Raw genomic sequence first — 48,620 nt, forward strand, 5'->3', positions numbered from 1 at the left:
TGATCGAGGAGTTCGCCGAGCTGGACATCGCGATGGCCACGATCGCCCCGGCCCGCCACCACTCCCTCCCGTTGGCCGACCTGACCGCCGCCGGCGTCCGGGTGGGCCTCGGCGAGGACGGCCAGCGCGACTTCTGGTCCCCGTACGGCAACGGCGACATGCTCGACCGCACCTGGCAGCTGGCCTTCACCAACGGCTACCGCGCGGACGACCTGATCGAACACTGCGCGGCCGTGGCCACGACGGGCGGCGCCTCGATCCTCCAGGGAGGCCCGCCCCGCCTGACCTCCACGACGGACCGCCCCGGCATCACGGTGGGCGCGAGGGCGGACCTGCTCCTGCTGGAGGGCGAGACGGTCACCTCAGCGGTCATGGACCGCAGCAACGACCGCACGGTGCTGCACAAGGGCCGCGTGGTGGCGGACGGCCTCACGCTCAGCCCGGATTCCAGCCCCTCCGGCGTTTGAGGAGCGGGGCCCGGGGCGGAGCCCCGGTCTCGGGACTCGGGGAGTGAGCGGGGCGGCCGGCCGCCCCGCTCACTCCCCGAGGGCGCCGCGCGGCCCCCCGCCTGCTCATCGTCCAACCGCAACGACAACGACTCGGGGAGTGAGCGGGGCGGCCGGCCGCCCCGCTCACTCCCCGAGGGCGCCGCGCGGCCCCCCGCCTGCTCATCGTCCAACCGCAACGACAACGAGATCCGCTTCCGCGGAATGTCGACCTCCATCACCTTCACCCGGACGACATCCCCCGGCTTCACGACGTCCCGGGGGTCCTTCACGAACGTCCTGGACATCGCGGACACATGGACGAGCCCGTCCTGATGCACCCCGATGTCAACGAACGCCCCGAACGCCGCGACGTTCGTGACGACGCCCTCCAGCACCATCCCGGCTGCCAGGTCGCCGATCTTCTCGACGCCCTCCTTGAAGGTGGCGGTCTTGAAGGCGGGGCGCGGGTCGCGCCCCGGCTTCTCCAGCTCCTTCAGGATGTCGGTCACCGTCGGCAGCCCGAACTTCTCGGACACGTAGTCGTCCGCCCGCAACGACCGCAGCACATCGGTGTTGCCGATCAGCGCGGCGACGTCCCCGCCGGTCTTCTTCACCATCGACCGCACGACCGGGTACGCCTCGGGGTGCACGCTGGACGCGTCCAGCGGGTCGTCGCCCCGGATGCGGAGGAAGCCCGCGCATTGCTCGTACGCCTTCGGACCCAGCCTGGCCACGTCCTTCAGGCCCTTGCGGGAGCGGAACGGCCCGTTCGCGTCGCGGTGCGCCACGATGTTCTCGGCGAGCCCCGTGCCGATGCCGGAGACCCGGGAGAGCAGCGGCGCGGACGCGGTGTTGACGTCGACGCCGACACCGTTCACGCAGTCCTCGACGACCGCGTCCAGCGAACGCGAGAGCTTCACCTCGGACAGGTCGTGCTGGTACTGCCCGACGCCGATCGACTTCGGGTCGATCTTCACCAGCTCGGCCAGCGGGTCCTGGAGCCGGCGCGCGATCGAGACGGCGCCGCGCAAGGAGACGTCCATGTCGGGGAGTTCCTGCGAGGCGAAGGCCGAGGCGGAGTACACGGAGGCGCCCGCCTCCGAGACCATCACCTTGGTGAGCTTCAGCTCCGGATGCTTCTCGCACAGCTCACCGGCGAGCTTGTCCGTCTCGCGGGACGCCGTGCCGTTGCCGATCGCGATCAGGTCGACATGGTGCTCGCGCGCCAGCCGCTCCAGGGTCGCCAGCGACTGGTCCCACTTGTTGGCCGGGACGTGCGGGTGGATGACGTCGGTGGCGACGACCTTGCCGGTCGCGTCCACGACGGCGACCTTCACACCCGTACGGAATCCGGGGTCGAGCCCCAGCGTGGCCCGCGTCCCGGCCGGCGCGGCGAGCAGCAGGTCGCGCAGGTTCGACGCGAAGACGCGTACCGCCTCGTCCTCCGCGGCCGTGCGCAGCCGCAGCCGCAGGTCGATACCGAGGTGCACCAGGATCCGGGTCCGCCAGGCCCACCGCACCGTGTCGGCCAGCCACTTGTCGCCGGGACGCCCCCGGTCGCCCACGCCGAAGCGCCGGGCGACCATGTTCTCGTACGAGGACGGGCCGGGCTCCTGGGACGGCTCCTCCGGCTCCAGGACCAGGTCGAGCACGTCCTCCTTCTCGCCCCGGAGCATCGCCAGCACCCGGTGCGAGGGCAGGGCGGTGAACGGCTCGGCGAAGTCGAAGTAGTCCGCGAACTTGGCGCCCGCCTCCTCCTTGCCGTCCCGCACCCGGGCCACCAGCCGCCCGCGCGTCCACATGCGCTCGCGCAGCTCGCCGATGAGGTCGGCGTCCTCCGAGAACCGCTCGGTGAGGATGGCGCGGGCGCCCTCCAGTGCCGCCCCCGGGTCCGCGACGCCCTTGTCCGCGTCGACGAAGGCCGCCGCCGCGGCGAGCGGGTCCACCGAGGGGTCGTCGAGCAGGCCGGAGGCGAGCGGTTCGAGTCCGGCCTCCCGGGCGATCTGCGCCTTCGTCCGCCGCTTCGGCTTGAACGGCAGGTAGATGTCCTCCAGCCGTGCCTTCGTGTCGGCGGCCCGGATCCGCGCCTCCAGCTCCGCGTCGAGCTTGCCCTGCTCCCGTACGGATTCGAGGACCGCCGTCCGGCGCTCCTCCAGCTCCCGCAGATAGCGCAGCCGTTCCTCGAGCGTGCGCAGCTGCGCGTCGTCGAGCTCCTCGGTCGCTTCCTTGCGGTAGCGGGCGATGAACGGCACGGTCGACCCGCCGTCGAGCAGCTCGACGGCCGCCTTCACCTGCCGCTCGCGTACGCCGAGCTCCTCGGCGATCCTGCCTTCGATGGACGTCGTCACGGTTCTACCGACTCGCCTTCTCCTGCTGGCTGTGCTGGTCGGGCCCCGGGCCGCCGCTGGGGCCTGTCCGGAGTCACACGCCTTGCATTGTGCCGGGTGGCCGGGCGCCGTGTCGCCCGGCCACCCCAGGGGACGGCCGCCGGATTTCGTCGCTCAGCCGGTCGCGCTGGCCGGGAACGCGCCCGCCGCCCACGCCGTGGCGAGGAACCCGCCCCCCAGCTCCGTCAGCCTTGCCACACCCGGTCCGCCCAGGTGCTCGTACGGGCCCAGGTCCATCCGGTCCGTGGCCTCCTCCAGCCCCTTGCGCAGCTCGGCGCCCTCCTCGGTCAGCTCGCCCTCCGCCGTGAGCAGCCCGCGCTCGCGCAGCCGCTCCGACGCGGCCTCCCAGTCGGTGCGCCGCCAGCCGCGGGAGGCCAGCAGCCAGCCGATCGCCATGCCCTTGCCGGTGGCGGTGTGGCTGACCAGAGCCTCCAGCGGGTCGAGCTCCGCGGTGAGGAGCGCGGCGAGGTGGGCGTCGCCCCGGTGCTCGCGCAGCAGCGTCGCAGCGTGCCAGTACGCCAGGTGCGGTTCGTCCGGGACCGGCAGACCGGCGTGCGCCGCGTACAGCGGCCGGGCGTGCCGCGTGCAGCCCTCGGTGGCGCGCAGGGCGAGCTCCGCGGCCTCGGCCATCTCGGGGGAGGCGATGATCTCCTCGCCGAGCAGCCGGCGCAGCGTCGCGTCGGCGGCGCGCAGCCGGGCGTCCAGGACCTTCGCGGGGGAGGCTATGTCCCAGATCGCGGGGACGTGCCGGGACACCAGCGCGTGGTTGAAGTTGTAGAAGGTCGCGGTCACCGTGTCGGCGCCGACCGCACCCATCGCGGCGGCGCGGGTGGCGAAGTAGACGGCGGAGGGGTCGTCGATGCCGATCCCGCCGAGCTCCTTGCCGAGGTCGGGGGAGAAGTAGAGCGAGGAGTGCAGCGGGTTCAGGGCGTTGTGGCAACGCCGCCCGGCACGGGGCGGGAGAGTACTCATACCCGGCACGTTACCGACTGGTTGGTACGGACAGGAACCCCTGGGCCCACGTGAGCTGTGCCGCAGCGGGCGATGGCAGGAAAGGTGGGGAACCCGTCATTGCGGCCATTCCCGCGACCGCCCAGGATGGCGGACATGAAGCAGCGATCCGTGCTCGTCGTCCTCTTCGACGGTATCCAGAGCCTCGACGTCACCGGCCCCATGGAGGTCTTCGCCGGGGCGTCCCGGTTCCCTGACGTCTCGTACGAGCTGCGCACCGCCTCGCCGGCCGGCGCCCCGGTCCGCACGTCCTGTGGCCTCACCCTGGTCCCCGACGGCAGCCTCGCCGACGCGCCGACGCCCCACACCCTCCTCGTCCCCGGCGGCTGGGGCACCCGTGACCCCGACCCCGAACTCGTCCACTGGCTCCGCCTGCACGGGCCGCTGCCGGAGCGCCTGGTCTCCGTGTGCAGCGGGGCGCTGCTGCTCGCGGCGGCCGGACAACTGGACGGCCACCGGGCGACGACGCACTGGAACGTGTGCGAGAAGCTGGCCCGCGAACACCCGGCCGTCGAGGTCGACCCCGAGCCGATCTTCGTGCGCGACGGCAGGATCGCCACCTCCGCCGGGGTCACCGCGGGCATCGACCTCGCGCTGGCCCTGGTGGAGGAGGACCACGGACGGGACGTCGCCCTCACGGTCGCCCGGCACCTGGTCGTCTTCCTGCGCAGGCCGGGCAGCCAGTCCCAGTTCAGCGCACAGCTCAGCGCCCAGACGGCGCGCCGTGAACCGCTGCGCGACGTGCAGCACTGGATCACCGAGCACCCCGGAGCCGACCTCTCCGTCGAGGCCCTGGCCGCCCGCGCCCGCCTCTCGCCCCGCCACTTCGCCCGCGCCTTCCAGGCGGAGACGGGCACCACGCCCGGCCGGTACGTCGACCGGGTCCGCCTGGAACACGCCCGCCGGCTCCTGGAGGACACCGCCGACGGGGTAGCCCAGATCGCCCGCGGCTGCGGCTACGGCACCCCGGAGGCGATGCGCCGGGCCTTCATCAAGGCGCTCGGCGCGGGCCCCGCCGAATACCGCCGCCGCTTCGGCCCCCACACGGCCGACCACTCCTGACCCACCCGAGAGACAGGAAGTCCATGCAGATCGCCATCGTCCTCTTCGACCGCTTCACCGCGCTGGACGCCGTCGGCACCTACGAGATCCTGTCCCGCACCCCGGGCGCCGAGACCGTCTTCGTCGCCGAACGGACGGGCGCCGTACGCAACGACAGCGGCAGCCTCGACCTGGCCGCCCACCGCACCTTCGACGAGGTCCCCGCCCCCGACCTGGTGATCGTCCCCGGCGGCCCCGGACAGCACCACCAGATGGAGAACGAGAACCTGCTCGGCTGGCTGCGCCGCGCGGACGAGTCCACCACCTGGACGACCTCCGTCTGCACCGGATCGCTGCTGCTGGCGGCGGCCGGGCTCCTGAAGGGGCGGCGCGCCACCTCGCACTGGCTCGCCCTGGACACGCTCAGGGACCACGGCGCCGAGCCCACCGGCGAACGCGTCGTCTTCGACGGCAAGTACGTCACCGCCGCCGGGGTCTCGTCCGGTATCGACATGGGCCTCACCCTGCTCGGCCGCATCGCCGGCGACCGCACCGCGCAGGCCGTACAGCTCCTGACGGAGTACGACCCCCAGCCGCCCTACGACGCGGGGTCGCCGGACAAGGCGCCGGCCGACCTGGTCGAGGAGTGGCGGGGCCGGAGCCGCTTCATCCTCCAGTAGGCGCCCAGGTGAAGCGGGGCGTACGGCGTTCCAGGAAGGCGGCGACACCCTCCGCGGTGTCGCCGCTGCCCCGTGCCTGCCCGGCCCAGTACGCGTCCCGGTCCTCACGCCCAACTGCGAACTCCTTGGCCGCGGCCTGCGTCAGCCGGGACCGCGACACCAGGGTCCGTACGTACGCCCCGACCCGCTCGTCCAGCCCGGCGGCCGGCAGCACCTCGTCCACCAGGCCGGTCCGCAGCGCCCGCTCCGTGTCGATCAGCTCACCGGAGAACAGCAGGTGCTTGGCCGTCGCGGGGCCCGTCAGGGCGGCCAGCCGGCGGGTGGACGGGGCGGGGTAGACGATCCCCAGTTTCGCCGGGGTGACCCCGAACAGGGCTCCCTCCGCCGCGAAGCGCAGATCGCAGGCGGCGGCGAGCTGGCTCCCGCCGCCCACGCAGTAGCCGCGCACCACCGCGAGCGTCGGCAGCGCGAACGCGGCCAGCGCCTCCTCGGCCGCCACGGCCAGGCTCTGCGGATCGCTCCCGGGGTCCCGCAGCGAGGAGATGTCCGCACCCGCGCAGAAGGTGTCGCCCGCGCCGGTCAGGACCAGGGCGCCCACCGAGGGATCGGCGGCCAGCTTCTCCAGCAGCACCGGAAGCGCCTGCCACATCGCGGCCGTCATCGCGTTGCGCTTGGCGGGGTTGCTGATGACGACGGTGGCGACGCCGTCGGCGACGGTGTGCTCCAGGCGGGGTTCCGTACGGTCCATGGCCGGATGCTATCCGTGGTGTTCGAACCTACGATCAAGAAGGGGGCGCCGAGCAGGCACGCACCCGAGGAGCCTCACGTGGACGGTCCCGAACGCGAAGGCAGGAAGCTCCACCGCAGTTTCGGCGGTCTGGCCCTGCTCGGCATCCTGCTCGTCGTCGCCGGCCTGGTCGGGCTCGTCTACACCGGCGTGGCGACGCCGACCTCCATGATCCTTTTCGGCTGGCTGCTTCTCGTCGGCGGTCTGGTCGGCCTGGTCCACGCCGTGCAGTCGCGCGGCACCAGCTACTTCTGGCTGGGCGTCGTGGTCGCCGCGCTGAACATCGCCGCCGGGGTCGTCGTCATCCGCCACCCGCACGGCACCGCCGAGGCGCTGACCATGTTCGCCGCGCTCCTCTTCCTGACCGGCGGGGTCTTCCGGCTCGTGGGCAGCGTCGTGGTGCGCGGCCCGCAGTTCGGCTGGACGCTGCTCCAGGGCGCCTTCGGCCTGCTCCTCGGTCTGCTCGTACTCTTCGACTGGCCGCACAGCAGCCTCTACGTACTCGGCTGCTTCTTCTCGCTGGCCCTGCTCTTCGACGGGCTCGGGCTCATCGCCATCGGGATCGGCGGCCGGCGGATCGTCTCGATGGTCTCCGAGCAGATGACGGCGGGAGGGGACAAGGGAGAAGAGACGGACCCGCTCACCCAGGACAGTCAGAAGTGGTCCGAAACCTGACACTCCTGCGCGAATGAAGTCGAGTTCGGTCAATAGGTGTCGACTTGTGTTCAGTAGTGCGGACCGAAGTAACCTCGCCCGCCACCCTGTACTCGACGTGAAGTCACTTCGAGTGGAGAGCGGGTACCGGACTATGGAGAGCCGCGGGAGTGTCCCCGCCCGGCCCGTGCCGTACGAAGGGGTCTGGCGTTTCACCGCTCCGGCCTCGGACGTCTCCGTACCCCAGGCCCGGCACGCCGTGCGCGATCTGCTGAAGCGCCAGAACGTACCGATCGACGACGACATCACCCAGGGCCTGCTGCTCATCGTCTCCGAGCTGGTCACCAACGCGGTGAAGCACGCGGCGCTGCTCTCGCCCGAGCTGGCCGTCGAGGTTGCCGTGGGCGAGGAATGGGTCAGGGTGTCCGTCGAGGACAACCACCCCTACCGCCCCACGGCGCTGGAGACCGACCACGCGCAGACCGGCGGACGGGGCCTGCTGCTGGTCCGCGAGATCACCCGGGAAGCCGGCGGTACCTGCGACGTCGAGCACACCGCGGGCGGCGGGAAGGTCATCTGGGCGGCCCTGCCGCTCAGCAGCACCGCCCTCTGACCCTGCCCGCCCGGGACCGCCTACCAGCCGGCGGCCGGTCCCGTCAGCTCGCGGATCGCGGGCCGGGCGGCGTCCAGCACGGTCATGAACCACGCCGAGAACGGCTCACGGGCATGCCGCTCGGCCAGCTCCCCGGCCGTCACGAAGGCCGTCCCGCCGACCTCCTCCGGATCGGGCCGCAGCCGCTCCTGCGCCAGGCCCACGAAGAGGTGGTTGAACTCCTGCTCCACCAGGCCCGACGCCGGGTCCGGGTGGTTGTAGCGGACGGTGCCCGCCTCGGCCAGCAGCGAGGGCGAGAGCCCCAGCTCCTCGTACGTACGCCGGGCGGCGGCGGCGAAGGGCGCCTCGCCCGGGTAGGGGTGGCCGCAGCAGGTGTTGGACCAGACACCGGGGGAGTGGTACTTGCCGAGGGCGCGCTGCTGGAGCAGCAGCCGGCCCTGCTCGTCGAAGAGGAACACGGAGAACGCGCGGTGCAGCTGTCCGGGCGCCTGGTGGGCGGCGAGCTTCTCCGCCGTGCCGATGGTGGTGCCGTTCTCGTCGACCAGTTCGAGCATGATCGCTTCCGCTGTGCCGTTCGACGAGGTGTTCGCCGCGGTGACTGGTGTGGTCGGCATACCCATCCTTCGCTGTGGTTCCGGCCCCGTGCGCCGGTCCCGTCGAGTCTGCTCAAGTCTGCCGTACAAAAGCGGCTTGTCCGTACTTCGGGCCCTGGCATGTCCGCCCCCGCCCGACCGCCGTGTCAGACCCCGAACGCCTTCGGATACTCAATCGTGCCCCGCGCCACCGGCGCGGAATCATCGAGCACCAGCGCCATCATCGCCTCGTCCGGAACCTCGAAGGACGGCCGGATTCCGTACCGCGAGGCCGGTACGAAGCCGAACCTCGGGTAGTACGCGGCGTGGCCGAGCACCAGGACCAGGGCCTCCCCGCGCAGCCGGGCCGCGTCGAGCACGGCCCGGATGACGGCGGAGCCCGCGCCCCGGCGCTGGTGCTCCGGGGCGGTGGCGACGGGGGCCAGCGCCAGGGCGGGCGCGTCCCCGACCCGGCAGCGCGTCAGCAGGGCGAACGCGGCGATGCTCCCGTCGGGCGACTCGGCGACGTGCGAGAGACCGGGCAGCCAGGCCGACTGGTCCGCGCGCAAGGCTTCCACGAGATCCGCCTCGGCCTCCGTGGGGAACGCGGCGGCGTTCACGGCGTGCACGGCGGAGATGTCGGCGGCCGTCTCGGGGCGGACGGGCCAGGTGCTGTCGGTCAACGTGAGGACCCTCGGATGGACGGACACCGGCCGTCGGGCCGGTCTGTACACGTCCGCGAAACCCTACACCTCGGGTCCCGAGGGCCCATGGGTCAGTGGCAGAGCTTCGCCTCGTGCTCCGCGTGCCCGCTCGGCTCCAGCTGGAAGGTGCAGTGCTCGACATCGAAGTGGTCGCCGACGCAGCCCTGGAGCTCGTGCAGCAGCTTCTCGTGACCGATCGAGTCCAGCAGGTCCTGCTGCACCACCACGTGGGCGGAGAGCACCGGCATGCCCGAGGTGATCGTCCACGCGTGCAGGTCGTGCACGTCCAGCACCCCCGGCAGCGCCGTGATGTGGTCGCGCACCTCGCCCATGTCGACCCCCGGGGGCGCCGCCTCCAGGAGCACGTTCAGCGTCTCGCGCAGCAGCCGCACCGTACGCGGCACGATCATGAGGCCGATGACCAGCGAGGCGATGGGGTCCGCCGCCTGCCAGCCGGTCGCCATCACGATGCCCGCCGAGATCAGCACGGTCACCGACCCCAGCGTGTCCGCCAGCACCTCCAGATAGGCGCCGCGCACATTGAGGCTCTCCTGCTGCCCGCGCGTCAGGAGCGTCAGCGACACCGCGTTCGCGACCAGACCCACCAGGGCGAAGGCGATCGTGAGCCCGCCCCGCGTCTCGGCCGGGTCGATGAACCTCTGCACCGCCTCGAAGAGCAGATAGCCGCCGACCCCCAGGAGCAGACAGCAGTTGGCCAGGGCGGCCAGGATCTCCGCACGGGCGTAGCCGAAGGTGCGGTTCGGTCCGGCCGGCCGGTTGGCGAAGTGGATCGCCAGCAGCGCCAGGCCGAGCCCGAGGGCGTCGGTCGCCATGTGGGCCGCGTCGGCGATCAGCGCGAGTGAGCCGGACAGCACGCCTCCGACGATCTCCATGACCGTCACGGCCAGCGTGATGCACAGCGCGATGCGCAGCCGCCCCTTGTGCGCGGCGGCCGCCGTACCGGTGGGCACGGGCCCGCCGTGCACATGTCCGTGATCGTGCCCTGCCCCCATGGGGACGCCTCCCGGTCGTCTCGCGGACCCGGGCCTCCCCGGCCCGGACCCTGCCAGTGAACTACGGGTGGGGGGTATCGGGCAACACGGCACTGAACACCGTTGTCATTGCCCCTGACCTGCGCAAACGAGTGCAGGTCAGGGCCGTGTCGCGGTACGGGGGCCGACCGGCCGGGAGGGCGGGCCCATCCGCTTTTTTGTCAGGCGAGGCGGCCATCGACGATGATGATCGCGGACGGCGCGCATGATCCGGCGTCGCCCGGAACGGAGCGCAAACGGGCAGTGAACTCGCGCTTCCGTTCATCCGATAGCCTCTGCCGACATGCCGCCGGCCGCTTCTGGCCGCACTGTCGCGTGCCGATCCGTGTCAGCACCCCAAGGAGTGAGTTCGTCTGTCGACCGCCATTCTCACAGGTGCTCCGCTGCCCGGATCGTCACTGGAGGACGATCTCCGGTCGCTGGGCTTCGACGTCCGCGCAGCCGCCGACGTCACCGAAGCGGCCGGGCTGCTGGCCGCCGTCCCGGCGGCCGAGCGGGTCGCCCTTGTCGACCCCCGCTTCGTCGGCCACCGCCACGCCCTCCGGCTCGCCCTGACCGACCCCCGCTTCCCCGCGGCGGCCGTGCCCGGCGCCCTCACCGCACAGGCAGAGGCGCGCCCCGCCCTGGTGAGCGCCCTGCGCACCACGACCGACGCGGTCGGCGCCGGGGTGCCCGCCGCCGGCACCACCGCCACGGTCACCGACCGCACCGTGCCCGGCAGGCTCGCGGCGGCCATGGAGGCCGGGGGCACCCAGGTGCAGCGCCCCGAGCTGGGCTCGCTCGTCGCCACCGTGCCCACGGACGAGGCCGCCCGCGCCACCGCGCGCGCCGACGTCGGGGCCGTGGACGACGAGGCGGTCCGGCTGCGCAGCGCGGTGAAGGCCCGCGACGGCTTCTTCACCACCCACTTCATCAGCCCGTACTCGCGCTACATCGCCCGCTGGTGCGCGCGCCGGGGGCTCACACCGAACCAGGTCACCACCGCGTCCCTGCTCACCGCGCTGATAGCGGCCGGCTGCGCGGCCACCGGCACCCGGGGCGGCTACGTCGCGGCGGGCGTCCTGCTCCTGTTCTCCTTCGTGCTGGACTGCACCGACGGGCAGCTCGCCCGCTACTCCCTGCAGTACTCCACGATGGGCGCCTGGCTCGACGCCACCTTCGACCGCGCCAAGGAGTACGCCTACTACGCGGGCATCGCCCTCGGCGCGGCCCGCAACGGCGACGACGTCTGGGCCCTGGCCCTCGGCGCGATGGTCCTCCAGTCCTGCCGCCACATCATCGACTTCTCGTTCAACGAGGCCAACCACGACGCGGTGGCCAACTCCAGCCCCACGGCCGCCCTCTCCGACAAGCTCGACAGCGTCGGCTGGACGGTCTGGCTGCGGCGGATGATCGTCCTCCCGATCGGTGAGCGCTGGGCGATGATCGCCGTACTCACCGCGTTCACCACCCCGCGCATCGTCTTCTACGCCCTGCTGATCGGCTGCGCCTTCGCCGCGTGCTACACCACGGCGGGCCGCCTCCTGCGCTCCCTGACCCGCAAGGCCCGGCGCACCGACCGCGCCGCCCGGGCCCTCGCGGACCTCGCCGACTCCGGCCCGATCGCCCAGCTGATCGCCGCCCGCGGCCCGAAGATCCCCGGCGCCTGGAGCGCCCCCGTGGTCGCCCTCGTCGGCACCGGCGCGCTGATCGCCGCCGCGCTCCAGCAGCCCTTCGGCAGCCGGCAGACGGTCATCGCCGCCGTCTTCTACGCGGTCTGCTCCGGCATAGCCGTGGCGCGCCCCCTCAAGGGCGCGCTCGACTGGCTCGTACCCCCGGTCTTCCGGGCCGCGGAGTACTGCACGATCCTGATCCTGGCCGCCCGCAGCGAGGTCGACGGGGCGCTCCCCGCGGCCTTCGGGCTGGTCTCGGCGGTCGCCTACCATCACTACGACACGGTGTACCGCATCCGGGGCGGCACCGGCGCCCCGCCCCAGTGGCTGGTGCGCACGATCGGCGGACACGAGGGCCGGACCCTGGTCGTGGCCGTGCTCGCCGCCGCTCTCACCGGAGCCTCCGGCTTCACCACCGCGCTCACCGTGCTCGCTGTGGCCGTCGCGCTGATCGTGCTGGTGGAGTCCATCCGCTTCTGGGTGTCCTCCGGGGCGCCCGCCGTTCACGACGAAGGAGAAACCGCATGATCGGCCTCGTACTGGCAGCCGGCGCGGGACGGCGCCTGCGCCCCTACACCGACACGCTGCCCAAGGCGCTCGTGCCGGTGGACGGCGACAAGACGGTCCTCGACCTCACGCTGGCCAACTTCGCCGAGATCGGGCTCACCGAGGTCGCGATCGTCGTCGGCTACCGCAAGGAGGCCGTCTACGCCCGCAAGGAGGAGCTGGAGGCCACGTACGGCCTGAAGCTCACCCTCGTCGACAACGACAAGGCCGAGGAGTGGAACAACGCCTACTCCCTGTGGTGCGCCCGTGAGGAGCTGAAGCGCGGCGTGCTCCTCGCCAACGGCGACACCGTCCACCCGGTCTCCGTCGAGAAGACGCTCCTGGCCGCCCGCGGCAAGGGCCAGAAGATCATCCTCGCCCTCGACACGGTGAAGAACCTCGCTGACGAGGAGATGAAGGTCGTCGCCGAGGACGGCAAGGGCGTCCGGCGGATCACCAAGCTGATGGACCCGGCCGAGGCCACCGGCGAGTACATCGGCGTCACCCTCATCGAGGCCGAGGCCGCCGAGGAGCTGGCCGACGCCCTGAAGGCCACCTTCGAGCGCGACCCGGACCTCTACTACGAGGACGGCTACCAGGAGCTCGTCAACCGCGGTTTCACCGTGGACGTCGCCCCCATCGGTGACGTGAGCTGGGTCGAGATCGACAACCACGACGACCTCGCGAAGGGCCGGGAGATCGCGTGCCGGTACTGACCCGACTCATCCCGTCCCCGGTCTTCGTCGACATCAGCCGGGGCGCCATGCACGACCTGGCCGGCCTCCTCGCCGACCAGCGGATCTCGGCCTCCGGCAAGCTCGCCATCGCGATCAGCGGCGGCTCGGGGCTGGCCCTGCGCGAGAAGCTGGCACCGGCGCTGCCGGGCGCCGACTGGTACTGCGTCGCGGGCGGCAACATCGACGCCGCGGTGCAGCTGGCCGACGACATCAAGGGCAAGCGCTACGACGCCGTGGTCGGCCTCGGCGGCGGCAAGATCATCGACGTGGCGAAGTACGCCGCGGCCCGGGTCGGCCTGCCGCTGGTCTCGGTCGCCACGAACCTCGCCCACGACGGACTCTGCTCGCCCGTCGCCACCCTGGACAACGACAACGGCCGGGGCTCCTACGGCGTCCCCATGCCCATCGCCATGGTGATCGACCTGTCGGTGATCCGCGAGGCCCCGGACCGCTTCGTACGGTCCGGCATCGGTGACGCGATCTCCAACATCTCCGCCATCGCCGACTGGGAGCTCTCGCACCAGGTCAACGGCGAGCAGATCGACGGACTGGCCGCCGCCATGGCCCGTACCGCCGGCGAGGCCGTGCTGCGCCACCCCGGCACCGTCGCCGACGACGAGTTCCTCACCGTCCTCGCCGAGTCGCTGGTGCTCTCCGGCATCGCCATCTCGATCAGCGGAGACACCCGGCCCTCGTCCGGCGCCTGCCACGAGATCAGCCACGCCTTCGACCTGCTCTTCCCCAAGCGGGCCGCCAGCCACGGCGAGCAGGTCGGCCTCGGCGCCGCCTTCGCCATGCACCTGCGCGGGGCCGTCGACGAGTCCGGCCTCTTCGCCGACGTACTGCGCCGGCACGGCCTTCCGGTCACGCCCGACGCGATCGGCTTCACCGTCGACGAGTTCGTCGAGGCCGTCGAGTACGCCCCCCAGACCCGCCCGGGACGCTTCACGGTCCTGGAACACCTCAGCCTGTCCACCGACCAGATCAGGGACGCGTACGCCGACTATGCCAAGACCATCAGTAGCTGAACTCCGCCCGGTCGTTCACCCGCCGGGCGTCAAGGACCGGCGCAGCGGTGAGCACTGGGCGGGCCGGATATACATGCGCGAGATCTCGCTGCGCATCGACCGGTACCTGGTGAACACGAAGGTCACGCCGAACCAGCTGACCTATCTGATGACCGTCGCCGGTGTGCTCGCCGCCCCGGCGCTGCTCGTGCCGGGCATCTGGGGCGCGGTGCTCGGTGTCGTCATGGTGCAGCTGTACCTGCTGCTCGACTGCGTCGACGGCGAGGTCGCGCGCTGGAAGAAGCAGTTCTCGCTCGGCGGCGTCTATCTGGACCGGGTCGGCGCCTACCTGTGCGACGCGGCCGTGCTCGTCGGCTTCGGCCTGCGCGCCGCCGACCTGTGGGGCACCGGACGCATCGACTGGCTGTGGGCCTTTCTCGGCACGCTCGCCGCGCTCGGCGCGATCCTGATCAAGGCCGAGACGGACCTCGTCGGCGTCGCCCGCCACCAGGGCGGTCTGCCGCCGGTCAAGGAGTCCGCCTCCGAGCCGCGCTCCTCCGGCATGGCCTTCGCCCGCCGGGCCGCCGGGGCGCTCAAGTTCCACCGGCTCATCCTGTGCGTCGAGGCGTCGCTGGTCATCCTGGTCGCGGCCGTCCTCGACGAGGTGCGGGACGACTTCTTCTTCAGCCGTCTCGCGGTCGCGGTCCTGGCCGGCATCGCCCTGCTGCAGACCCTGCTGCACCTTGTGTCGGTCCTGGCATCGAGCAGGCTGAAGTGAGCACACCCATGAAACTCGGCGCGGTCATCATCACCATGGGCAACCGCCCGGCCGAGCTGCGCGCCCTGCTCGATTCGGTCGCCGCCCAGGAGGGCGACCGGATCGAGGTGGTCGTCGTCGGCAACGGCTCGCCCGTCCCCGACGTACCCCCGGGCGTGCGGACCGTCGAGCTGCCCGAGAACCTCGGCATCCCCGGCGGCCGAAACGTCGGCATCGAGGCCTTCGGGCCCTCCGGCGCCGACGTGGACGCCCTGCTCTTCCTCGACGACGACGGGCTGCTGCCCCTCACCGACACCGCGGAGCTGTGCCGGAAGGCGTTCGCCGAGGACCCCCGGCTGGGCATCATCAGCTTCCGCATCGCGGACCCCGAGACCGGGGTCACCCAGCGCCGCCACGTGCCGCGGCTGCGCGCCGCCGATCCGATGCGTTCGTCCCGCGTGACGACGTTCCTCGGCGGCGCCAACGCGGTGCGCACCCGGGTCCTCGCCGAGGTCGGCCCGCTGCCGGGCGACTTCTTCTACGCGCACGAGGAGACCGACCTCGCCTGGCGGGCGCTGGACGCCGGCTGGCTGATCGACTACCGCGCGGACATGGTGCTGCACCACCCCGCCACGGCCCCGTCCCGCCATGCCGTCTACCACCGCATGGTGGCGCGCAACCGCGTCTGGCTGGCCCGGCGCAACCTCCCCGCGCCCCTCGTCCCGGTGTACCTCGGGGTGTGGATGCTGCTGACCCTGCTGCGCAGGCCGTCCGGCGAGGCGCTGAAGGCCTGGTTCGGCGGTTTCCGGGAGGGCTGGCGGACGCCGTGCGGACCGCGCCGCCCGATGAAGTGGCGTACGGTGTGGCGCCTGACCAGGCTGGGCCGCCCTCCGGTCATCTGAGAGGCTCCCCTCTGGGAGCATGAGGCGTATTTTTCTTGTCGGGACCTGTCCGCCCTGAGCCGCGCCCGCGACTGGCTGCGCATTTTGAATACGAGAGTTTCTTCTGGTGAGTGACACAACCCATGGTGGCGCGGTTGCGGTAAGCAGCCCGCCGTCAGCCGACGACGGCCTGAGCGCGGCCGAGCTGGCCGCGAAGTACGGCCTTGCGGTCAGCGGTGCCCGGCCCGGACTCCTCGAGTACGTGCGCCAGCTCCGAGGGCGACGCCATTTCATCCTGGCGTTCTCCCGGGCCAAGCTGACCGCCCAGTACAGCCAGGCGAAGCTGGGCCAGCTGTGGCAGGTGGCGACCCCGCTCCTGAACGCCGCGGTCTACTTCCTCATCTTCGGGCTGATCCTGGGCACGAAGAAGGGCATCCCGCAGGAGGTGTTCATCCCGTTCCTGGTGACCGGGGTGTTCGTCTTCACCTTCACCCAGAGTTCCGTGATGGCCGGCGTGCGCGCGATCTCCGGCAACCTCGGCCTGGTCAGGGCGCTGCACTTCCCCCGTGCCTCGCTGCCCATCTCCTTCTCGCTCCAGCAGCTCCAGCAGCTGCTGTACTCGATGATCGTGCTGATCGCGGTCACGGTCGGCTTCGGCAGCTATCCCCGGCTGTCGTGGCTGCTGGTGATCCCCGCCCTGACCATGCAGTTCTTCTTCAACACCGGACTGGCGCTCGCCATGGCGAGGATGGGGGCCAAGACCCCCGACCTGGCCCAGCTGATGCCGTTCGTGATGCGTACGTGGATGTACGCGTCCGGGGTCATGTTCTCCATCCCGGTGATGCTCGCGGACAAGCCGGCCTGGATCACCGATGTGCTCCAGTACAACCCGGCGGCCATCTACATGGACCTGGTCAGGTTCGCCCTGATCGACGGATACGGCTCCGAGAACCTGCCCGAGCATGTGTGGGTGGTCGCCCTCGCCTGGTCGGTCGTGGTGGGCATCGTGGGCTTCGTGTACTTCTGGAAGGCAGAGGAACGGTACGGCCGTGGCTGACGACAACACCGCAGGGCGCGTCCCCACCGTGATCGCCGACGACGTGCACATCGTGTACCGGGTCAACGGCGGCGGTGGTGGCAGGGGCAGCGCCACCGCGGCACTGAGCCGGATCCTGCGCCGCGACAAGCGCGAGGAGCGCGGGGTGCGCAAGGTGCACGCCGTGCGCGGCGTCACCTTCACCGCCTACCGGGGCCAGGCGATCGGGCTCATCGGGACGAACGGCTCCGGCAAGTCGACCCTGCTGCGTGCCATCGCCGGTCTCCTGCCGACCGAGAGCGGCAGCGTCTACACGGACGGGCAGCCCTCGCTGCTCGGCGTCAACGCCGCGCTGATGAGCGACCTGACCGGCGAGCGCAACGTCGTGCTCGGCGGTCTCGCGATGGGGATGAGCCGCGAGGAGATCCGCGAGCGCTACGACGACATCGTCGACTTCTCGGGCATCAACGAGAAGGGCGACTTCATCACCCTGCCGATGCGTACCTACTCGTCCGGTATGGCCGCCCGCCTCCGCTTCTCCATCGCGGCCGCCAAGAACCACGACGTCCTCATGATCGACGAGGCGCTGGCGACCGGTGACCGCAAGTTCCAGATCCGCTCCGAGGCGCGGATCAGGGAGTTGCGCAAGGAGGCCGGGACGGTCTTCCTGGTGAGCCACAGCAACAAGTCGATCAGGGACACCTGCGACCGGGTGCTGTGGCTGGAGAAGGGCGAGTTGCTCATGGACGGCCCGACCGAGGAGGTCCTGCGGGCCTACGAGCGGGAGACCGGCAAGTAGGACGCACCCCGCGTCACGCACGGGCGGCCCCCGCCGGACCCTTCCGGCGGGGGCCGAGCCATGTCCGGACCACGGACCGGAGTGCGGGCATCCGCGCCTCGTCGTACGGCGTCCGCCGCGATCTCCTACCGCCGGATGACGTGAACGCGGCCCCGTGGGGGGAAAGTTGACGCGGGCTACGGGTCCGGGGCCGCACGGCCCGTACCCCGGCGTCCGGATGAACGTTGTACAACGTAAGCTGTACCGGTGCTGATTCGCCGCAAGTGGGGCGATACCGCCTGGGTGGACGGCCCGGAGCCGTCCTCGGCACTCGGGAGGGTGGGCGGCGTGTCCGGAATGGGATGTTTTGGGTCAGCAGTGTAGAACGGGAGATGTGACGGCTATGACGGAAGATCTCCAGCTCCGAGGTGCTCACGCCGTCCCCGCGCAGGGCGGTCCGCAGTGACCCGTACCCGGCAGGCGCGGCTCGATACCGCCGCATCCGGAACCCTCGACAAGGCAGCGCACGAGAACTTTCCGGTCGCCCCCTTCTTCCTGCCGCGTGCCTGGCGCGACGACCTGATGGCCGTCTACGGCTTCGCCCGTCTCGTCGACGACATCGGCGACGGCGACCTCGCCCCCGGTGGCGCCGACGCCGTGCATCTCGGCCTCGACGCGGCGCAGGCGGACGACCGGCTCGCGATGCTCGACGCCCTGGAGAGCGACCTGCGTCGCGTCTTCGCGACCACCGGTGAGACCCCGCACCACCCGCTCCTGCGGGCGCTGCGCCCCACCGCCCGCAGTCGCGCGCTCACCCCCGAGCCCTTCCTCGGCCTCATCGAGGCCAACCGGCAGGACCAGAAGGTCCGCCGCTACGGCACGTACGAGGAACTGCTCGCCTACTGCGAGCTGTCCGCCAACCCCGTCGGCCGCCTGGTCCTCCAGCTCACCGGGACCGCGAGCCCCGAACGGCTGCGCCGCTCCGACGCCGTGTGCACCGCACTGCAGATCGTCGAGCACCTCCAGGACGTTGCGGAGGACCTCGCCCGCGACCGGATCTACCTGCCGGCCGAGGACATGGCCCGGTTCCATGTAGGCGAGGCCGACCTCGCGGCGCCCCACGCGAACGCGTCGGTGCGCTCCCTGATCGCGTACGAAGCGGAACGCGCCCGGGATCTGCTGAATGAAGGCACCCCCCTGGTGGGTAGCGTCCACGGCAGGCTCAGGCTGCTTCTCGCCGGATTCGTGGGAGGAGGACGCGCCGCCCTCACCGCCGTCGCGGCCGCCGGATTCGATGTACTGCCCGGACCGCCCGGACCCACCAAGCCCAGCCTGCTGCGCGAAGTGGGAGTTGTCTTGCGAAAAGCGCGTAGAGAGGGGTGAGCCGGACCGTGGAGGGACAGACGACGTACATGTCGGCACCGGTACAGGCCGCATACAGTTACTGCGAGGCGGTCACCGGACAGCAGGCGCGTAACTTCGCGTACGGCATCAGGCTGCTGCCGGCCGAGAAGCGGCACGCCATGTCGGCCCTGTACGCCTTCTCCCGTCGTGTCGACGACATCGGTGACGGCGAGCTGGAGCCGGAGACCAAGCGCGTCCGCCTGGAAAGCACCCGCACCCTGCTGGACCGTGTCCGCGCCGGCGCGGTCGACGAGGACGACACCGACCCGGTGGCCGTCGCGCTCGCCGATACCGCCCGCAGATTCCCGATGCCGCTCGAAGGGCTCGACGAGCTCATCGACGGCGTGCTGATGGACGTGGACGGCACGGCCTACGAGACCTGGGACGACCTCAAGGTCTACTGCCGGTGCGTCGCGGGCGCCATCGGCCGCCTGAGCCTCGGCATCTTCGGTACGGAACCGGGCGCCCCCGGCGCCGAGCGCGCCCCCGAGTACGCCGACACACTCGGCCTCGCCCTCCAGCTGACGAACATCCTGCGCGACGTCCGCGAGGACGCGGGCAACGGCCGCACCTACCTCCCGGCCGACGACCTCGCCAAGTTCGGCTGCTCCGCGGGCTTCCACCGGGCCACCCCGCCACCCGGCTCCGACTTCGCGGGCCTCGTCCACTTCGAGGTCCGGCGCGCCCGCGCCCTGTTCGCCGAGGGGTACCGGCTGCTGCCCATGCTCGACCGGCGCAGCGGCGCCTGCGTCGCGGCGATGGCCGGCATCTACCGCAGGCTCCTCGACCGCATCGAGCGCGACCCCGAGGCGGTGCTGCGCGGCCGGGTCTCGCTGCCCGGCCACGAGAAGGCGTACGTCGCGGTGCGCGGTCTGTCCGGTCTCGACGCCCGCCACATCTCGCGGCGCACGGCCCGAGGGCGTGTCTGAATGCGCCTCAGCCACATCTCGCGCACCATGTGCATCAAGGACGAACGGAACGGACCGCGGGCAACCCCCGGCCCGGCGGCCGCGTCCCTGACTGAGCAGGTCCGACGGAACGCAGCCGCTGAGAGGGGGACGCATGAGTGACGACACCCTGCGCTCGCCCCACGCGGTCGTGGTCGGCGGCGGGCTCGCCGGTGTCACGGCGGCCCTGCGCCTGGCCGACGCCGGGCTTGACGTGACCCTGCTCGAAGGCCGCCCCCGGCTCGGCGGGCTCGCGTTCTCCTTCCGCCGGGGCGGGCTGACGGTCGACAACGGCCAGCATGTCTACCTGCGCTGCTGCACCGCGTACCGCTGGTTCCTCGACCGGGTCGACAGCGCCCGTCTGGCACCCCTGCAAAACCGTTTGGACGTGCCCGTTCTCGATGTCGGGCAGCCCTCGGGACCCCGGCTGGGAAGGCTGCGCCGCAACGCGCTCCCGGTCCCGCTGCACCTGGCCGCCGGCCTCGCCGGGTACCCGCACCTGTCGCTCGCCGAACGGGCGGGTGTCGCACGGGCCGCGCTGGCCCTCCGCCGGCTCGACCCGGACGACCCCGCGCTCGACGCCGAGGACTTCGGCAGCTGGCTCGCCCGCCACGGCCAGTCGCCCCGCACCATCGAGGCACTTTGGGACCTGGTCGGCGTCGCCACCCTCAACGCCACCGCGCCGAACTCCTCGCTCGCGCTCGCCGCGAAGGTCTTCAAGACCGGACTGCTCTCCGAACCGGGCGCCGCCGACATCGGCTGGGCCTCCGTACCGCTCGGCGACATCCACGACACCATGAGCCGCAAGGCCCTGGACTCCGCCGGTGTCCGCACCGAACTGCGTACCAAGGCCCACGAGCTCACCCGCACCGACGACGGACGCTGGCTGGTCGACACCGGCGCCGAACAGATCGAGGCGGACACCGTCGTCCTGGCCGTGCCGCAGCGCGAGACCCACGCCCTGCTGCCCGAGGGCGCGCTCGACGCGCCGGACCGGCTCCTGGAGATCGGCACGTCGCCGATCCTCAACGTGCACGTCGTCTACGACCGCAAGGTCCTCAAACGGCCGTTCTTCGCCGCGCTCGGCTCGCCGGTCCAGTGGGTCTTCGACCGCACCGAGGCCTCAGGTCTCACCGGTCCCGGCCAGTACCTCGCGGTCTCCCAGTCCGCGGCCGGTGACGAGATCGAACTGCCCGTCGCCGAGCTGCGCGCCCGCTACCTGCCCGAGCTGGAACGGCTGCTGCCCGCCGCCCGCGGCGCCGGCATCCGGGACTTCTTCGTCACCCGTGAGCGCACCGCGACCTTCGCGCCCGCGCCCGGCGTCGGCCGGCTGCGGCCCGGGACGCTCACCCGCGCCCCCGGACTGTTCCTGGCAGGTGCCTGGACCGCCACCGGCTGGCCCGCAACGATGGAGGGCGCGGTCCGCAGCGGTGCGGGCGCCGCGGACGCCGCGCTCCGGGCGCTCGGCCGCCCCCATGAACATCCGCTGCAGGAGGCGGCATGAGCAGTACCACCGGAACAAGAGGAGAGTCAGTGACCCCGGCGAATCCGGCTTCCGACACCGTGGCGGACACCACGGACGTCACCGCGCTTCTGGAGCGTGGACGGGCCCTTTCCACGCCGGTGCTCCGGGCCGCCGTCGACCGGCTCGCACCGCCCATGGACACCGTGGCCGCCTATCACTTCGGCTGGATCGATGCCCAGGGCAGGCCCGCCGACGGCGACGGCGGCAAGGCCGTTCGCCCGGCGCTGGCGCTGCTGTCCGCCGAGGCGGCCGGCGCCGCGCCCGAGGCCGGCGTCCCCGGCGCCGTCGCCGTCGAACTCGTGCACAACTTCTCGCTGCTGCACGACGACCTGATGGACGGCGACGAACAGCGGCGCCACCGCGACACCGTATGGAAGGTGCACGGCCCCGCCCAGGCGATCCTGGTCGGCGACGCCCTGTTCGCCCTGGCCAACGAGGTCCTGCTGGAGCTCGGCACGCCCGAGGCGGGCCGCGCGGCCCGGCGGCTGACCTCGGCGACCCGCAAGCTCATCGACGGGCAGGCCCAGGACATCTCCTTCGAGCACCGCGAGCGCGTCACCGTCGAGGAGTGCCTGGAGATGGAGGGCAACAAGACCGGCGCCCTCCTCGCCTGTGCCTGCTCCATCGGCGCGGTGCTCGGCGGCGCGGACGACCGCACCGCTGACGTCCTGGAGGCGTACGGCCACCACCTCGGCCTCGCCTTCCAGGCGGTCGACGACCTGCTCGGCGTCTGGGGCGACCCCGAGGCCACCGGCAAGCAGACCTGGAGCGATCTGCGCCAGCGCAAGAAGTCCCTGCCGGTCGTCGCCGCGCTCGCCGCGGGCGGACCGGCCTCCGAGCGCCTCGGCGAGCTGCTCGCCGCCGACGCCAAGAGCAGCGACTTCGACAGCTTCTCCGAAGAGGAGTTCGCCGCCCGTGCGGCGCTCATCGAGGAGGCGGGCGGCCGCGAGTGGACCGCCCAGGAGGCCCGTCGTCAGCATGCGGTCGCCATAGAGGTGCTGCACGGTGTCGACATGCCGGAAACCGTGCGGGCGCAGCTCACGGCGCTCGCGGACTTCGTCGTCGTACGAAAGAGATGATCACCATCTGGTCCATATGACTCGCAGTCGCCGGCCGGCGTCCTTACGGGCGCCGGCCGACGGAGACCCCAGCACAGCAGAGGACCACCTGCACGAAGGGGAAGCCATGACAGCGACGACCGACGGAAGCACCGGGGCCGTTGATCCCCGCGCAGCCTCGGCCAGTAGACCGACTATCGAATCAACCATCGCCGCGGACGGTGTACTGGCCGCCGCGCGGCGGGCCGCGGAACGCTCGGTGGAGCACCTCCTCGGCAGGCAGGACGAGCAGGGCTGGTGGAAGGGCGACCTCGCCACCAACGTCACCATGGACGCCGAGGACCTGCTGCTCCGCCAGTTCCTGGGCATCCAGGACCCCGCCACGCTCCGGGCCGCCGCCGGATTCATCCGCGGCGAGCAACTCGGCGACGGAACCTGGGCGACCTTCCACGGCGGGCCCGCGGACCTCTCCACCACCATCGAGGCTTATGTGGCGCTGCGGCTGGCGGGCGACCGGCCGGAGGATCCCCACATGGCCCGCGCGGCCGGCTGGGTCCGGGAGCAGGGCGGGATCGCCGCGAGCCGGGTCTTCACCCGGATCTGGCTGGCCCTCTTCGGCTGGTGGAAGTGGGACGACCTGCCCGAGCTGCCGCCCGAGCTGATGTTCTTCCCCAAGTGGGTCCCGCTCAACATCTACGACTTCGGCTGCTGGGCCCGCCAGACCATCGTGCCGCTCACCATCGTCTCGGCGAAGCGGCCGGTGCGGCCCGCCCCCTTCGCCCTCGACGAGCTGCACACCGAACCGGACGACCCGAACCCTTCCAAGCGGCCCGCTCCGGCGGTGAGTTGGGACGGCCTCTTCCAGCGTCTCGACAAGGCGCTGCACGTCTACCACCGGTTCGCCCCGCGCGCACTGCGCCGGATCGCGATGAACGCCGCCGCCCGCTGGATCATCGAACGCCAGGAGAACGACGGCTGCTGGGGCGGTATCCAGCCGCCCGCCGTCTACTCGGTCATCGCCCTGCACCTGCTCGGCTACGACCTCGAACACCCGGTGATGCGGGCGGGCCTCGACTCGCTCGACCGCTTCGCCGTGTGGCGCGAGGACGGCACCCGCATGATCGAGGCCTGCCAGTCCCCGGTCTGGGACACCTGCCTGGCCACCATCGCCCTCGCCGACGCCGGGGTCGCCCCCGACCACCCGGCGCTCGTGAAGGCGGCGGACTGGATGCTCGCCGAGGAGATCGTCCGGCCCGGTGACTGGGCGGTGCGCAGGCCCCGACTGGAGCCGGGCGGCTGGGCGTTCGAGTTCCACAACGACAACTACCCCGACATCGACGACACCGCGGAGGTGGTCCTCGCCCTGCGCCGGGTCCGCCACCCCGACCAGGCCCGGGTGGACGCCGCCATCGAGCGCGGCGTGCGCTGGAACGTCGGCATGCAGTCCCGCAACGGGGCCTGGGGCGCGTTCGACGCCGACAACACCAGCCCGTTCCCCAACCGGCTGCCCTTCTGCGACTTCGGCGAGGTCATCGACCCGCCGTCCGCCGATGTCACCGGCCACGTGGTGGAGATGCTCGCCATCGAGGGGCGCGCCGCGCACCCCGTCACCCGGCGCGGCATCGAGTGGCTGCTGTCCGAACAGGACGCGGGCGGCGGCTGGTTCGGACGCTGGGGGGTCAACTACGTCTACGGCACCGGCTCCGTGGTTCCCGCGCTGACCGCCGCGGGACTCCCCGTCTCGCACCCCGCGATCCGGCGCGCGGTCCAGTGGCTGGAGTCCGTCCAGAACGACGACGGCGGCTGGGGCGAGGATCTGCGCTCGTACACAGAGGAGAAGTGGATCGGCCAGGGGGCGTCCACCGCGTCCCAGACCGCGTGGGCCCTGCTCGCGCTGCTGGCCGCGGGCCGCCGGGACACCGTCGCCGTGACGCGCGGCATCGCCTGGCTGACCGAGACCCAGCAGGCCGACGGCTCCTGGGACGAGCCGTACTTCACCGGCACCGGGTTCCCCTGGGACTTCTCCATCAACTACCACCTCTACCGGCAGGTCTTCCCGCTCACCGCACTCGGGCGGTATGTGCACGGCGACCCGTTCGCGGGCCGCGCGCCGATGCGCGAGGGGGCCTGATGGGTGACGGTCCGGGGCCGGACGGCCCCGCCGCCCCCCTGCTGATCGCCTGCGCGCTCGGCATCGAACAGCTCGCCCTGCGCACCGGCAGGCGGAGGGCGGTGGACGCCCCGGACCGGGTGACCGTGCTCCGTACCGGCATGGGCCCCCGGGCGGCCGAAGCCGCCGTGGCACGGGCGCTCGGGCAGGACGGGGCGGCGGCCACCGCCGTCATCGCCTCGGGGTTCTGCGCCGGCCTCGAACCCGGGATGCACCCGGGCGACCTGGTGGTGGCCGAGGAGACCCGGGCCGCCGGGGACCCCGTCCCGTGCACCGGTGCGGACCTGCTGGCCGAGGCGCTGGCCAGGGCCGTACCGGGGCGCACCGTACACACCGGTCCGCTGACCGGCTCCGACCATGTCGTCCGGGGACATGAACGGGCCGAACTGCGGGCCACCGGGGCGGTCGCGGTGGACATGGAGTCCGCCGCGACCCTGCGCACCGCCCTGCGGTCCGGGCCACGCCCGGTTGCCGCCGTACGGGTGGTCGTGGACGCTCCGGAGCATGAGCTCGTCCGCATCGGCACGGTCCGCGGTGGAATATCGGCTTTCCGCGTTCTTCGTGCCGTCCTACCGGCTTTCTATGAATGGCACCGATCTTTGCTGCTCCCCAGGAGGTGAGCTAGATGGCCATGCCGCTTCGTCAGTCCATCAAGGTTGCGACGTACCTCATTGAACAGAAGCTCCGCAGGCGGGAGAAATTCCCGCTGATCGTCGAGCTGGAGCCGTTGTACGCCTGCAACCTCGCCTGCGAGGGCTGCGGGAAGATCCAGCACCCGGCGGGCGTCCTCAAGCAGCGCATGCCCGTGGCGCAGGCCGTCGGCGCCGTGCTCGAATCCGGTGCCCCGATGGTCTCCATCGCCGGCGGCGAGCCGCTGATGCACCCTCAGATCGACGAGATCGTGCGCCAGCTCGTGGCCCGGAGGAAGTACGTCTTCCTCTGCACCAACGCGATGCTGCTGCGCAAGAAGATCGAGAAGTTCACGCCGTCGCCGTACTTCGCCTTCGCCGTGCACATCGACGGGCTGCGCGAGCGGCACGACGAATCGGTCGCCAAGGAAGGGGTTTTCGACGAGGCGGTGGCGGCGATCAAGGAGGCCCAGCGGCGCGGCTTCCGGGTCACCACCAACTCCACCTTCTTCAACACCGACACCCCGCAGACCATCATCGAGGTCCTCAACTACCTCAACGACGACCTCAAGGTCGACGAGATGATGATCTCGCCCGCCTACGCCTACGAGAAGGCGCCCGACCAGGAGCACTTCCTGGGCGTGGAGCAGACCCGTGAGCTGTTCAAGAAGACCTTCGCCGGCGGCAACCGGAGCAGGTGGCGCCTCAACCACTCGCCGCTCTTCCTCGACTTCCTCGAGGGCAAGGCGGACTTCCCGTGCACGGCGTGGGCCATCCCGAACTACTCGCTGTTCGGCTGGCAGCGGCCCTGCTACCTGATGAGCGACGGCTACGTCCCGACGTACCGGCAGCTCATCGAGGAGACCGACTGGGACAAGTACGGCCGGGGCAAGGACCCGCGTTGCGCCAACTGCATGGCGCACTGCGGCTACGAACCCACCGCCGTACTCGCCACCATGGGCTCGCTGAAGGAGTCCCTGCGCGCCATGCGCGAGACCGTCGGCGGAAGCCGCTGAGCCGATGACCGGTCGACGGCCGGGACCTCCTCGAAGGTCCCGGCCGTCACCCGAGTGGGAACAGGACCAGAGAGGGGGCCCGGCATGACGCTGCTGCAGAGCATCCGGGGGCCGCACGATCTCAAGGCACTGAACGCGTCACAACTCGGCGAACTCGCCGACGACATCCGCACGTTCCTGGTGCAGGCCGTGGCCAGGACCGGGGGCCACCTCGGCCCCAACCTCGGTGTGGTGGAGCTGACCATCGCCCTGCACCGGGTCTTCGACTCACCCGTGGACCGCATTCTGTGGGACACCGGACACCAGAGCTACGTCCACAAACTCCTCACCGGGCGGCAGGACTTCTCCAAGCTGCGCGGCAAGGGCGGGCTCTCCGGCTACCCCTCCCGCGAGGAGTCCGCGCACGACGTCATCGAGAACTCGCACGCCTCCACCGTCCTCGGCTGGGCCGACGGCCTCGCCAAGGCCAACGAGGTACGGGGCCAGGACGGCCATGTCGTCGCCGTCACCGGGGACGGGGCCCTCACCGGAGGCATGGCCTGGGAGGCGCTGAACAACATCGCCGCCGCCAAGGACCGCCCCCTGATCATCGTCGTCAACGACAACGAGCGCTCCTACGCCCCCACCATCGGCGGCCTCGCCCGCCATCTCGCCACCCTGCGTACCACCGACGGCTACGAACGCTTCCTGGCCTGGGGCAAGGGTCTCCTGGAGCGCACCCCCGTCATCGGGCAGCCGCTGCACGGGGCCCTGCACGGCGCGAAGAAGGGGTTCAAGGACTTCGTCGCGCCGCAGGGCATGTTCGAGGACCTGGGGCTGAAGTACATCGGCCCGGTCGACGGGCACGACACCGCCGCCGTCGAGGCCGCGCTGCACCGTGCCAAGCAGTTCCGCGGCCCGGTCCTGGTGCACTGCATCACGGAGAAGGGCCGGGGTTACGCCCCCGCCCTGCGCGACGAGGCCGACCGCTTCCACACGGTCGGCGTGATGGACCCGCTGACCTGCGCCCCGCTCGTCCCCGCCGCCGGCCCGTCCTGGACCTCCGTCTTCGCGGACGAGATCGCGGCGATCGGGGCGGAGCGCCCGGACGTCGTCGCGCTCACCGCGGCGATGCTGGACCCGGTCGGGCTGACGAAGTTCGCCGAGGCGTTCCCGGACCGCGTCTGGGACGTCGGCATCGCGGAGCAGCACGCGGCGGTGAGCGCCGCCGGACTCGCCACGGGCGGGCTGCACCCGGTCGTCGCCGTCTACGCCACCTTCCTCAACCGGGCCTTCGACCAGCTCCTGATGGACGTCGCCCTGCACCGGTGCGGGGTCACCTTCGTCCTGGACCGGGCCGGCGTCACCGGCCCCGACGGGGCCTCGCACAACGGCATGTGGGACCTGTCCGTGCTCCAGGTCGTGCCGGGCCTGCGGATCGCCGCGCCGCGCGACGCGGACCGGCTGCGGGAGGAGCTGCGCGAGGCCGTCGCCGTGGACGACGCGCCGACCTTGGTGCGCTTCCCGAAGGAGTCCGTGGGGGAGGCGATCCCCGCGGTCGGCCGGGTCGGCTCCATGGACGTGCTGCGGCGCGACGCGGACGCCGACGTGCTGCTCGTCGCCGTCGGGGTGATGGCGCCGGTCTGCCTGCGGACCGCGGAACTGCTCGAAGGCGCCGGCATCCGCTGCACCGTGGTGGACCCGCGCTGGGTCAAGCCGGTCGACCCGGAGCTGCCGGCGCTCGCCGCGGCGCACCGGCTCGTCGCCGTCGTCGAGGACAACATCCGCGCCGGAGGCGTCGGTTCGGCGGTCGGCCAGGCGCTGCGGGACGCCGGTGTCGACGTACCGCTGCGCACCTTCGGCATCCCCGAGCAGTTCCTGGCGCACGGCAAGCGGTCCGAGGTGCTGGCGGACATCGGACTCACACCGGTCGAGATCGCGGGCCGGATCAGCGCCGTCACGGCCGCCCGGAAGGCGGCCGGCGGCACGGGGCACAAGGCCCCGGGCAACGGGCACAAGGAGAGCGGGGCATGAAGGACGACGAGCCCAAGGGCTTCGATCTGGCACGGCTGCTCGCCGAACGCGGCGCCGAACGCTACGAGCTGCACAGCAGGCACCTCAACCACCAGCTCCCGCGCATGCTGCACACCATCGGCTTCGACAAGGTCTACGAACGGGCCGAGGGCGCCCACTTCTGGGACGCGGACGGCAACGACTACCTGGACATGCTCGCCGGTTTCGGCGTGATGGGACTCGGCCGCCACCACCCCGTCGTACGCAAGGCGCTCCACGACGTCCTCGACGCCTCGCTCGCCGACCTGACCCGCTTCGACTGCCAGCCGCTGCCCGGACTGCTCGCCGAGAAGCTGCTGAGCCACAGCCCGCACCTGGACCGGGTGTTCTTCGGCAACAGCGGCACCGAGGCCGTCGAGACGGCTCTCAAGTTCGCCCGGTACGCCACCGGCAGGCCGCGCGTCCTGTACTGCGACCACGCCTTCCACGGGCTGACCACCGGCTCCCTCTCGGTCAACGGCGAGGGCGGCTTCCGGGACGGCTTCGCCCCGCTGCTGCCCGACACCGCGATCCCGCTCGGCGACCTCGCCGCGCTGAGCAGGGAGCTGAAGCGGGGCGATGTCGCCGCCCTGGTGGTGGAGCCGATCCAGGGCAAGGGGGTGCTCGCCGCGCCGCCCGGCTATCTGCGCGAGGCCCAGGAGCTGCTGCGCAAGCACAAGGCCCTCCTCATCGCCGACGAGGTGCAGACCGGCCTCGGCAGGACCGGCGACTTCTACGCGTACCAGCACGAAGAAGGCGTCGAACCGGACCTCGTCTGCGTGGCCAAGGCGCTCTCCGGCGGCTATGTGCCGGTCGGGGCGACGCTCGGCAAGGACTGGATCTTCAAGCGCGTCTACTCCTCCATGGACCGGGTCCTCGTCCACTCCGCGAGCTTCGGCTCCAACGCCCAGGCGATGGCGGCCGGGCTCGCGGTGCTGTCGGTGATGGAGGACGAGGAGACCGTCGCGCACGCGCGCCGCACCGGCGACCTGCTCCGCGAACGGCTCTCCGCGCTCGTCGGACGCTACGAGCTGCTGCACGAGGTGCGGGGGCGCGGGCTGATGATCGGTATCGAGTTCGGCCGCCCCACCTCGCTCAAGCTGCGCAGCCGCTGGACCATGCTCCAGGCGGCCCGCAAGGGTCTCTTCGCGCAGATGGTGGTCGTGCCCCTGCTGCAGAAGCACCGCATCCTCACCCAGGTCTCCGGCGACCACCTCGAAGTGATCAAGCTGATCCCGCCGCTGGTGATCGACGACGCGGACGTGGACCGGTTCGTCGAGGCGTTCACCGCCGTCATGGACGACGCGCACAGCGGCGGGGGACTGATGTGGGACTTCGGACGGACCCTGGTGAAGCAGGCCGTCGCCAACCGCTGAAGGCTTTTTGCCCCTGAGGCAAGAAATTTGCCTCAGGGGAAAGAGTTTGGCCCAATGGAGGCATGAATTCTCCGGACGACCCGGCGGCCGACGAGCTGCCCGGTGTCGCGCCCCGCCTGCGCGATCTGCGCCGGGGCCGTGGTCTCACCCTGGAGGCCGCGGCCCAGCGGGCCGGGCTCTCGCCCGCCCACCTCTCCCGGCTCGAAACGGGCCGGCGCCAGCCGTCGCTGCCCATGCTGCTCCAGCTGGCCAGGATCTACGGTACGACGGTCTCCGAGCTGCTGGGCGAGATGCCCCCGGAACGTGACGCGATCGTCCGCGGCCGCCCGTTCGAGGGCGCTGCGGCCGACGGCTGGCTGTACCAGCAGGCCGGCGGTTCCGGCCGCGCCATGCAGGCGCTGCGCGTCCGGGTCCCGTACGGCGCCCAGGGCGATCTGGTCCGTGTCCACCCCGGCGAGGAATGGCTGTACGTCCTCGCGGGCCGCCTCCGGGTGACGCTCGGCGAGACGGTGCACGACCTCGCGCCGGGGGACAGCGCGCACTTCGACTCGCTCACCCCGCACCGGATCGCGGCCCCCGAACCCGAGGGCTCCGAACTGCTCTTCGTCCACACCCTGCTGCAGAGCCCCGCCGCCGACTTGTGTCTCGGCGGCCCGGTCCACCGTCGCTGAGGCGATTCCGCCGCCGGTTCCGCCCGGCAGCCAGAGAGGCCAGACATGTCCGATTCCGAGAACTACGACCCGCTCACCCCGGCCAGGCGCCCCGGCGCCGACGGCGACACCCATGAGAAGAAGATGCCGCGCGGACTTGTCATCCGCCTCTTCGCCTATCTTGTGGCCGGGCACGTCATCGCCGCGTTCCTCTACCTGCTCTTCGCGGTCGGCATGCACAACCAGTAGGCCGCCGGCTCAGCTCTCGTCGAGGAGCCGTTCGCGCAGCCGCTCCCGGGTGGCGGGTGCGAGCTTCAGCCCGTCGGCCAGGTAGCGGTCGGTGCCGCCCCAGGTCTCGTCGATGGTGGCGAAGGCCGCGGCGAGGTAGTCGGGCTCGGCGCCGAAGAGCGGGTTCAGCAGCTCCAGCACCTCCGGGGACATCCCGGCGGCCGAGGTGTCGCTGCGCCGGATGCGGTAGCGGCGGTGCGCGTCGTTCGACTTGAGGTAGTCGGCCTCGATGGTCTCCCGGCCGACGCCCACCGCCAGCAGCGTCACCGCGATGGAGAGCCCCGCCCGGTCCTTGCCGGCCGCGCAGTGCATCAGGGCCGGCACGCTGTCCTCGGCCAGGGCGTGCAGCACCCGGCTGTGCTCGGCGGTGCGCTCCAGGATGATCGCGCGGTACGAGGCGACCATGCGGCGGGTGCCCTTGCCGTCGGCCAGGATCGAGCGCAGCTCCGCCATGTTCCCGTCGCGCACCATCCGCCAGAACTCCGCCCCGTCGGCCGGGTCGCTGAGTGGGATGCTCACGTTCCGTACGCCGGGCAGCTCCACGTCCAGGCCGTCCAGCCTGTGGTCCGCCGCGTTGCGGAAGTCGAAGACGGTGTGCAGGTTCAGCCCGCCGAGGAACGCCGCGTCCTCGGCCGTGGCGTGCGCCAGGTGGCCGCTGCGGTAGAGCCTGCCGTGCCGCACCCGCCGGCCGTCGGTGGTGGGCAGACCGCCGAGGTCCCGGAAGTTGCGGACGCCGGTGAGTACGGGCTCCGTCGGCGGGGTCTGCGGCAGCTGCTGCGTCACGGTCACTCCTGGAGGCTCTGCCCCGGCGCGTGTCGCCGTCGGGCCCACGCCCGCGACGATACGACATCCGTTCCTGGGGCAACCATGTCCCCCGCGGCCTCCCGTTCTCGGCTTACGCACCGTTGCCCTCGGTGCCCCGACGGTCGATGATGTGCGGACCTGTGTGAATCTGTGAGGTACGCGGACGGGGGCGCGATGATCGAGGCCGGCGACCGGATCTGGCTGCTGACGGGGGCGAGCGGGAGCTACGCGCTGCGGCTCACCGAACGGCACGAGCTGCTGCACCTGCACTGGGGCCCGCGCATCTCCCTGGCCGCCGCCGAGGCTCTGGCCGCGGCGCCCGCCCCGGCCGGCCGGGGCTTCGAGTCCCCGCTCGACGGCCGCGAGGAGTACCCGGTGGAGGGCGGCCCCCGGTTCGTCCGCCCCGCCCTGTCGGTGCGTACCGACGAGGTGCGCGGGACCGCGTGGGTGTTCGCCGGGGACACCGTGGACGGCGACGAGCTGCGGCTCTCCTTCGACGACCCGGTCCACCGGCTGGCGATCACCCTGCACTACCGGATGCGGGACGACTCCGACGTGATCGAGCGCTGGACCACGCTCGCCCATACCGGGCCCGACGGCCCGCCCGTCGAGGTGCTCCGCGCCGACGCGGCGGCCTGGGCGCTGCCCGCCCGCGACCGCTGGCGGCTCAGCCGGCTCCATGGGCGCTGGGCGGCGGAGACCCAGCTGGAGCGCACTGAGCTGGCGTACGGGGAACACCTGCTCTCCAGCCGGCGCGGCCACACCGGCCACCAGGGCCTGCCCTGGGCCGCCCTGGACGCGGACGGCGCCGCGACCGAGGAGAGCGGCGAGGTCTACGGCTGCGCGCTCGGCTGGTCCGGCTCCTGGCGCATCGCCGTACAGCGGCTGCCCGACGGGCTCGTCCAGATCACCGGCGGCGCCGGCTACGACGAGTCGGGGCTGCTGCGGCTGGCGCCGGGGGAGTCGTACACCACCCCGGTCTTCGCCGGGTTGTGGAGCGCGGGAGGCTTCGGCGGGGCCTCCCGCGCCTGGCACGCCTGGCAGCTCGCCCATGTGATCCCCGACGCCTTCGAGCCGCGCCCGGTGCTCTACAACTCCTGGGAGGCCACCGGTTTCGACATCGCGGAGGACCAGCAGCGGGCGCTGGCCGAACGCGCCGCCGCGATGGGCGTCGAGCTGTTCGTCGTGGACGACGCCTGGTTCGGGCAGCGCGTGAGCGACCGGGCCGGGCTCGGCGACTGGACGCCGAACCCGCAGCGCTTCCCCGAAGGGCTCGGCCCGCTCGCCCGCCATGTGCACGGTCTCGGCATGCGGTTCGGGATCTGGGTCGAACCCGAGATGGTCAACCCCGACAGCGATCTCTACCGCGCCCACCCGGACTGGGTGCAGCACTTCCCCGGCCGGGAACGCACGGAGTTCCGCAATCAGCTGGTCCTCAATCTGGCCCGGCCCGATGTGCGGGCCCATCTCTGGGAAAGCCTGGACGCGCTGCTGTCGAGCACACCGGTCGACTATGTGAAATGGGACTTCAACCGCTGCTTCTCGGACGCGGGCTGGCCCGGCGCCGACTACCCGCAGCGATTGTGGACCGAGCACGTGGACGGCCTCTACGCGCTGATCGACCGGCTGCGCGCCGCCCACCCCGGCGTCGCCTTCGAGTCCTGCTCGGGCGGCGGCGGGCGCATCGACCTCGGCATCCTCTCCCGTACGGACCAGGTATGGACGTCCGACAACACCGACCCGCTGGACCGCCTCGCCATCCAGGAGGGCTTCGGGCAGCTGCACCCGGCGCGCGTGATGGCTGCCTGGGTCACCGACAGCCCGAACGTCCAGCTCAACGGACGCCGCTCCTCCCTGCGCTTCCGGTTCGTCAGTGCCATGGCGGGGGTGCTCGGGGTCGGCGGGGACCTCACTGAGTGGAGCGCGGCCGAGCTGGACGAGGCGCGCGGGTGGGTGGAGCTGTACAAGGAGATCCGGCCCGTCGTGCAGCTGGGCGAGCTGTACCGGCTGCGGGCGCCGGGGCCGGGGCTCAGTGCGGTGCAGTACGTACGGGGTGCCGACACCGTCGTCCTGATGTGGCTCCATGCCCAGCGCTACGGGGAGGAACCGCCTGCCCTGCGGCTGCGCGGGATCGATCCGGAGGCCACGTACACCTGCCTGGACACGGGGGCGGTGCACCACGGTTCGGTGCTGCTGCACCACGGGCTGCGCACCGGGCTGCGGGGCGACCTGGACGCGCGGGTGGTGCGGCTGCGCCGGGGGTGACGGCCATGACCTGTCCGTATTGCGGTGTTATGACGAACATGCCCCGATTGCAAGGGAGATGATTACTCGCTCGTGAGCGGGATCATATCCGTGACGGTGTGTGGTGACGCTCCGGCTGGGTAGTCCGTACGCCGCGCGGAATGCCAAGATCCGTAATCCACGGAGTGTGACCGGAATTCCGTGCCGCAATTCCGGAGCGGAATCCGGTGCGGAACCCGTGGCTTGTTTCCGCCGTCCCGGCTCGCTTACGTTCCATGCCATCCGGATGGAACGCCCAATCCTGCCGCCGTCCGGAATTCGCACCCACTGACCGTGTGGCAGGAGCGGGGGAACCAGGTAAGCCGCCGACCGGGACGACCGGACGGCTAGGGGTGAAGCCGCGCCAGGCGCGGCCGGGCATCTCCAGCCCGAACCCGACAGCTCACCTCGCAGGCGCCGGAGAGGAAATTCTTCATGCCCAATTCGGGTAAGCACCGCCGTCCCAAGTCCAGCACCATCGCCCGTGGCGTCGTCGCCGCGAGCGCCGGCGGAGCCGTCATCGCGCTTCCGCTGCTCGGCGCCACCGGTGCCCACGCCGCGGAGCAGTCCGCCCCGGCCGCCTCGAAGTCGGTCGCCGCGCACACCGCCCCGGCCAAGCCCGCGAAGAGCACCGGCACCACCACCTACTCCGTGGTCTCCGGCGACTACCTGTCGAAGATCGCGGCCCAGCACCACCTCAAGGGCGGCTGGCACAAGCTGTACCAGGACAACCGCGAGGTCGTCGGCGAGAACCCGAGCCTGATCTTCCCGGGCATGAAGCTGACGCTCGGCGCCAAGGCGGCCCCCGCCGCCGCCCAGTCCGAGGCTCCCGCCAAGACGGCGGAGAAGGCCGCACCCAAGGCCGAGACCAAGGCCGCGCCCAAGGTCGAGACGAAGACCGAGGCGCAGACCGAGGCCAAGACCGAGGCCCCCGCCGAGCAGGACAACGCCTCCGGCTACGTCCACCCGGTCCCGGGCAACCACACCACCGCCTACCGCGCCTCCGGTGCCAACTGGTCCAGCGGCAGCCACACCGGCATCGACTTCCCCGTCGCCACCGGCACCAGCGTGAAGGCCATCACCTCCGGCACCGTCGTCACCGCCGGCTGGGGCGGCGCCTACGGCAACCAGGTCGTCATCAAGCACGCCGACGGCCACTACTCCCAGTACGGCCACATGTCCTCGCTCTCCGTCTCGGCGGGCCAGACCGTGACCGCGGGCCAGCAGGTCGGCCTCTCCGGTGCCACCGGCAACGCCACCGGCCCGCACCTGCACTTCGAGATCCGCACCGGCCCGGAGTACGGCTCGGACATCGACCCGATCGCCTACCTGGCGTCGCACGGGATCAACGTCTGATCCAGGCAACGGTCCCGGCCCGGTGATCCGGGCCACGGAACGGCAAGAGAGGGACGGTGCGCGGCGGCGCACCGTCCCTCTGCTTATTCCCCCTTTACCGAAAACTGACCGGGTGGTTTATCTCACCACCCGTCAACCCCTTATTACGGTCGCGTAGGTCACATTCCGGGGTGCAGGATAAGTGCTCGTGGCAGACGATTCGAACAACCTTCAACAGGGCGCCGACGACCGACAGGGCGCCATCGGGTCGTACGCGGCGATTGGCGACAGCTTCACCGAGGGAGTCGGCGACCCCGGCCCGGACGGAACCTTCGTCGGCTGGGCCGACCGGCTCGCGGTACTCCTCGCGGACCGGCTCCCGGACCCCGGCATTCCGGCAGACGCTGCGGGCTCGGCCGTTTCCGCGCATGGGAATTTCCGGTACGCCAATCTCGCCGTACGAGGACGCCTCCTCGACCAGATAGTCGAGGAGCAGGTGCCCCGCGCCAAGGAACTCGCCCCCGATCTGGTGAGCTTCTGCGCCGGCGGCAACGACATCATCCGGCCGGGCACCGACCCCGACGACGTGGCCGAACGCTTCGAGCGGGCGGTCGCCGATCTCACGCGGTCGGTCGGCACCGTCATGGTCACCACCGGCTTCGACACCCGTGGCGTCCCCGTGCTGCGCCATCTGCGCGGCAAGATCGCCACCTACACCGCCCACGTCCGGGCCATCGCCGACCGTTACGACTGCCCGGTCCTCGACCTGTGGTCGCTGCGCTCGGTGCAGGACCGGCGCGCCTGGGACGGCGACCGGCTGCACCTGTCGCCCGAGGGGCACACCCGGGTCGCGCTGCGCGCCGCCCAGGTCCTCGGCCTCGATGTGCCGGCCGACCCGGACCAGCCCTGGCCGCCGCAGCCCCCGCGCGGCACGCTGGAGATCCGGCGCGACGACATCCACTGGGCGCGCGAATACCTGGTCCCGTGGATCGGACGACGGCTGCGCGGCGAGTCCTCCGGGGACCACGTCGAGCCCAAGCGGCCCGACCTGCTGCCGCTCTGACGGACCCGCTGTCCTCAGTCGCCCCGCGACCGCGTCGCGGCGACCGGGGACAGCGGCAGCGCCGCCGGAATGCGCTCCAGCACCCCGCCCGCGAACACGTCGTACAGCGGCAGCGTCTCCAGGTGCACATAGCCGATGTGGCAGTCGCACACGGCGAGCGGGCACGCCTTCGGCCCCAGCGCCCGGCGGTAGCTCCCGTCGTACAGATTGCCCAGCTCCGCCCGGACGAAGTGGCAGCGGCGCACCGTGCCCTCCCCGTCGACCGAGATCACCGACTCACCGGTCCGGCACGGCAGCCCCGCCGAACGGTGCGGATGGCGGCTGTACGGGAACAGCGGGTCGATCGCCGTCCACCGGTCGGCCTCCTCGTCCGTGTAGGTGTGCCCCTCGGCCGCGTTGACCCAGAGATAGACCTCCTCCGGGAGCGCCGCGCGCAGCCGTTGCGCCTCGTCGAGATGGGCGTCGAACCCCACGACACCCACGCTGTGCCGGACCCCGAGGTCCCGCAGCTCCGCGCACCGGCCGAGGAAACGCTCGTACGGCGTCTGCCCCGGGTGGTACGTGCACCACAGCGCGATCCGCTCGCGGGCCGCCTCCGGGGCCTCGGCCAGCCACCGCGTACGGCCGCTCAGGTTCGTCTGGATCGCGACCCGGCGCACATGCCCGAGACCCGCCAGCTCCACGATCGCCCGGCGGTACCAGGACCGCACCAGCCCCTCGCCCCACGGTGTGAACAGCACCGAGATACGGTCACCGGTCTGCTCCGCCACCCACGCCGTGAACCGCTCCAGCGCCGCCCGGTCCGCCCGCAGCTGCTCCCGGCTGTCGCGCCGCTTGGCGAACGGGCAGTACGGGCAGTCGTAGTCGCACGAGGCGAGCGGGCCCCGGTAGAGAATCGTCAGGTCCACGGGTGACTCACTTCAGCTCGTACGCGGCCATCGCGGCCCGCACGGCGGGGGAGAAGAGTTCGGGCCCCAGCGCGTCGGAGTACGCCAGCCCCTCGGACGACAGCCGCAGCAGCCCCGGCGCCCCCGCGTCGAGCCAGCCCCGGGCCTCGAACCGGGCCAGCTCCTCGGGGAAGTCCTCGTACGGCGAGCTGCCGAACCGCGCGCGGTAGTCCTCCACCGGCATGCCCTCGGCCTGGAGCACCGACTGCAGGAGATGGCGGCGGCGCGCCTCGTCCCCGTCGGTGTACCGGCCCACCTCGGCGCGGGAGAAGTCCGTGGTGGCCGTGTAGGCGTCGATGATGCCCCGCACCTCGCCCATCCGCACCGCGTAGTCGAACGAGTAGTGCAGCCGCGAGGTGTACGAACGGGCGCCGCAGCCCAGGCCGATCATGCCGTCCGTCTGGCAGGCGTAGTCGTCGGGCCCGTCGGTGCGCGGGGCGTCGGTGCGGCGGAACATCCGCATCGACACCTGCTCGTAGCCGTGCGCCAGGAGGTGGTCGCGGCCGGCCCGGTACAGGCGCAGGCGCTGTTCGTCCCAGGCCGCGTCGGCCTCCCCGGGCGAGAGCTTGCCGAGCGCGGTCAGCGGGCGCACGTACAGCGGGTAGAGGTACAGCTCCTCCGGCCGCCACCGCAGCGCCGCGTCCAGCGAGGTGCGCCAGGTCCGCTCGGTCTGGCCGGCTATGCCGTAGATGAGGTCGATGTTGAGGACCGGGATGGACGTCTCCCGGATGAGGTCCAGGGCGCGTTCCACGTCGGCGGCGTGCTGCGGGCGTACCGCCGCGCGGGCCTCGGCCTCCACGAAGCTCTGCACCCCGATGCTGATCCTGGTGGTGCCCCGCTCGGCGAGCACGGCCAGCCGGTCGGCGGTCGCGGTGGACGGGGAGGTCTCCACGGACAGCGGCACTGACCGCAGATCGGCGCCCATGCGCTTCTCCGCGATGTCGCACAGGCGCTCCAGTTCGCCCGCCGTCAGGAACGTGGGCGTGCCCCCGCCGAACGCCGCCGCCGCGAACCGCACCGGCTCGCCGTCGCCCAGCGCGTCCCGCACGGCGGACGCCTGCCGGTCCAGCGCGTCGAGATAGCGCGAGGTCAGCTCGTCGGGCGCGCCGATGCGGGTGAAGAGGTTGCAGAAGCCGCAGCGGACCTCGCAGAACGGGATGTGCAGGTACAGGGAGAGCGCGTCCTTGCGTTCCCCCGCCCACAGCTCGCTCAACGTCGGCCGCCCGCCGGGCTGCCCGTCGAGCGGACGGTACGCCGTCTTGTGCGGATAGGCGTACACATAGCTCTCGTACGGGCGGACGGTCTGCGTAGCGGTCATCGGACGACCCCCGGTTCCAGGAAGAAGTGGGCGTACGGAACGGTCCAGACGGATTCGTGGCCGAGACGGTGCCCGGTGTAGCCGTCGTCGCCGTAGGCCGTGCCGTGGTCGGAGCAGACGATGGCGAAGGTGGGGCGGCGGCTGCTCGCGGCGGCGAGGAGCCGGCCGATGTGGGCGTCCACGTACTCCAGGGCGGCGGCGTGCGTCTCGCGGCTGTCGCCGGCGTCGCGGGTCGCCCCGGGCCGGTGGAACCAGTTCGGCTGGTGGAGCGCGGAGACGTTGACGAAGAGGAACAGCCGCTGCTCCGGCGGCAGCGCGGCGACCACCTCCTCGGCGCGGGTCACCTGCGCCTCGAACGAGGTGGGCGAGGCCACTCCGAACTCCGGCTCCCAGTGCGCCTCCTGGAACATCCCCGGAAGCACCGAGCCGAGCGGCCCCTGAAGGTTGAAGAAGCCGACGCCACCGATGCACACCGTGCGGTATCCCTCCTTCGCGAGCCCCGAGACCAGGTCCGGGGTGTCGAACACGAAGGTCCGCTCCGCCGTGGTCTCGCTGCCGGCGAAGCGCGCGGCGAACAGCCGGGGATGCGGGCCCGGCGCGGCCGGGGTGGGCAGGAACCCGGCGAAGATCGCCTGGTGCGAGGCGTAGGTGAAGCTGCCCGGGGCGTGCCGCTCCTCCCAGACGCCGCCCGGAAGATGGCGGGCCAGATGCGGGATGCGCCCGGCGGCGGCCAGCTCGGCCGCGACGTCGTACCGCAGCGTGTCCAGGGTGACGAGCAGCAGGTCGTGGCTGCCCACGACCTCGCTCATATCGGGGGCGGAGCAGTGCTCAGGGGGTGGTGCTGACACGGTGGTTCCTTGTCCGGTCCAGTACGGCGGCGACCTGCGCCGCGTAGGTGTCCAGGCCCTCGGCGCCGCTGCCGGGCAGGCCGGTGAGGCGGGGCAGCAGATCTCCGAAGGCGTTGACCTCGCCGACGGCGAAGCGCCGCCGGCCGGTCAGGGGCAGCAGGTCGACGCCGACGCACAGCGTGTCCGGGAAGGCGGCGGCTGCCCGCTCGCAGACGGCCAGGGCCTCGCCCCAGCTGCCGCCCGCCGCCTCGATCGCCGCTTGCACCTCGGCGAGGTCGCCGCGCGCCCCGCCGAGGTGCAGATTGGTCATGGGTGACCTGCTGGTGCGGACCACCGCGTGTGTGGCCCGGCCGTCGACCACGACGACCCGCAGGTCGGCGGCGCGGCCGCCCTGGGTCGCCTTGGGCAGCCAGCGCTCTATGTGCAGCCCGTCCGGGGCCAGCGCGTCGACGATCGCCGCGACCTCGCGCTCCGTGGTGCAGCGGCGGACCCGCAGCGAGTTGTGGAGCCGGCCGGCCGGGTCCCGCTCGACGGACGTGGTCGCCTGTACCCGGCCCCCGCCGGCCGTTTCCACGGCGAGCACTCCGGAGGCCGACGAGCCGTGCGCCGGCTTCACGAAGACCCGGGGCATGCGGTGGGCGGTCATCAGGGCGCGCACATCGTCCCAGCCCCGCACGGGCGCCCCGGCCGGGCCCGAGGTCGGCGAGGCGGGCACGGGCACCCCGGCGGCCTCCAGCGCCCCGTGGCACAGCCGCTTGTCGAACATCACCGCGATGTCGGCCGGGCCGTCCAGCAGCAGGGCGCCCGCGTCCGCCGCGGCCCGCGCCACCTCGCGTACGGCGGCGGTGAACCGCGCGTACCAGAGGGCCGAGCCCTCCACCCGCGTCGGCTCGTCGGCGCCCCGCAGCAGCCGGTCCACCTCCGCGTCCTCGCCCGGCGACTCGATGCGCACGGTCTCCCCGGGCAGGAAACGTGCCCCGTTCCGCAGCACATCCAGCCAGGCGACCGTACGCGCCTCGGGCAGCCCGGCGGCGGCCACCGCGTCCTGGAAGAGGGAGACGCGGCGGCTGCCCGGGTTGCCGACGACCGCCAGGCGCGGCGGCCCGCTACTCGCTGACGGCGACATAGCGGGGGTCGTCCTCGTCCTCGGGGTCCCAGTCGTCCGCCTCTTCGAGGTCGACGTGGACGTCGTGGCGCTCGGACAGCTCCTTGAAGCGCTCCACGACCGGGTCGGTGAGGTAGTGGTGGTGCAGGTCGAGGCCGCCCAGATGGGTGAGCGGCTGACCGTCGAGCAGGGCGAGGGCGCCCGTGTCGCTGAGGGTGCCCATCGAGAGCGCCAGGTACTCCAGCTGCGCGACGACGGGAGCCGAGGCGACCGCCGCGGCGATCTCGTCCTGGATTTCGCTGTTCTGCAGCCCGAGATGACGCAGCCGGGGGAAGCCGCCCCCGGACAGCAGCGGGGCCATGTCCGCCACGGTAGCGTCCCCCGAATACCACTGGGAGCCGAACCACAGCTCCAGCCGCTCCAGCGCGGGCAGTTCGCAGGAGCCGACCGCGCGCACGACATGACCGGGCAGGCCGCCGGACTCGAAGCGCAGGGACTTCAACGCCTCGTGCCGCACCGGGTGCAGCTCCAGCGTCTCCTCGTTCAGCCCGCTGCCACCGCCCCGTACCACCAGCTCCTCCAGGCGGGGGAACGCCTGGAGCACCGGCGTGATGTCGCACATCTGCAGCCATGACACCTCGCACTCCTCGCCCACCACATCGGCGAGGAACAGGGCACGCAATGCCGGGAAGCGGTCCCCGTCCGAGGCGATCAGCTCCACCACGGGAGCCAGCGAACTGTATTCGTTCTGCCACCAGGGGCCGATGACCAGGGCGCGGACCTGCGCCGGGTCGACCGTGTCCAGGAAGTGCTGCCAGACCTCGGCGAAATCCGGACCCTCCCAGGTGCATTCCAGCCGCCACGCGATGGAGTCCGCCGTGGGCAGTGTCTCCGGCAGCGGGCTGTCGTCTCCCGGTTCCGGCAGGGTGAACACCGGCAGGTCGTGGAAGGAACAGGGGTGATCGATGCGGCTCATCGTGTCCTCACTCCGAGACCGTGACGTACCGGCCCGCGGGGCCCCGGTTGTCCCACGGCTCACAGCGCTCCGAGAGATCCACCCGCACCCCGTGCGGCGCCAGCGCCTCGGTGACGCGGCGCTCCATCGGCTCGGTGAGGAAGTGGTGGTGCAGGTCGAGCACGTCGAGATGGGTCAGCGGCTGCCCCTCCAGGAGGGCGGCGGCCCCTTCGTCGCCGAGCGTGCCGCAGGACAGGTCCAGGGTGCGCAGCCGGGCCACCAGCGGGGCCGGGGCGAGAGCCGCCGCGATCTCGTTCTGGATCTCGCTGTTGCGCAGGCCGAGGTGGTGCAGGGCGGGGAAGCGCGTACCGGACAGCAGCGGCGCCAGGTCCGCCACACCGGCGTCACCGCCGTACGCCGAGACGCCGAGCCACAGGTCCAGCCGCTCCAGCGCGGGCAGTTCGCTGTCCAGGACGCCTCGCACGACCTCGCGCGGCAGCCCGCCCGTCTCGATGGTCAGCGCCCGCAGCCGCTCGTGCTTCGTGGGCGGGAAGACCAGCTCGGAGCCGCCGCGCACCCCCAGCTCCACCAGCGCGGGGAACGCGCCGAGCAGCGCCGTGACATCGCTCTGCTCGATCCAGGAGATCTCCGCCTCCTCCATCGTCAGATCCCCGACGAACACGGCCTCCAGCGACGTCAGCCGGTTGGCCGCGGCGATGACGAGACCGATCGGGTACGAGGACTTCTCTTCGTACGACTCGCCCCACTGGCCGATGATCAGGGCGCGGACACCCGACGGATCGACCTCGTCCAGGAAGGCGTTGAACTCCTCCTCCCAGGTGCCCTCGTCCTCGTAGGCGTCGATCGAGACCCGCCAGGCGGCGGCGTCGGCGGCCGGCCGGGGGCCGCCGTCCGTCCCGGACTGGAAATCGACGGCCGGAAGGCCGAGCAACTCGTGCAGGTGATCCACGGACATGGCCCTGAGCTCCTGGTGACGGCGACGGATTGATGTCCGCAAGGTCTATCAAGGCCCACTGACAACGCCGTGACCGGCCCCTGCCCCGGACGGCTCGGCGGCCGATTGTCAGACCCCCGCCGTAGCGTTTTCGATGTGGCCGGCACAGCGGGTGCCGTCATGGAGGGGAGAGGTCTGTGTACCGGCAGGGCGATGTACTGATCGTGCCACTGGAGGAGTCGGCGGTGCCCGTGCAGCACCTGGAGGCGGCGGGCGAACTGCGCGACGCGCGGGGCCGGCTGGTGCTCGCGCTCGGCGAGGTGACGGGACACGCGCACGCCGTGCCGGGGCCCGGCCGGCTGATCCGGGAGAGCGGGGTGTTCGGCCCGATGCTGCTCCACCTCCCCGAGGGCGGGCGCGTGGTGCACGAGGAGCACGCGACGATCCCGCTGCCCCAGGGCTGGTTCCGCGTGGTGCGCCAGCGGGAGTACGCGCCGGGGGCGGTCCGCATCGTCGCGGACTGAGGGCCGGTCCGGCCTCGAAGGCCGGGCGCGGCGGGCAGTACCGCAGGACCGATGACTGCGGGACCGGAGAATTCAGAGCGGAACAGGGGACGGGGACAACCGATGCAGTACGTGGACTCTTGGCGGGCCGTGGCGGCGGCGACGGGCGCGGCGGACCGGGCGGCGGCCGAGGACGGGGTGCGGCTCGCCTATCGGAGCGCGGGGCTCGCCGAGCCGGAGGAGTTCGTCTGGGCCGGCTCGCCCAGGCAGGCCGTGGAGGCCGTCGCGAAGCTGGAGGACGCGGGGCGCTCCGTCCGCGACGAGGTACGCACCCGCCCCTGGGCGGAGGAACGGCGCCGGGTGTACGACGCGTTGGGCCCGGCCGGCTGGTCGGCCCTCTGGTCGGCCACCGGCGCCCAGCTCTGGGAGACCACGGCCGGCCTTGCCGAGCGGATACGGGCGGGCGTGGTCGCCGACCTCGCGGGGGAGGACGCCGGCGCGGAGTCCAGGGTGCGCCTCGCCCTGCTCGACGCGGTCCTCGGCCAGCACGACGCCGCGTGGCTCGCCGCGTTCGACGGCCGGGGCGACCGGCTCGACGGACTGGCGGCGGTGGCGCGCAACGCGGGCTGGTGGTGGCCCTACGAACGGGTCGCGGTGATCTGCGAGCGCCCCCAGGCCCTGCACCGCGACGAGGCGGGCCGCCTGGACCGGGGCGACGGACCGGCGCTCTCGTACCCGGACGGCTTCGCGTTGTACGCCTGGCGCGGCATGCCCGTGCCCCGGGAGTTCCTGGACGAGCTGGCCGCGCTGACCCCGGAACGCATCCGCTCCGAGGAGAACGCGGAGCTGCGCCGCGTGATGCTGGAGTACTACGGCTACGACCGCTACCTCACCGAGTCGGGCGCCGAACCGGTCCACCGCGACGAGACGGGCATCCTCTGGCGGATCGCCCTCGCCGGGGACGAGGACGTCGTCATGGTCGAGGTGGTCAACTCGACGCCGGAACCGGACGGCACCCACCGCACGTACTGGCTGCGGGTCCCGCCCACGACCAGGACGGCCAGGGAGGGTGTCGCCTGGACCTTCGGTCTCCACAGCGACGTCTACGCACCGCTCCAGCAGACCTGACCGGGGGAGAGGGCCGAACGGAAGGAGGGAGCGGGGAGAGGGGGAGGGGGGAGCGCCGTCAGGCCGTCAGGGTCTCGTGGTCGATGCCCAGTTCGCGGGCGAGCGCCTGCTCGGTCCACTCCAGCATGGTGGCCCGGGACAGCGGGCCGTTGTACGAGGTCATCTGCACGGCCAGCCCGTCCAGCAGGGCGGTCAGCCGCCAGGCCACGGACATCGGGTCGTCGCAGTGGAACTCACCCGCCGCCGCGCCCTCCTCGATGACCTCGGCCAGCTCGGCCTTCCACTGCTGGTCGAGATCGCCGGCCACATTGCGCAGCGCCGGGTCGCGGAGGGAGGCCGCCCAGCCCTCGATCCACAGCCGCCAGCCCTTGGCCTGGCCGGTCGGCGCGTACCAGCGGACGGCCGCGCGCAGCCTGCGTACGGCCGTGGTGCGGCGGCCCAACAGCTTGCGGAGATGGGCGAGATCGATCTCGGCGGCGTGCGCGAAGGCGGCCGCGACGAGCTTCTCCTTGGTGGAGAAGTGATAGAGCACGAGCGCGTTGCTCACGCCGAGCACGGATGCCACATCGGCGATCCGTACGGCGGCGACACCGCGTACCTCGATCTGTTCGACGGCGGCGCGCAGCAACTCCTCGCGCCGCTCCGCCACACCCAACCGCACTCTTGCCACGCCGTCACCCTAACCAATGCGCACCCGGCGGCGGTCGGGCGGACCGGCTGCGGACAGGCGATACCGGTCAGCGGTACGGGCCGAGGCGTCCGGCCGTCACCGGCAGCCGGTCAGCGGTACCAGCCGAAGCGTTCCGCCATCACCGGCAGCCGGTCGGCGGCCACGGCATGCGCCGCCGCACGCGGAGTGGAGCCGTCCGCCGTCGCGCGGGCCAGCACCAGGCCGACCAGCTCGCGCATCGCCCGCCGGGTGTGCGCGAACGCCTCGTCCGCGTCGGCGCCGATGTCGCCGAACAGGGTCCACCACCACCAGGCGTTGGTCCCGGAGTTGACCACCACATCGGGGAGCACGGTGATCCCGCGTTCCGCGAGCAGCGCCTCGGCCTCCGGAAGCACCGGCATGTTGGCGGCCTCCACGACCCAGCGGGCCCTGATCCCGGCCTGGTTCACCGCGTCCACCGCGTAGGACACGGCGGCCGGAACGAGCACCTCCGCGTCCTGGACGAGCCAGGCGCCGGCGGGCAGCTCCCGGTCGCCGGTGCGCAGTGCGGCCCGGTCCACCGTGCCGTGCGCGTCCCGCGCGGCGAGCAGCGCTTCGACGTCGAGCCCGGCCGGGTTCGCGATCGTGCCCTTGATGTCGGCGACGGCGACCACCCGGAGCCCGGCCCGGGAAAGGAAGCGGGCGGTCGCCCCGCCCATGGTCCCGAGGCCCTGGAGCGCCACCCGCGCACCGTCGTACGCGATGCCGTCCCGGTCCAGCGCGGCGAGCGCCGCCTCGGCGACCCCGCAGCCGCCGACCAGCTCGTCCAGGCCGATGCCGTCGACCTCCAGCGCGAAGGCGTCGGCCAGCCGGCGACGGGCCGCGGCCTCGTCCTCCAGCAGCGGGTAGACGGCCTGCACGGTGGAGACGAGCCCCGCCTCCGCCGCCGCGCGGTCCACCAGGTCCTGCGAGAGGCCGAGGTCCTCACCGGTCGTCCAGACGTTCTCGATGTACGGGCGCATCGCCCGCAGGTAGCGCACCAGGACGCCGTAGGCCGCCGGGTCGCGCGGGTCGCAGTCGATCCCGCCCTTGGCGCCGCCGAGAGGGATGTAGCGGCCCCCCGGCCGGTCCGCGTCGAAGTGCAGGGCCTCCTTCATCGTCATGCCCCGCGCGAGGCCGGCGACCTCCTCCAGCGTGCACCCCGGGCGCATCCGCAGGCCGCCGCTGGACACCCCGCGCACCAGCCGGTCGACGACGAGGTGCCCCTGACGGCCGGTGTCGTGGTCGGTCCAGGTCAGCGAGATGAGCGGGGCGGGCGGGGACACCGGAGGCGTCGTCATCGGAAGTGCTCCTCGGTCACTGTCGGCGGGCGGTCCTGGGCGGGCGGCCGGTCCGGGCCATGAGGCGACCCGACCAAGTACTGAACCGTCGGTCAGTATCGGGAGGTGGGGCGCCCCTGTCAACGCGGCGTCCGCCGCCGCGCGGTCCGGTGGCCGGAACGCGCCGGTGCGCGGCGGCGGCCCGGAAAGGCGTCCGGATCACGTCCGGAATGCGGAATCCTCCGCCGGGTCCGTTCGTTGCACCGGCATGACCCCATTCGATGCACGGCAGGAAGCGCTGCTCCGGCTCCTGGGCGAGAACGACGGTGGCGTCCTGGTCACCGTCAAGAAGGACGGCAGGCCCCAGCTGTCCAACGTCAACCACCACTACTACCCGGACGAGCACATCGTCCGGGTCTCGGTCACCGAGGACCGCGCCAAGACGCGCAACACGCGCCGCGATCCGCGCGTGAGCTACCACGTGACCAGCGAGGACCGCTGGGCCTGGACGGTCGCGGAGGGCACCGCCGAGCTGTCCGCGACCGCCGCCGACCCCGCGGACGACACCGTCGAGGAGCTGATCCGGCTCTACCGTGACGTGCAGGGCGAGCACCCCGACTGGGACGACTACCGCGCCGCCATGGTCCGGGACCGGCGCGTCGTCCTGCGCCTTCATGTCGAGCACGTGTACGGACAGCAACGCGGGTGAGGCGGTCGGAGCCGGAACGCCATCCCCCTGGGTGTTCCCCTCTCGCACTGCCGTGCCCCCTGTCCATAATGAGACGACACCGACTCCTCAGGAGACTCCCTTGACCGGCGCCGACCACACGCTCCCGCTGCGCACCCGGCTGCGTGCGCTGCGCCCCGCTGCCTTCGGGGCCGACCCGGACGGCCCACGGATGGAGCGCATCCGCCGTTCCCCCAACTTCGCCGACGGTGTCTTCCAGAACCCGGTGGGCGCACGGATCAGGCCCTCGGGTTCGGCCCTGGAGTTCGCGCGGGTCTACTTCCGCAAGGAGGAGCGGGTGCTCAGGGCGCCCGCGGCCCCCATCCCGGTGCACGCCACGACCGTGGCCGACCTCGCCCGGCCGCCGGCCTCCGGGCTCCGGATCACCTGGATGGGGCACTCCAGCGTCCTCGCCGAGATCGACGGGCGGCGCGTGCTGTTCGACCCGGTCTGGGGAGAGCGCTGCTCCCCGTTCGCGTTCGCCGGGCCCAGGCGGCTGCATCCGGCACCCGTGCCGCTGGGCGCCCTGGGCCCGGTCGACGTCGTGGTCATCTCGCACGACCACTACGACCACCTCGACCTCCCGACGATCCGCGCCCTGGCCCGTACGGACACGGTCTTCGCGGTCCCGCTCGGCGTCGGCGCGCATCTGGAGCGCTGGGGCGTCGTGCCCTCCCGGATCCGTGAGCTCGACTGGAACGAGACCACGACCGTCGCGGGGATCAGCCTCACCGCCACCCCCGCCCGCCACTTCTGCGGGCGCGGACTGCGCAACCAGCAGCACACCCTCTGGGCGTCCTGGGCGGTCGCCGGACCCGAGCACCGGATCTACCACAGCGGCGACACCGGATACTTCTCCGGCTTCCGGACCATCGGCGCCGAGCACGGGCCGTTCGACGCCACCATGATCCAGATCGGGGCGTACAGCCAGTTCTGGTCCAAGGACCGCACGGACAGCATGCCGGAGCCGGGTGCCTGGCCGGACATCCACATGAGCCCCGACGAGGGCGTGCGCGCCCACCTCGACCTCCAGGGCGACGACCCCACGGCGGGCGTCATGCTGCCGATCCACTGGGGGACGTTCAACCTGGCTCTGCACCCCTGGGCCGAGCCCGCCGAATGGTCGATGCGCGCCACCGCGTCCGTGGGCGTGACCATGGTCTCCCCTCTTCCCGGCCAGCCGCTCGAACCCGCCGATCCGCCGCCCGTCGAGCCCTGGTGGCGTGCGGTGGCCGAGGAACCGGCACCCGGCTGGGGGAACTGGCCCCCGGTCCACGTACCGCTCACCGGAGCGTCCGGCCCCACCACGGCCGGCCTGGACCGGGACCGCGACCGGGCGCCCCAGGCCTGACACCCGGGCGTACGCCCCGGACGGGGCGGGCGGAGCGTTCGCCGGGCGGGGACGCGCGCACATCCCGCCGACGAGTCGGCCAGGTCCTCAGGGGGAGCGGCGATGCTGCGGGTGCACTTCACCTCCGACGACCTCGCGCGCGTCCGGGTGGCCCCCGGGCCGGACTTCCTCTGGGAGATCAGCAACAGCATCCAGACGCTGCAACGCCGGGACGGCGAGAGGGAGTTCGGTGCCTGGCGGCGCTGGGCGCGGCCCCGGCTCTCCGGCAGCCCGCGCCTGCTCTCCCGGCTGCTGCCCCCGCGCGGCTACTCACCGGACTTCCTCACACCCACCACCGGTGACCGGGGCACCCTCCAGGCATCCGTCGACGTCCTGCTGAGCACCCCGCGCCGACGGCTGCGCGCCGAGCTGGAACGGCTCGCTCCGCCGGTACGCCTGCCGGGCTGGCTCGGGGAACTGGCCGGCGGCGACGCGGACGCCCTGCGCGAACTGGGCGGAGCCCTGCGTACGTACCAGCGGGAGGCGCTGGCACCGCACTGGCGCCGGGTGCACGCCGACATCGACGCCGACCGCGCCCTCAGGATGCGCAGCCTCCTCGACGGCGGCACCGAAGGGCTGCTGGCCGGGCTCGGGCCGCAGTTCCGCTGGCGGGCGCCCGTCCTCGAAGTGGCGTACCCGGTCGACCAGGACCTGTGGCTGCGCGGACGGGGCCTTGTACTCCAGCCGTCGTTCTTCTGCTGGCCCACCCCGGCCACGCTGGCCGACGGGGAGCTGCCGCCCGTTCTGGTCCACCCCATCCACCACACCCCCGACTGGTGCCTCCCCGCCCGTGGCGTCCGCCCCGCGACCGGGT

At 72.2% G+C, this 48,620-nt stretch carries 46 protein-coding genes, 1 pseudogene and 1 riboswitch (1 of these 48 only partly in view); of the genes and pseudogenes, 31 read left to right on the forward strand and 16 right to left on the reverse strand.

The window, feature by feature from the left end:
- A protein-coding gene (locus tag EAO73_RS02930) for an amidohydrolase (protein WP_147969868.1) crosses the window boundary here: on the forward strand, positions 1 to 467 show its end. It extends 763 nt beyond the left edge of the window; the window shows 467 of its 1,230 coding nt (coding positions 764-1,230); the start codon falls outside the window, past its left edge; the stop codon is at positions 465 to 467.
- A 142-nt stretch (positions 468 to 609) separates the two neighbouring features.
- On the opposite strand, the pseudogene EAO73_RS02935 reads toward EAO73_RS02930, so the two are convergent.
- Positions 610 to 2,836 (reverse strand): annotated as a pseudogene (locus EAO73_RS02935) (Tex family protein); the annotation flags it as partial.
- A gap of 153 nt (positions 2,837 to 2,989) precedes the next feature.
- Positions 2,990 to 3,847, reverse strand: coding sequence for an SCO6745 family protein (locus EAO73_RS02940; RefSeq protein WP_147969869.1), 858 nt, complete (start codon positions 3,845 to 3,847; stop codon positions 2,990 to 2,992).
- 135 nt (positions 3,848 to 3,982) lie between these two features.
- Here EAO73_RS02940 and EAO73_RS02945 point away from each other — a divergent pair, with 135 nt between their 5' ends.
- Both EAO73_RS02945 and EAO73_RS02950 read left to right on the forward strand, forming a co-directional pair.
- A complete protein-coding gene (locus EAO73_RS02945; RefSeq protein WP_147969870.1) occupies positions 3,983 to 4,948 on the forward strand; it encodes a GlxA family transcriptional regulator in 966 nt (321 codons plus the stop codon).
- A gap of 23 nt (positions 4,949 to 4,971) precedes the next feature.
- Positions 4,972 to 5,607: a DJ-1/PfpI family protein gene (locus tag EAO73_RS02950; RefSeq protein WP_147969871.1), complete on the forward strand. Its 636-nt coding sequence runs from the start codon at positions 4,972 to 4,974 to the stop codon at positions 5,605 to 5,607.
- Here EAO73_RS02950 and EAO73_RS02955 read toward each other — a convergent pair.
- Complete coding sequence (locus tag EAO73_RS02955; protein ID WP_147969872.1) at positions 5,594 to 6,355, reverse strand: enoyl-CoA hydratase/isomerase family protein; 762 nt, start codon at positions 6,353 to 6,355, stop codon at positions 5,594 to 5,596. The two genes, EAO73_RS02950 and EAO73_RS02955, sit on opposite strands and share 14 nt — an antisense overlap.
- Positions 6,356 to 6,433: 78 nt before the next feature.
- On the opposite strand from EAO73_RS02955, the gene EAO73_RS02960 reads away from it, so the two are divergent.
- Positions 6,434 to 7,069 carry an HdeD family acid-resistance protein gene (locus EAO73_RS02960; protein WP_147969873.1) on the forward strand — a complete coding sequence of 212 codons (636 nt, stop codon included), beginning with the start codon at positions 6,434 to 6,436 and terminating at the stop codon, positions 7,067 to 7,069.
- A gap of 133 nt (positions 7,070 to 7,202) precedes the next feature.
- Positions 7,203 to 7,661 (forward strand): ATP-binding protein, encoded by a 459-nt coding sequence (locus tag EAO73_RS02965; RefSeq protein ID WP_147970002.1) that lies wholly within the window; start codon positions 7,203 to 7,205, stop codon positions 7,659 to 7,661.
- Between the two features lie 20 nt (positions 7,662 to 7,681).
- On the opposite strand, the gene idi is transcribed toward EAO73_RS02965, so the two are convergent.
- The 4 genes from idi to EAO73_RS37065 all read right to left on the reverse strand — a co-directional run bounded on the left by idi (position 7,682) and on the right by EAO73_RS37065 (position 10,519).
- The gene (idi, locus tag EAO73_RS02970) at positions 7,682 to 8,275 is read right to left on the reverse strand and encodes an isopentenyl-diphosphate Delta-isomerase (protein ID WP_147969874.1); all 594 of its coding nucleotides are present in this window, start codon (positions 8,273 to 8,275) and stop codon (positions 7,682 to 7,684) included.
- 125 nt (positions 8,276 to 8,400) lie between these two features.
- Entirely contained in the window at positions 8,401 to 8,916 is a 516-nt protein-coding gene (locus EAO73_RS02975; protein ID WP_224756153.1) for a GNAT family N-acetyltransferase, read from the reverse strand.
- A 92-nt stretch (positions 8,917 to 9,008) separates the two neighbouring features.
- Positions 9,009 to 9,950 carry a cation diffusion facilitator family transporter gene (locus EAO73_RS02980; protein WP_147969876.1) on the reverse strand — a complete coding sequence of 314 codons (942 nt, stop codon included), beginning with the start codon at positions 9,948 to 9,950 and terminating at the stop codon, positions 9,009 to 9,011.
- A gap of 434 nt (positions 9,951 to 10,384) precedes the next feature.
- Positions 10,385 to 10,519, reverse strand: a complete 135-nt coding sequence (locus EAO73_RS37065) for a hypothetical protein (RefSeq protein ID WP_263576287.1) — start codon at positions 10,517 to 10,519, stop codon at positions 10,385 to 10,387.
- On the opposite strand from EAO73_RS37065, the gene EAO73_RS02985 reads away from it, so the two are divergent.
- The 18 genes from EAO73_RS02985 (at position 10,457) to EAO73_RS03070 (ending at position 30,438) form a co-directional block, all read left to right on the forward strand.
- A complete protein-coding gene (locus EAO73_RS02985) occupies positions 10,457 to 12,169 on the forward strand; it encodes a DUF5941 domain-containing protein (RefSeq protein ID WP_224756159.1) in 1,713 nt (570 codons plus the stop codon). The genes EAO73_RS37065 and EAO73_RS02985 overlap by 63 nt on opposite strands.
- A complete protein-coding gene (locus EAO73_RS02990) occupies positions 12,166 to 12,903 on the forward strand; it encodes a sugar phosphate nucleotidyltransferase (RefSeq protein ID WP_147969878.1) in 738 nt (245 codons plus the stop codon). The genes EAO73_RS02985 and EAO73_RS02990 overlap by 4 nt, the downstream gene beginning before the upstream one ends.
- On the forward strand, positions 12,891 to 13,952 hold the full coding sequence (locus tag EAO73_RS02995; protein WP_147969879.1) for an iron-containing alcohol dehydrogenase family protein: 1,062 nt from the start codon (positions 12,891 to 12,893) through the stop codon (positions 13,950 to 13,952). Before EAO73_RS02990 ends, EAO73_RS02995 begins: the two co-directional genes overlap by 13 nt.
- Complete coding sequence (locus EAO73_RS03000; protein WP_147969880.1) at positions 13,930 to 14,709, forward strand: CDP-alcohol phosphatidyltransferase family protein; 780 nt, start codon at positions 13,930 to 13,932, stop codon at positions 14,707 to 14,709. Before EAO73_RS02995 ends, EAO73_RS03000 begins: the two co-directional genes overlap by 23 nt.
- Before the next feature lie 8 nt (positions 14,710 to 14,717).
- Entirely contained in the window at positions 14,718 to 15,590 is an 873-nt protein-coding gene (locus EAO73_RS03005; RefSeq protein ID WP_191133919.1) for a glycosyltransferase family 2 protein, read from the forward strand.
- 106 nt (positions 15,591 to 15,696) lie between these two features.
- Complete coding sequence (locus EAO73_RS03010) at positions 15,697 to 16,626, forward strand: ABC transporter permease (protein WP_147969882.1); 930 nt, start codon at positions 15,697 to 15,699, stop codon at positions 16,624 to 16,626.
- Positions 16,619 to 17,404 carry an ABC transporter ATP-binding protein gene (locus tag EAO73_RS03015; protein WP_147969883.1) on the forward strand — a complete coding sequence of 262 codons (786 nt, stop codon included), beginning with the start codon at positions 16,619 to 16,621 and terminating at the stop codon, positions 17,402 to 17,404. Before EAO73_RS03010 ends, EAO73_RS03015 begins: the two co-directional genes overlap by 8 nt.
- 441 nt (positions 17,405 to 17,845) lie before the next feature.
- The gene (gene hpnC, locus EAO73_RS03020; RefSeq protein WP_147969884.1) at positions 17,846 to 18,766 is read left to right on the forward strand and encodes a squalene synthase HpnC; all 921 of its coding nucleotides are present in this window, start codon (positions 17,846 to 17,848) and stop codon (positions 18,764 to 18,766) included.
- 29 nt (positions 18,767 to 18,795) lie between these two features.
- Positions 18,796 to 19,716 (forward strand): presqualene diphosphate synthase HpnD, encoded by a 921-nt coding sequence (gene hpnD, locus EAO73_RS03025; RefSeq protein WP_191133909.1) that lies wholly within the window; start codon positions 18,796 to 18,798, stop codon positions 19,714 to 19,716.
- Between the two features lie 133 nt (positions 19,717 to 19,849).
- Positions 19,850 to 21,238 carry a hydroxysqualene dehydroxylase HpnE gene (gene hpnE / locus EAO73_RS03030; protein ID WP_147969886.1) on the forward strand — a complete coding sequence of 463 codons (1,389 nt, stop codon included), beginning with the start codon at positions 19,850 to 19,852 and terminating at the stop codon, positions 21,236 to 21,238.
- Positions 21,235 to 22,338, forward strand: coding sequence for a polyprenyl synthetase family protein (locus tag EAO73_RS03035; RefSeq protein ID WP_191133910.1), 1,104 nt, complete (start codon positions 21,235 to 21,237; stop codon positions 22,336 to 22,338). Before hpnE ends, EAO73_RS03035 begins: the two co-directional genes overlap by 4 nt.
- A 106-nt stretch (positions 22,339 to 22,444) precedes the next feature.
- Entirely contained in the window at positions 22,445 to 24,448 is a 2,004-nt protein-coding gene (gene shc / locus EAO73_RS03040; RefSeq protein WP_147969888.1) for a squalene--hopene cyclase, read from the forward strand.
- Complete coding sequence (locus EAO73_RS03045; RefSeq protein WP_147969889.1) at positions 24,448 to 25,107, forward strand: 1-hydroxy-2-methyl-2-butenyl 4-diphosphate reductase; 660 nt, start codon at positions 24,448 to 24,450, stop codon at positions 25,105 to 25,107. Before shc ends, EAO73_RS03045 begins: the two co-directional genes overlap by 1 nt.
- Before the next feature lie 5 nt (positions 25,108 to 25,112).
- Positions 25,113 to 26,132, forward strand: a complete 1,020-nt coding sequence (gene hpnH / locus EAO73_RS03050) for an adenosyl-hopene transferase HpnH (RefSeq protein WP_147969890.1) — start codon at positions 25,113 to 25,115, stop codon at positions 26,130 to 26,132.
- A gap of 84 nt (positions 26,133 to 26,216) precedes the next feature.
- Positions 26,217 to 28,145, forward strand: a complete 1,929-nt coding sequence (gene dxs, locus EAO73_RS03055; protein ID WP_147969891.1) for a 1-deoxy-D-xylulose-5-phosphate synthase — start codon at positions 26,217 to 26,219, stop codon at positions 28,143 to 28,145.
- A complete protein-coding gene (locus EAO73_RS03060; protein ID WP_147969892.1) occupies positions 28,142 to 29,539 on the forward strand; it encodes an aspartate aminotransferase family protein in 1,398 nt (465 codons plus the stop codon). Before dxs ends, EAO73_RS03060 begins: the two co-directional genes overlap by 4 nt.
- A 62-nt stretch (positions 29,540 to 29,601) precedes the next feature.
- Positions 29,602 to 30,210, forward strand: coding sequence for a helix-turn-helix domain-containing protein (locus EAO73_RS03065; RefSeq protein WP_147969893.1), 609 nt, complete (start codon positions 29,602 to 29,604; stop codon positions 30,208 to 30,210).
- A gap of 45 nt (positions 30,211 to 30,255) precedes the next feature.
- Positions 30,256 to 30,438, forward strand: a complete 183-nt coding sequence (locus EAO73_RS03070; protein ID WP_147969894.1) for a DUF6126 family protein — start codon at positions 30,256 to 30,258, stop codon at positions 30,436 to 30,438.
- Between the two features lie 9 nt (positions 30,439 to 30,447).
- On the opposite strand, the gene EAO73_RS03075 is transcribed toward EAO73_RS03070, so the two are convergent.
- Positions 30,448 to 31,260, reverse strand: a complete 813-nt coding sequence (locus EAO73_RS03075) for a tyrosine-protein phosphatase (RefSeq protein WP_147969895.1) — start codon at positions 31,258 to 31,260, stop codon at positions 30,448 to 30,450.
- A 195-nt stretch (positions 31,261 to 31,455) separates the two neighbouring features.
- Between EAO73_RS03075 and EAO73_RS03080 the strand changes: the two genes are divergently transcribed.
- From EAO73_RS03080 to EAO73_RS03090, 3 genes are all read left to right on the forward strand, one after another.
- Complete coding sequence (locus tag EAO73_RS03080) at positions 31,456 to 33,546, forward strand: alpha-galactosidase (protein ID WP_147969896.1); 2,091 nt, start codon at positions 31,456 to 31,458, stop codon at positions 33,544 to 33,546.
- 294 nt (positions 33,547 to 33,840) lie between these two features.
- Positions 33,841 to 33,996: riboswitch (cyclic di-AMP (ydaO/yuaA leader) on the forward strand.
- Between the two features lie 3 nt (positions 33,997 to 33,999).
- Positions 34,000 to 34,920, forward strand: a complete 921-nt coding sequence (locus EAO73_RS03085) for a LysM peptidoglycan-binding domain-containing M23 family metallopeptidase (RefSeq protein WP_147969897.1) — start codon at positions 34,000 to 34,002, stop codon at positions 34,918 to 34,920.
- 187 nt (positions 34,921 to 35,107) lie between these two features.
- Positions 35,108 to 35,962 carry an SGNH/GDSL hydrolase family protein gene (locus tag EAO73_RS03090; RefSeq protein WP_147969898.1) on the forward strand — a complete coding sequence of 285 codons (855 nt, stop codon included), beginning with the start codon at positions 35,108 to 35,110 and terminating at the stop codon, positions 35,960 to 35,962.
- Between the two features lie 14 nt (positions 35,963 to 35,976).
- Here the strand turns inward: EAO73_RS03090 and EAO73_RS03095 are convergent, their stop codons facing one another.
- The 6 genes from EAO73_RS03095 to EAO73_RS03120 are packed head-to-tail and all read right to left on the reverse strand — an operon-like array spanning position 35,977 to position 42,111.
- A complete protein-coding gene (locus EAO73_RS03095; RefSeq protein WP_147969899.1) occupies positions 35,977 to 36,870 on the reverse strand; it encodes an STM4011 family radical SAM protein in 894 nt (297 codons plus the stop codon).
- Positions 36,871 to 36,877: 7 nt separating this feature from the next.
- Entirely contained in the window at positions 36,878 to 38,227 is a 1,350-nt protein-coding gene (locus EAO73_RS03100) for an STM4012 family radical SAM protein (RefSeq protein WP_147969900.1), read from the reverse strand.
- Positions 38,224 to 39,036: an STM4013/SEN3800 family hydrolase gene (locus EAO73_RS03105; RefSeq protein ID WP_147970003.1), complete on the reverse strand. Its 813-nt coding sequence runs from the start codon at positions 39,034 to 39,036 to the stop codon at positions 38,224 to 38,226. Before EAO73_RS03105 ends, EAO73_RS03100 begins: the two co-directional genes overlap by 4 nt.
- A gap of 19 nt (positions 39,037 to 39,055) precedes the next feature.
- Entirely contained in the window at positions 39,056 to 40,201 is a 1,146-nt protein-coding gene (locus EAO73_RS03110) for an STM4014 family protein (RefSeq protein ID WP_147969901.1), read from the reverse strand.
- Complete coding sequence (locus EAO73_RS03115) at positions 40,182 to 41,156, reverse strand: STM4015 family protein (RefSeq protein ID WP_147969902.1); 975 nt, start codon at positions 41,154 to 41,156, stop codon at positions 40,182 to 40,184. Before EAO73_RS03115 ends, EAO73_RS03110 begins: the two co-directional genes overlap by 20 nt.
- Before the next feature lie 7 nt (positions 41,157 to 41,163).
- Entirely contained in the window at positions 41,164 to 42,111 is a 948-nt protein-coding gene (locus tag EAO73_RS03120) for an STM4015 family protein (RefSeq protein ID WP_147969903.1), read from the reverse strand.
- Positions 42,112 to 42,287: 176 nt separating this feature from the next.
- On the opposite strand from EAO73_RS03120, the gene EAO73_RS03125 reads away from it, so the two are divergent.
- Together EAO73_RS03125 and EAO73_RS03130 are read left to right on the forward strand one after the other, a co-directional pair.
- The gene (locus EAO73_RS03125) at positions 42,288 to 42,614 is read left to right on the forward strand and encodes a hypothetical protein (protein WP_147969904.1); all 327 of its coding nucleotides are present in this window, start codon (positions 42,288 to 42,290) and stop codon (positions 42,612 to 42,614) included.
- A 102-nt stretch (positions 42,615 to 42,716) separates the two neighbouring features.
- Positions 42,717 to 43,721 (forward strand): DUF6745 domain-containing protein, encoded by a 1,005-nt coding sequence (locus EAO73_RS03130; protein WP_147969905.1) that lies wholly within the window; start codon positions 42,717 to 42,719, stop codon positions 43,719 to 43,721.
- 58 nt (positions 43,722 to 43,779) lie between these two features.
- Here the strand turns inward: EAO73_RS03130 and EAO73_RS03135 are convergent, their stop codons facing one another.
- Positions 43,780 to 44,370 (reverse strand): TetR/AcrR family transcriptional regulator, encoded by a 591-nt coding sequence (locus tag EAO73_RS03135; protein ID WP_147970004.1) that lies wholly within the window; start codon positions 44,368 to 44,370, stop codon positions 43,780 to 43,782.
- Between the two features lie 131 nt (positions 44,371 to 44,501).
- Entirely contained in the window at positions 44,502 to 45,710 is a 1,209-nt protein-coding gene (locus EAO73_RS03140; protein WP_147969906.1) for a Glu/Leu/Phe/Val dehydrogenase dimerization domain-containing protein, read from the reverse strand.
- 247 nt (positions 45,711 to 45,957) lie between these two features.
- Here EAO73_RS03140 and EAO73_RS03145 point away from each other — a divergent pair, with 247 nt between their 5' ends.
- From EAO73_RS03145 to EAO73_RS03155, 3 genes are all read left to right on the forward strand, one after another.
- Positions 45,958 to 46,398: a PPOX class F420-dependent oxidoreductase gene (locus tag EAO73_RS03145; protein ID WP_147969907.1), complete on the forward strand. Its 441-nt coding sequence runs from the start codon at positions 45,958 to 45,960 to the stop codon at positions 46,396 to 46,398.
- Positions 46,399 to 46,498: 100 nt separating this feature from the next.
- Positions 46,499 to 47,767 carry an MBL fold metallo-hydrolase gene (locus EAO73_RS03150; RefSeq protein WP_147969908.1) on the forward strand — a complete coding sequence of 423 codons (1,269 nt, stop codon included), beginning with the start codon at positions 46,499 to 46,501 and terminating at the stop codon, positions 47,765 to 47,767.
- Positions 47,768 to 47,869: 102 nt separating this feature from the next.
- On the forward strand, positions 47,870 to 48,620 hold a 751-nt coding region (locus tag EAO73_RS03155; protein WP_147970005.1), incomplete at its 3' end, for a transcriptional regulator.

The organism is Streptomyces sp. col6, from assembly GCF_008042035.1.
GTDB lineage: Bacteria > Actinomycetota > Actinomycetes > Streptomycetales > Streptomycetaceae > Streptomyces.

Coding starts and splice junctions, on each gene's coding strand:
- EAO73_RS02940 (WP_147969869.1), bottom strand. CDS start 3,847: ATGAGTACTCTCCCGCCCCGTGCCGGGCGGCGTTGCCACAACGCCCTG.
- EAO73_RS02945 (WP_147969870.1), top strand. CDS start 3,983: ATGAAGCAGCGATCCGTGCTCGTCGTCCTCTTCGACGGTATCCAGAGC.
- EAO73_RS02950 (WP_147969871.1), top strand. CDS start 4,972: ATGCAGATCGCCATCGTCCTCTTCGACCGCTTCACCGCGCTGGACGCC.
- EAO73_RS02955 (WP_147969872.1), bottom strand. CDS start 6,355: ATGGACCGTACGGAACCCCGCCTGGAGCACACCGTCGCCGACGGCGTC.
- EAO73_RS02965 (WP_147970002.1), top strand. CDS start 7,203: ATGGAGAGCCGCGGGAGTGTCCCCGCCCGGCCCGTGCCGTACGAAGGG.
- idi (WP_147969874.1), bottom strand. CDS start 8,275: ATGCCGACCACACCAGTCACCGCGGCGAACACCTCGTCGAACGGCACA.
- EAO73_RS02980 (WP_147969876.1), bottom strand. CDS start 9,950: ATGGGGGCAGGGCACGATCACGGACATGTGCACGGCGGGCCCGTGCCC.
- EAO73_RS02990 (WP_147969878.1), top strand. CDS start 12,166: ATGATCGGCCTCGTACTGGCAGCCGGCGCGGGACGGCGCCTGCGCCCC.
- EAO73_RS03000 (WP_147969880.1), top strand. CDS start 13,930: ATGCCAAGACCATCAGTAGCTGAACTCCGCCCGGTCGTTCACCCGCCG.
- EAO73_RS03005 (WP_191133919.1), top strand. CDS start 14,718: ATGAAACTCGGCGCGGTCATCATCACCATGGGCAACCGCCCGGCCGAG.
- hpnD (WP_191133909.1), top strand. CDS start 18,796: ATGTCGGCACCGGTACAGGCCGCATACAGTTACTGCGAGGCGGTCACC.
- hpnE (WP_147969886.1), top strand. CDS start 19,850: ATGAGTGACGACACCCTGCGCTCGCCCCACGCGGTCGTGGTCGGCGGC.
- EAO73_RS03035 (WP_191133910.1), top strand. CDS start 21,235: ATGAGCAGTACCACCGGAACAAGAGGAGAGTCAGTGACCCCGGCGAAT.
- shc (WP_147969888.1), top strand. CDS start 22,445: ATGACAGCGACGACCGACGGAAGCACCGGGGCCGTTGATCCCCGCGCA.
- EAO73_RS03045 (WP_147969889.1), top strand. CDS start 24,448: ATGGGTGACGGTCCGGGGCCGGACGGCCCCGCCGCCCCCCTGCTGATC.
- hpnH (WP_147969890.1), top strand. CDS start 25,113: ATGGCCATGCCGCTTCGTCAGTCCATCAAGGTTGCGACGTACCTCATT.
- dxs (WP_147969891.1), top strand. CDS start 26,217: ATGACGCTGCTGCAGAGCATCCGGGGGCCGCACGATCTCAAGGCACTG.
- EAO73_RS03060 (WP_147969892.1), top strand. CDS start 28,142: ATGAAGGACGACGAGCCCAAGGGCTTCGATCTGGCACGGCTGCTCGCC.
- EAO73_RS03065 (WP_147969893.1), top strand. CDS start 29,602: ATGAATTCTCCGGACGACCCGGCGGCCGACGAGCTGCCCGGTGTCGCG.
- EAO73_RS03070 (WP_147969894.1), top strand. CDS start 30,256: ATGTCCGATTCCGAGAACTACGACCCGCTCACCCCGGCCAGGCGCCCC.
- EAO73_RS03080 (WP_147969896.1), top strand. CDS start 31,456: ATGATCGAGGCCGGCGACCGGATCTGGCTGCTGACGGGGGCGAGCGGG.
- EAO73_RS03085 (WP_147969897.1), top strand. CDS start 34,000: ATGCCCAATTCGGGTAAGCACCGCCGTCCCAAGTCCAGCACCATCGCC.
- EAO73_RS03100 (WP_147969900.1), bottom strand. CDS start 38,227: ATGACCGCTACGCAGACCGTCCGCCCGTACGAGAGCTATGTGTACGCC.
- EAO73_RS03105 (WP_147970003.1), bottom strand. CDS start 39,036: ATGAGCGAGGTCGTGGGCAGCCACGACCTGCTGCTCGTCACCCTGGAC.
- EAO73_RS03110 (WP_147969901.1), bottom strand. CDS start 40,201: ATGTCGCCGTCAGCGAGTAGCGGGCCGCCGCGCCTGGCGGTCGTCGGC.
- EAO73_RS03115 (WP_147969902.1), bottom strand. CDS start 41,156: ATGAGCCGCATCGATCACCCCTGTTCCTTCCACGACCTGCCGGTGTTC.
- EAO73_RS03120 (WP_147969903.1), bottom strand. CDS start 42,111: ATGTCCGTGGATCACCTGCACGAGTTGCTCGGCCTTCCGGCCGTCGAT.
- EAO73_RS03130 (WP_147969905.1), top strand. CDS start 42,717: ATGCAGTACGTGGACTCTTGGCGGGCCGTGGCGGCGGCGACGGGCGCG.
- EAO73_RS03140 (WP_147969906.1), bottom strand. CDS start 45,710: ATGACGACGCCTCCGGTGTCCCCGCCCGCCCCGCTCATCTCGCTGACC.
- EAO73_RS03145 (WP_147969907.1), top strand. CDS start 45,958: ATGACCCCATTCGATGCACGGCAGGAAGCGCTGCTCCGGCTCCTGGGC.